At 64.8% G+C, this 54845-nt stretch carries 59 protein-coding genes; 31 read left to right on the forward strand and 28 right to left on the reverse strand.

The features are described 5' to 3' along the window. Window positions 1-229: 229 nt before the first annotated feature. Both HBA54_RS25140 and HBA54_RS25145 read right to left on the reverse strand, forming a co-directional pair. Window positions 230-697 (reverse strand): Dps family protein, encoded by a 468-nt coding sequence (locus HBA54_RS25140; RefSeq protein WP_167230240.1) that lies wholly within the window; start codon window positions 695-697, stop codon window positions 230-232. Between the two features lie 306 nt (window positions 698-1003). Next, on the reverse strand, window positions 1004-3037 hold the full coding sequence (locus HBA54_RS25145; protein ID WP_167230243.1) for an elongation factor G: 2034 nt from the start codon (window positions 3035-3037) through the stop codon (window positions 1004-1006). Window positions 3038-3397: 360 nt separating this feature from the next. Here HBA54_RS25145 and argC point away from each other — a divergent pair, with 360 nt between their 5' ends. After that, window positions 3398-4363, forward strand: coding sequence for an N-acetyl-gamma-glutamyl-phosphate reductase (gene argC / locus HBA54_RS25150; protein ID WP_167230246.1), 966 nt, complete (start codon window positions 3398-3400; stop codon window positions 4361-4363). An 86-nt stretch (window positions 4364-4449) separates the two neighbouring features. Here argC and HBA54_RS25155 read toward each other — a convergent pair whose 3' ends face one another. The 5 genes from HBA54_RS25155 to HBA54_RS25175 form a co-directional block, all read right to left on the reverse strand. Beyond that, a complete protein-coding gene (locus HBA54_RS25155; RefSeq protein WP_167230250.1) occupies window positions 4450-6174 on the reverse strand; it encodes a methyl-accepting chemotaxis protein in 1725 nt (574 codons plus the stop codon). A 229-nt stretch (window positions 6175-6403) separates the two neighbouring features. Continuing rightward, window positions 6404-6796 carry a VOC family protein gene (locus HBA54_RS25160; protein ID WP_167230253.1) on the reverse strand — a complete coding sequence of 131 codons (393 nt, stop codon included), beginning with the start codon at window positions 6794-6796 and terminating at the stop codon, window positions 6404-6406. Window positions 6797-6908: 112 nt separating this feature from the next. Then, window positions 6909-7523, reverse strand: a complete 615-nt coding sequence (locus HBA54_RS25165; RefSeq protein WP_167230256.1) for a glutathione S-transferase family protein — start codon at window positions 7521-7523, stop codon at window positions 6909-6911. A gap of 62 nt (window positions 7524-7585) precedes the next feature. Beyond that, window positions 7586-9001, reverse strand: a complete 1416-nt coding sequence (locus HBA54_RS25170) for an amidase (protein WP_205944908.1) — start codon at window positions 8999-9001, stop codon at window positions 7586-7588. Between the two features lie 15 nt (window positions 9002-9016). Then, entirely contained in the window at window positions 9017-10222 is a 1206-nt protein-coding gene (locus HBA54_RS25175; protein ID WP_167230258.1) for an aspartate transaminase, read from the reverse strand. 262 nt (window positions 10223-10484) lie between these two features. Between HBA54_RS25175 and HBA54_RS25180 the strand changes: the two genes are divergently transcribed. Genes HBA54_RS25180 through HBA54_RS25190 form a run of 3 tightly spaced genes read left to right on the forward strand, consistent with a single transcriptional unit; the run spans window position 10485 to window position 13638 of the window. Next, a complete protein-coding gene (locus HBA54_RS25180; RefSeq protein WP_167230261.1) occupies window positions 10485-12797 on the forward strand; it encodes a marine proteobacterial sortase target protein in 2313 nt (770 codons plus the stop codon). Continuing rightward, window positions 12790-13467: a class GN sortase gene (locus HBA54_RS25185; protein ID WP_205944909.1), complete on the forward strand. Its 678-nt coding sequence runs from the start codon at window positions 12790-12792 to the stop codon at window positions 13465-13467. Before HBA54_RS25180 ends, HBA54_RS25185 begins: the two co-directional genes overlap by 8 nt. Window positions 13468-13485: 18 nt before the next feature. Continuing rightward, window positions 13486-13638 carry a hypothetical protein gene (locus tag HBA54_RS25190; protein WP_167230264.1) on the forward strand — a complete coding sequence of 51 codons (153 nt, stop codon included), beginning with the start codon at window positions 13486-13488 and terminating at the stop codon, window positions 13636-13638. A 36-nt stretch (window positions 13639-13674) separates the two neighbouring features. On the opposite strand, the gene HBA54_RS25195 is transcribed toward HBA54_RS25190, so the two are convergent. The 4 genes from HBA54_RS25195 to HBA54_RS25210 all read right to left on the reverse strand — a co-directional run bounded on the left by HBA54_RS25195 (window position 13675) and on the right by HBA54_RS25210 (window position 15863). Beyond that, window positions 13675-14397, reverse strand: a complete 723-nt coding sequence (locus HBA54_RS25195; protein ID WP_205944910.1) for a DUF899 family protein — start codon at window positions 14395-14397, stop codon at window positions 13675-13677. A gap of 128 nt (window positions 14398-14525) precedes the next feature. Then, entirely contained in the window at window positions 14526-14963 is a 438-nt protein-coding gene (locus HBA54_RS25200; RefSeq protein ID WP_167230267.1) for an SRPBCC family protein, read from the reverse strand. A gap of 49 nt (window positions 14964-15012) precedes the next feature. Next, window positions 15013-15498, reverse strand: coding sequence for an SRPBCC family protein (locus tag HBA54_RS25205; protein ID WP_167230269.1), 486 nt, complete (start codon window positions 15496-15498; stop codon window positions 15013-15015). Beyond that, window positions 15495-15863, reverse strand: coding sequence for an ArsR/SmtB family transcription factor (locus HBA54_RS25210; protein WP_167230272.1), 369 nt, complete (start codon window positions 15861-15863; stop codon window positions 15495-15497). Before HBA54_RS25210 ends, HBA54_RS25205 begins: the two co-directional genes overlap by 4 nt. 147 nt (window positions 15864-16010) lie before the next feature. Here HBA54_RS25210 and uvrB point away from each other — a divergent pair, with 147 nt between their 5' ends. The 3 genes from uvrB to HBA54_RS25225 are packed head-to-tail and all read left to right on the forward strand — an operon-like array spanning window position 16011 to window position 19165. Continuing rightward, window positions 16011-18170: an excinuclease ABC subunit UvrB gene (uvrB, locus tag HBA54_RS25215; protein WP_167230275.1), complete on the forward strand. Its 2160-nt coding sequence runs from the start codon at window positions 16011-16013 to the stop codon at window positions 18168-18170. 9 nt (window positions 18171-18179) lie between these two features. After that, entirely contained in the window at window positions 18180-18686 is a 507-nt protein-coding gene (locus HBA54_RS25220) for a DUF6653 family protein (protein ID WP_167230278.1), read from the forward strand. Next, the gene (locus HBA54_RS25225; protein WP_167230281.1) at window positions 18683-19165 is read left to right on the forward strand and encodes a YaiI/YqxD family protein; all 483 of its coding nucleotides are present in this window, start codon (window positions 18683-18685) and stop codon (window positions 19163-19165) included. The genes HBA54_RS25220 and HBA54_RS25225 overlap by 4 nt, the downstream gene beginning before the upstream one ends. On the opposite strand, the gene HBA54_RS25230 is transcribed toward HBA54_RS25225, so the two are convergent. Continuing rightward, window positions 19162-20058, reverse strand: coding sequence for a LysR family transcriptional regulator (locus HBA54_RS25230; RefSeq protein WP_167230284.1), 897 nt, complete (start codon window positions 20056-20058; stop codon window positions 19162-19164). The genes HBA54_RS25225 and HBA54_RS25230 overlap by 4 nt on opposite strands. A gap of 112 nt (window positions 20059-20170) precedes the next feature. Here HBA54_RS25230 and HBA54_RS25235 point away from each other — a divergent pair, with 112 nt between their 5' ends. From HBA54_RS25235 to HBA54_RS25280, 10 genes are all read left to right on the forward strand, one after another. Next, entirely contained in the window at window positions 20171-21124 is a 954-nt protein-coding gene (locus tag HBA54_RS25235) for a DMT family transporter (protein WP_167230287.1), read from the forward strand. A gap of 103 nt (window positions 21125-21227) precedes the next feature. Next, window positions 21228-21638: a peptide-methionine (R)-S-oxide reductase MsrB gene (msrB, locus tag HBA54_RS25240; protein WP_167230290.1), complete on the forward strand. Its 411-nt coding sequence runs from the start codon at window positions 21228-21230 to the stop codon at window positions 21636-21638. A 206-nt stretch (window positions 21639-21844) separates the two neighbouring features. Then, on the forward strand, window positions 21845-22873 hold the full coding sequence (locus HBA54_RS25245) for a calcium/sodium antiporter (RefSeq protein ID WP_167230293.1): 1029 nt from the start codon (window positions 21845-21847) through the stop codon (window positions 22871-22873). Further along, window positions 22870-23280, forward strand: coding sequence for a dihydroneopterin aldolase (locus tag HBA54_RS25250; RefSeq protein ID WP_167230296.1), 411 nt, complete (start codon window positions 22870-22872; stop codon window positions 23278-23280). Before HBA54_RS25245 ends, HBA54_RS25250 begins: the two co-directional genes overlap by 4 nt. Before the next feature lie 447 nt (window positions 23281-23727). Beyond that, complete coding sequence (gene uvrC, locus HBA54_RS25255) at window positions 23728-25671, forward strand: excinuclease ABC subunit UvrC (RefSeq protein WP_167230426.1); 1944 nt, start codon at window positions 23728-23730, stop codon at window positions 25669-25671. 165 nt (window positions 25672-25836) lie between these two features. Continuing rightward, a complete protein-coding gene (gene pgsA, locus HBA54_RS25260; RefSeq protein WP_167230299.1) occupies window positions 25837-26409 on the forward strand; it encodes a CDP-diacylglycerol--glycerol-3-phosphate 3-phosphatidyltransferase in 573 nt (190 codons plus the stop codon). A 37-nt stretch (window positions 26410-26446) separates the two neighbouring features. After that, window positions 26447-26962: a molybdopterin-guanine dinucleotide biosynthesis protein B gene (gene mobB, locus HBA54_RS25265; RefSeq protein ID WP_167230303.1), complete on the forward strand. Its 516-nt coding sequence runs from the start codon at window positions 26447-26449 to the stop codon at window positions 26960-26962. Between the two features lies 1 nt (window position 26963). After that, a complete protein-coding gene (locus tag HBA54_RS25270) occupies window positions 26964-28229 on the forward strand; it encodes a molybdopterin molybdotransferase MoeA (RefSeq protein WP_167230306.1) in 1266 nt (421 codons plus the stop codon). Between the two features lie 137 nt (window positions 28230-28366). Continuing rightward, window positions 28367-28618, forward strand: coding sequence for a molybdopterin converting factor subunit 1 (gene moaD, locus HBA54_RS25275; protein ID WP_167230309.1), 252 nt, complete (start codon window positions 28367-28369; stop codon window positions 28616-28618). Between the two features lie 59 nt (window positions 28619-28677). Then, window positions 28678-29148, forward strand: a complete 471-nt coding sequence (locus HBA54_RS25280; RefSeq protein ID WP_167230312.1) for a molybdenum cofactor biosynthesis protein MoaE — start codon at window positions 28678-28680, stop codon at window positions 29146-29148. A gap of 8 nt (window positions 29149-29156) precedes the next feature. Here the strand turns inward: HBA54_RS25280 and HBA54_RS25285 are convergent, their stop codons facing one another. Further along, on the reverse strand, window positions 29157-30365 hold the full coding sequence (locus tag HBA54_RS25285; RefSeq protein WP_167230315.1) for an MFS transporter: 1209 nt from the start codon (window positions 30363-30365) through the stop codon (window positions 29157-29159). Between the two features lie 126 nt (window positions 30366-30491). Between HBA54_RS25285 and HBA54_RS25290 the strand changes: the two genes are divergently transcribed. Beyond that, a complete protein-coding gene (locus HBA54_RS25290) occupies window positions 30492-30929 on the forward strand; it encodes an Lrp/AsnC family transcriptional regulator (RefSeq protein ID WP_167230318.1) in 438 nt (145 codons plus the stop codon). Between the two features lie 198 nt (window positions 30930-31127). Here the strand turns inward: HBA54_RS25290 and HBA54_RS25295 are convergent, their stop codons facing one another. Both HBA54_RS25295 and HBA54_RS25300 read right to left on the reverse strand, forming a co-directional pair. Next, on the reverse strand, window positions 31128-31628 hold the full coding sequence (locus HBA54_RS25295) for a GreA/GreB family elongation factor (RefSeq protein WP_167230320.1): 501 nt from the start codon (window positions 31626-31628) through the stop codon (window positions 31128-31130). Between the two features lie 84 nt (window positions 31629-31712). Next, window positions 31713-32606 carry a branched-chain amino acid aminotransferase gene (locus HBA54_RS25300; RefSeq protein ID WP_167230323.1) on the reverse strand — a complete coding sequence of 298 codons (894 nt, stop codon included), beginning with the start codon at window positions 32604-32606 and terminating at the stop codon, window positions 31713-31715. A 259-nt stretch (window positions 32607-32865) separates the two neighbouring features. Here HBA54_RS25300 and HBA54_RS25305 point away from each other — a divergent pair, with 259 nt between their 5' ends. From HBA54_RS25305 to HBA54_RS25320, 4 genes are all read left to right on the forward strand, one after another. Next, on the forward strand, window positions 32866-33405 hold the full coding sequence (locus tag HBA54_RS25305; RefSeq protein WP_167230326.1) for a MarR family winged helix-turn-helix transcriptional regulator: 540 nt from the start codon (window positions 32866-32868) through the stop codon (window positions 33403-33405). A gap of 33 nt (window positions 33406-33438) precedes the next feature. Then, window positions 33439-34137: a response regulator gene (locus tag HBA54_RS25310; protein WP_167230329.1), complete on the forward strand. Its 699-nt coding sequence runs from the start codon at window positions 33439-33441 to the stop codon at window positions 34135-34137. A 10-nt stretch (window positions 34138-34147) separates the two neighbouring features. Further along, entirely contained in the window at window positions 34148-35503 is a 1356-nt protein-coding gene (locus HBA54_RS25315; RefSeq protein WP_167230331.1) for an ATP-binding protein, read from the forward strand. Window positions 35504-35640: 137 nt separating this feature from the next. Next, entirely contained in the window at window positions 35641-36423 is a 783-nt protein-coding gene (locus HBA54_RS25320) for a response regulator (RefSeq protein ID WP_167230333.1), read from the forward strand. Between the two features lie 42 nt (window positions 36424-36465). On the opposite strand, the gene HBA54_RS25325 is transcribed toward HBA54_RS25320, so the two are convergent. Continuing rightward, on the reverse strand, window positions 36466-36813 hold the full coding sequence (locus HBA54_RS25325) for a tRNA-binding protein (protein ID WP_167230335.1): 348 nt from the start codon (window positions 36811-36813) through the stop codon (window positions 36466-36468). A 78-nt stretch (window positions 36814-36891) separates the two neighbouring features. Beyond that, complete coding sequence (locus HBA54_RS25330; RefSeq protein WP_167230337.1) at window positions 36892-37809, reverse strand: LysR family transcriptional regulator; 918 nt, start codon at window positions 37807-37809, stop codon at window positions 36892-36894. Window positions 37810-37923: 114 nt separating this feature from the next. Here HBA54_RS25330 and HBA54_RS25335 point away from each other — a divergent pair, with 114 nt between their 5' ends. Further along, entirely contained in the window at window positions 37924-39117 is a 1194-nt protein-coding gene (locus HBA54_RS25335) for an FAD binding domain-containing protein (protein ID WP_167230339.1), read from the forward strand. Window positions 39118-39212: 95 nt separating this feature from the next. On the opposite strand, the gene HBA54_RS25340 is transcribed toward HBA54_RS25335, so the two are convergent. The 5 genes from HBA54_RS25340 to HBA54_RS25360 all read right to left on the reverse strand — a co-directional run bounded on the left by HBA54_RS25340 (window position 39213) and on the right by HBA54_RS25360 (window position 42466). Then, on the reverse strand, window positions 39213-39719 hold the full coding sequence (locus HBA54_RS25340; protein WP_167230341.1) for a phasin family protein: 507 nt from the start codon (window positions 39717-39719) through the stop codon (window positions 39213-39215). 260 nt (window positions 39720-39979) lie between these two features. Then, window positions 39980-40588: a TetR family transcriptional regulator gene (locus HBA54_RS25345; RefSeq protein ID WP_167230343.1), complete on the reverse strand. Its 609-nt coding sequence runs from the start codon at window positions 40586-40588 to the stop codon at window positions 39980-39982. Between the two features lie 152 nt (window positions 40589-40740). After that, entirely contained in the window at window positions 40741-41229 is a 489-nt protein-coding gene (locus HBA54_RS25350; RefSeq protein ID WP_167230345.1) for a YbaK/EbsC family protein, read from the reverse strand. Continuing rightward, window positions 41211-41840 (reverse strand): metal-dependent hydrolase, encoded by a 630-nt coding sequence (locus tag HBA54_RS25355; protein WP_167230346.1) that lies wholly within the window; start codon window positions 41838-41840, stop codon window positions 41211-41213. The genes HBA54_RS25350 and HBA54_RS25355 overlap by 19 nt, the downstream gene beginning before the upstream one ends. 74 nt (window positions 41841-41914) lie before the next feature. Beyond that, window positions 41915-42466 (reverse strand): DOMON domain-containing protein, encoded by a 552-nt coding sequence (locus HBA54_RS25360; RefSeq protein WP_167230349.1) that lies wholly within the window; start codon window positions 42464-42466, stop codon window positions 41915-41917. A 97-nt stretch (window positions 42467-42563) separates the two neighbouring features. On the opposite strand from HBA54_RS25360, the gene HBA54_RS25365 reads away from it, so the two are divergent. Next, window positions 42564-43034: a MarR family winged helix-turn-helix transcriptional regulator gene (locus HBA54_RS25365; protein ID WP_167230352.1), complete on the forward strand. Its 471-nt coding sequence runs from the start codon at window positions 42564-42566 to the stop codon at window positions 43032-43034. Here the strand turns inward: HBA54_RS25365 and HBA54_RS25370 are convergent. Together HBA54_RS25370 and HBA54_RS25375 are read right to left on the reverse strand one after the other, a co-directional pair. Next, the gene (locus HBA54_RS25370; protein WP_167230355.1) at window positions 43031-43678 is read right to left on the reverse strand and encodes a DUF6064 family protein; all 648 of its coding nucleotides are present in this window, start codon (window positions 43676-43678) and stop codon (window positions 43031-43033) included. The genes HBA54_RS25365 and HBA54_RS25370 overlap by 4 nt on opposite strands. Window positions 43679-43681: 3 nt before the next feature. Then, complete coding sequence (locus tag HBA54_RS25375) at window positions 43682-44602, reverse strand: aldo/keto reductase (protein WP_167230358.1); 921 nt, start codon at window positions 44600-44602, stop codon at window positions 43682-43684. Window positions 44603-44837: 235 nt separating this feature from the next. On the opposite strand from HBA54_RS25375, the gene HBA54_RS25380 reads away from it, so the two are divergent. Continuing rightward, window positions 44838-45992 (forward strand): vWA domain-containing protein, encoded by a 1155-nt coding sequence (locus tag HBA54_RS25380; protein WP_167230361.1) that lies wholly within the window; start codon window positions 44838-44840, stop codon window positions 45990-45992. 36 nt (window positions 45993-46028) lie between these two features. Here the strand turns inward: HBA54_RS25380 and HBA54_RS25385 are convergent, their stop codons facing one another. The 4 genes from HBA54_RS25385 to HBA54_RS25400 all read right to left on the reverse strand — a co-directional run bounded on the left by HBA54_RS25385 (window position 46029) and on the right by HBA54_RS25400 (window position 48866). Continuing rightward, window positions 46029-46451: a response regulator gene (locus HBA54_RS25385; RefSeq protein ID WP_167230363.1), complete on the reverse strand. Its 423-nt coding sequence runs from the start codon at window positions 46449-46451 to the stop codon at window positions 46029-46031. A 539-nt stretch (window positions 46452-46990) separates the two neighbouring features. Next, window positions 46991-47818, reverse strand: a complete 828-nt coding sequence (gene proC, locus HBA54_RS25390; RefSeq protein ID WP_167230366.1) for a pyrroline-5-carboxylate reductase — start codon at window positions 47816-47818, stop codon at window positions 46991-46993. Between the two features lie 47 nt (window positions 47819-47865). After that, on the reverse strand, window positions 47866-48366 hold the full coding sequence (locus HBA54_RS25395; protein WP_167230369.1) for a type III secretion system chaperone family protein: 501 nt from the start codon (window positions 48364-48366) through the stop codon (window positions 47866-47868). A gap of 164 nt (window positions 48367-48530) precedes the next feature. Continuing rightward, complete coding sequence (locus tag HBA54_RS25400) at window positions 48531-48866, reverse strand: accessory factor UbiK family protein (RefSeq protein ID WP_167230372.1); 336 nt, start codon at window positions 48864-48866, stop codon at window positions 48531-48533. Between the two features lie 270 nt (window positions 48867-49136). Between HBA54_RS25400 and HBA54_RS25405 the strand changes: the two genes are divergently transcribed. From HBA54_RS25405 to pgeF, 6 genes are all read left to right on the forward strand, one after another. After that, entirely contained in the window at window positions 49137-49532 is a 396-nt protein-coding gene (locus tag HBA54_RS25405) for a cupin domain-containing protein (RefSeq protein WP_205944911.1), read from the forward strand. A 94-nt stretch (window positions 49533-49626) separates the two neighbouring features. After that, window positions 49627-50673, forward strand: a complete 1047-nt coding sequence (locus tag HBA54_RS25410) for a substrate-binding domain-containing protein (protein ID WP_167230375.1) — start codon at window positions 49627-49629, stop codon at window positions 50671-50673. 135 nt (window positions 50674-50808) lie between these two features. Beyond that, window positions 50809-51792 carry an ADP-glyceromanno-heptose 6-epimerase gene (rfaD, locus tag HBA54_RS25415; protein ID WP_167230378.1) on the forward strand — a complete coding sequence of 328 codons (984 nt, stop codon included), beginning with the start codon at window positions 50809-50811 and terminating at the stop codon, window positions 51790-51792. 6 nt (window positions 51793-51798) lie between these two features. Further along, window positions 51799-52629: a prolipoprotein diacylglyceryl transferase gene (lgt, locus tag HBA54_RS25420; protein ID WP_167230381.1), complete on the forward strand. Its 831-nt coding sequence runs from the start codon at window positions 51799-51801 to the stop codon at window positions 52627-52629. 15 nt (window positions 52630-52644) lie between these two features. Continuing rightward, window positions 52645-53766: a class I SAM-dependent methyltransferase gene (locus tag HBA54_RS25425; RefSeq protein ID WP_167230384.1), complete on the forward strand. Its 1122-nt coding sequence runs from the start codon at window positions 52645-52647 to the stop codon at window positions 53764-53766. Between the two features lie 72 nt (window positions 53767-53838). Continuing rightward, window positions 53839-54606: a peptidoglycan editing factor PgeF gene (gene pgeF, locus HBA54_RS25430; protein ID WP_167230387.1), complete on the forward strand. Its 768-nt coding sequence runs from the start codon at window positions 53839-53841 to the stop codon at window positions 54604-54606. Window positions 54607-54845 lie beyond the last annotated feature (239 nt).

Genomic DNA, 54845 nt, shown 5'->3' on the forward strand with positions numbered 1-54845 from the left:
CTGGGCCTTCACCCTCACCGCCACCGCCTGCAATCTTGTGCGAATACCAAAGCTCCTGGCCCAAACATGAGACCAACGCTCCACCAAAGCGCCGATCACCCGGGATAGACCAGCACCCAAAACCACCCTCATAGGGGGCTGACCTCAAACCAAGGCCCAAAACCCTATACGTCAGACTTTTTCAGCAGCCTGCTAGAACAGATCCCGGGCGGCCGGTCAATTCCCGAGATCAATCAAGCAGCGAACGCAGCATCCAGGCGGTCTTCTCGTGAACCGTCATGCGCTGGGTCAGGAGGTCGGCGGTAACCTCGTCATGACCTGCTTCTGCGGTCGGAAAAATCGATCGCGCCGTCTTCGCCACGGCCTCGTGGCCGGCGACCAACTGGCGGATCATCTCCTTGGCCTCGGGCACGCCCTCTTCTTCCGAGATCGAGGTCAGCTTGGCAAAGGCCGCGTAGCTGCCGGGCGCCGGTTCGCCCAGAGCGCGGATACGCTCCGCCACTTCGTCAAGCGCAGCCCAGAGTTCCGTGTACTCCTGCTCGAACATGGTGTGCAGGGTCTGAAACATCGGCCCGGTGACATTCCAATGAAACCCATGGGTCTTCAGATAGAGGGTGTAGGTGTCGGCCAAGAGGTGCGACAGGCCGTCGGCGATAGCCCGGCGGTCGTCTGCGGGAATACCCGTGTTGATCTGCATCTTTCGTCCTTCTCTCCATCAAAACGCCCAGAGCACGATCATTCTTGATCGAAAGAGCCAAGAACATGAATCGCACTCTAACCCAATAGCGCGGGGACCGATTCACGTTTCATGGAATTGGGAATGAAACGATCAGGCTCTGTGACGAACTGCTGCATCATTGAATTATAATATAGCTCTTTAATCGCAAGTTACAACATTGTTTGGAATTATTCCAAAAATATGACAGGGCCGTAAAAAGGCGCCCCCCTTGCCTGGGAGCGCCTTGTTTCACGCCATCGCCTAAACGGCAATCGATTCAGCGTTTCAGGCTTCGCCGCCCCGTCGTTCTGAGATGACCTGCTCGGCCAGTCTGCCGGTCAGTTCCTGAAGATGATCGAAGCGCCAGTCGAAACTGCCGACCCCGACGGTCAGAGACCGCAGTTCGATGATCAGGTCCTGCAGTTCCGCCTCCGGAAGGTGACACTTCAGATCGTCCCAGCCCTTCCAGCCAGGCCGCATTTCAAATCCAAGAATCTGACCGCGGCGGGCGGACACCAGGGAGTGAACCTTGTTGGTGAAGTCATTGGGGACCGAGATCGTGACCTCGTAGATCGGCTCCAGCAGCACCGGGGCGCAGTTCGGCATGCCCTCGGCCATGGCCATCCGGCCCACCGTCTTGAAGGCCTGATCCGAGGAGTCGACCGAATGATGCTGGCCGTCGACCAGCGTGACCGCCACGTCGACCACCGGGAACCCCAGAGGGCCGCGGCCGAGATACTCCTTGGTGCCGGTCTCCACCGCGCCGATGTACTGGCGCGGGACCGAGCCGCCGACCACCTTGTCGACGAACTGGAACCCCTCCCCGCGCGGCAGCGGTTGGATTTCGATGTGCACGTCGCCGAACTGCCCATGGCCGCCGGTCTGGCGCTTGAAGCGCGAATGCTGCTTGGTTGCCTTGCGGATGGTCTCCTTATAGGACGTCAGTGGAGGGGTCGCATCGACCTCGACGTTGTAGCGATTCTTCAGGCGCTCGATAGCGAGCTTCAGGTGAATGTCGCCCTGGCCGCGCAGCAGCAACTGGTTGGTGTCGCTGTTGTGATCGAGCACCAGAGAGGGATCTTCTTCGACCAGCTTGCCGATCGAAGCGGTCAGCTTCACTTCGTCCTGTCGGTTGTGCGGCGAGATGGCGAGGGAGAAGACCGGCCGCGGTGTCTCCGGCCACAGCAGGCCGGCATCGGGATCGCGGCCCTGCTCGGTCAGCAGGTCACCGCTGGCAACGGAATCCATCCGGCCCAGCGCAACCAGGTCGCCGGCTGAGGCCTGATCGGCCTTCTGGTTATCACCCCCCATAAGCCGATAGAGCCCGGAAACGCGTTCAGTTCCCAGGGTATCGCCGTCCTTGAGCGAACCGCGCCAGATGCGGGCCAGCGACATTTTGCCGGTGTGTGACTGGTGGATGCTGCGGATCACACTGGCCGCCAGACCGGCGCCTTCCGGCACACCCAGGCGCGCCGCGGTCACCGAGGGATCGGGCCCTTCATGGCGCAGCGCCTTCAGCAGGCGGGTGATGCCGTGGCCGAGCTCCGCCGAGCCGAAGAGCACCGGCACAATCAGATCGCCGGCCAGGTCTTTGCTCAGCTGTTCGTAGATATCGTCGGAGGCCGGAACCTTGTCCTCAAGCAGTTGCTCCAGCAGGCCGTCATCGAAGTCGGCCAGGGATTCGAGCATCTCCTGGCGGGCCGATGATTCCCGATCCTTCACCTGCTCCGGCATCTCGATGAGATCGGATTGTTTGTTCAGGTTGTAGCGCCAGGCCCGCTCGCTGACCAGGTCGACAAAACCGGTCACCTGCTCGCCTTCGCGAATGGGGACCTGGCGCAGTACCAGCGGCTTGCTGGAAACCGCCTGGAGCGACTCCAGCAGGTCCCGCACCCGATAGGCGGTCTTGTCCATCTTGTTGACGAAGAGCACATGGGGGATCTGATAGTCGTCGAGAAACTTGAAGGTCGGCGCAAGCGTCAGGCTGCGCTCCGGCTCGGGAGGCGCCACGATGATTGCGATGTCGACACCCATCAGTGCGCTGTGGCTGTCCTGAATCAGTTCGATCGATCCCGGGCAATCGATAAAGGCCCAGCGTTCACCAAGGTATTCGCAATGCGCGAAGTTGGGTTCCGTCGAGACCTGGCGCGCCCGGGCCTCCGGTGAGGAATCGCCGACAGAGTTGCCGTCGATCACCGAACCCCTGCGGTGGGTCGCCCCGGTCTGGTGAAGAATGGCTTCCAGCAGGGTTGTCTTGCCGCTGGTATAGGGTCCTACGAGAGCGGCGCAGCGCGCCGACGATACCGATCTGGACGTCATGATTTCCTCCCCGTCGCCCCCGGCGGGTTGGACCATGAGTTTCCCCATGGCAAGCCTGGGGCGAACTGTTCCAATGGTTGGGCAGTGGGTCGTGCGGACCACTTTGTGCACCCATGGTTTCAAAGTTCGCCTGCCACTGGCAACAAAAAACAGGTGGTATGACGGCGGGAATACGGCGGATGCGAGGAAATACGGCGGCTTGGATCTGTGTAAAGCCGGTGTTAGTCTGTGATCGGTAGAACTTGATCCCATGGCGCTGCCCTTTTCGGGCTGGCGCCCTTATGCTTGGATGAGTTTTGGAACGATTGCCCTGCCGGACGGGATTTCGGCAAAGGCTGGGACGCAAAGGACGAGAATGAAATGACGGCGCAGGTCTTTATCGACGGCGAAGCAGGCACCACGGGACTTCAGATCCGGGCGCGCCTTGAGGCGCGCGCCGATGTCCGCCTGATCCGCCTTGATGACGCAGACCGAAAGGACCCGGTAGCCCGGGCCGGCGCCCTGAACCAGGCCGATCTCGCCATCCTCTGCCTGCCCGATGCGGCGGCGCGCGAAGCCGTCGGCCTGATCGAGAACCCGCAGACACGGGTCATCGATGCCAGCACCGCCTATCGCACCGATCCGGACTGGACCTACGGCTTTCCGGAGATGGACGCCGAGCAGGCCGCCAAGGTCACGGCTTCCAAGCGGGTCAGCAACCCGGGCTGTTATCCGACCGGGGCCCTTGCCCTGATTCGTCCGCTGATAAAGGCCGGCCTGCTGCCAACCGACTTTCCGGTTACGATCAACGGCGTCTCCGGCTACAGCGGCGGCGGCAAGGGCCTGATCCGGCGCTACGAGGATCCAGCCGCGCCTGACCGCCTGAGCAACGCCTACCGTGCCTATGCGCTGAAGCTGGCCCATAAGCACCTGCCGGAAATGCGGCTCCACAGCGGCCTCGACCAGGCGCCCTTTTTCCTGCCCGCGGTGGGCAACTACCGCCAGGGCATGCTGGTGCAGGTACCGCTGCAGCTCTGGGCCCTGCCCGAACGCCATAAGCCCGATGACATCCGCGATCTGCTGGCCGCCCACTTTGCCGGCCAGGACTTCGTTTCGGTCGCCAGCGCAGCGGAGACCGCGGCGCGCGATGATCTCGACCCCGAGGGCCTCAACGGCACCAACGCCATGCGCCTCTACGTTTTCGGCAATGCTTCCGGAGACCAGGTCCTGCTGGCGGCGGTACTCGATAACCTGGGCAAGGGTGCCTCCGGCGCCGCGGTGCAGAACATGAACCTGATGCTCGGCCTCGATCCCCAGGCCGGCCTCGCCGAACGCCTGGCGGCTTAAGCCTCTCGCCAAATCAAAAAAAAGGGGCGGTTCCTGCGGAGCCGCCCCTTTTCGTCACGCCAGGACTTTAACTGCGAACCGCCGCCTTAGGCACTTTGGCGGACCTTGCCCAGGAAGGCGCCGACCTCCTGCTTCAAGGTACCCGCATCATTGTTCAGGCCATCGATGGCGGTGACCGCCTGTTCCACCGCCGTCATGGTCTGCTCCGAAGCACTGCGCACCTCGGCGATGGTGGAAGACACCTTGGTGGTGTCGCTGGCGGCCGACTCGACGTTGCGGCCGATTTCCTGGGTCGCCGCATTCTGCTCCTCCACCGCCGAGGCAATGGCGGTGGTCGACTCGTTGACCTGACCGATGACACCGCGAATGCTCGCGATGGCGGCCACAGCTTCTGTCGTGGCCTGCTGCATGGCATTGATCTGGCCGGAGATCTCCTCCGTCGCCTTGGTGGTCTGCGACGCCAGGGTCTTCACCTCGTTGGCAACCACCGCAAAGCCCTTACCGGCCTCACCGGCGCGGGCCGCTTCGATGGTCGCGTTGAGGGCCAGCAGGTTGGTCTGCTCGGCGATCTCGTTGATCAGCTTGACGACATCGCCGATCTTCTGCGCGGCGACGTCAAGCGACTGCACCGTTTCGTTGGTGGAATCCGCCTCCTGCACCGCACCGGCGGCGATCTTGGCCGATTCGCTGGCCCGGCGGGCAATCTCGGCAATCGAGGCCGACATCTCCTCGGCCGCCGCGGCAACGCTGTCGACATTGCCGCTGGCCCCTTCCGCCGCGCCTGACACCTGGGAGCTCTTCTCGCTGGTCTCGGAAGCCAGATCGCGCACCTGGCGGGTGGAGGTGTCGATGTTGGTCGCAGCCTCCAGCACGCTGTTGACCTTGACGGCGACCGACTGTTCGAACTCGTTGGCCAGGCTCGTCATGGCCTCGCGCTTTTCAGCAGCGGCGGTGGCTTCGCGCTCATGACGCTCCTGCTCCAGGCGCCGCTTCTCCAAGGCGTTTTCCTTGAAGACCTGCACGGCGCGGGCCATGTCGCCGACCTCGTCGCCCTGCCCCTGATAGGCAACCTCGACCTCCGTGTCGTCACGGGCCAGACGGTCCATCACCTCGGCGAGGCGCGGCAGCGGGCGCAGCAACATACGGAAGGTAAAGAAGGCAACCAGCGCTGTAATCAGGGTGGCGAGGCCGGCGGTGATGGCGAGCTTGCTGGTCAGCGTGTTCAGCACGGCGTTCACGTTGGATTTCAAGACGCCGGCATAGAGAATGCCGATCACCTTGCCGTCGGGCGCGAAGATCGGCTGATAGATGGTGTAGTAAGCCTTGCCGAGAATCACCGCTTCGCCGCGGAAAGTCTCGCCCTTGGCGACGATGGGATAGACTGCGCCCTTGCGGCCCAGCGGCGTGCCGATGGCGCGGCTGCCGTCATCCTTTTTGATGTTGGTCGTGCGGCGCCAGAAGTCCTGGCTTTCCTGATCCCAGACAAACACCGTCGCGGTTTCACCGGTCAGATAGCCGATCCTGTCGATCATCTCGTGATCCGGGAAATCCGGAACGCCGTCGATAACAATCTTTTCAACCTGTGACGCGTTGTGGCTTACCTGCAGCTCCGGATGCTTCTCGGCGAAGATGTCGGCGGCGATCCGCAGGCTGGAAGACTGCCGGTCCACCACCTGATTCTGAATCTCCGCCTGAATGGCGATGATCGCCGCTGTCGCGCAGGCCGCGACCGCCAGGACGATCAACACAATGGTCAGGACCATCGTTTTGCTCGTCAGCTTTATGCTCTTGAATTTCGCAAAAGGCTTCATCGATCGTTCTCACCCATCCCTCGTCGTTGCGCGGTGCAATTACTGCGCAGGAAAGGCGCGATACTTTCATGGCGGCGTTACGGAACTGTAAAAAACACCTGGCCCAAATCAGCCTTTTATCTAATCATTTCAATAGCATCATAACGACTATAAACGGAAGCCGACAGTCGAGCGGACAACGCCGCCCGCACCGTCGGCTCCGCACCAGGTTCACGTCTCCGCTAAAGGATCAGTCTTTTTTCTCGTAAGTGATCAGGCTGATCACGGCACCGACAGGGTCCTTCAAAGTAGCCATGCGTCCGACCCCCGGCACATCGAAAAGCGGGGTGACCAAGGTCGCGCCGCCGGCGGTTGCCGCCGCGACGCGCCTATCGACATCATCGACGGTGATGAAGCTCGCCCAGTGCACCGGCTGGTCAGCCATCTCAGGCGGCCGCTGCAGGATGCCGCCGACAGGCTGGTCGCCGGCTTTCAGGACCGTGTAGATGCCTCCGCCCGGCATCTCCATAGCCTCCGTCTCCCAGCCGATAACGTCGCCGTAAAAAGTCTTGGCCTTCTCCGCATCGTCGGTCTGCAGTTCGCACCAGCTGAAGGCGCCATGGTTTTGGAAAACATCGCTCATCGTCTGTCTCCTTTGTTTGCATTCCTCGCCGGGCCTTACATCCGCTCTTCGAGTATGCGCCCTTCGCCCCTGGACGGACGACGACGGCTAAGCCCGACAAGGCAGCATCGCGTCAGTCTTTTCTATAGATCGCCCACACAGAGTGAATGGTGGAGTCTTCCAGCAAGGCCTGACGCAGGCGGGCAATGGCCGGCAACTCCTGCGCCGGAGGATACCAATCCGATACCATGAGCAGGTAGAGATCGGCGGCGCTATAGCGCGCACCCTGCAGGAAGGGCCCCGATCCCAGCGCCGCCGACACAATCGCGAACTGGCGATCCAGGTCCCGCGTCGCCGCCGCCTTGATGCCGGGTATCTCCACCGGATCCGTCGAATAGCGTTCGGCATAATAGAGCCGCAGGTCGGCAGTGTAGATATTCACCGCCATGAAGACCAGCCAGCGGTCGAAGGCTGCACGTTCCGGGCTGCCCGGCGGTGGCGCCAGGCCGGCCTCGGGAAAACAGTCAACGAGATACAAGACCATGGCTGCAGATTCTGTCATGACCTGCCCGTCCGGCAGAATCAGCAGCGGGATCTGTCCCATGGGGTTCAGCTTTCGATAAGCCTCCCCCTTCTGCTCTTTGGCATGATGGTCGACCAGGACCTTTTCGACCGGGGCCCCGGCCAGGGCCAGCACCACCTCCGGCGCAAAGGCGCCGGTATCCGGCGCCCAATACAACTTGTACATCACATCTCCCGCAGCATCGGCGCCCCGCGCCCGAAAGACGGCGGGTTGGCGCAGCCGGCAGTTTAGCCCGAAGGCCTCCTGTCAAACCACGGACAAGCTTGCTCGAATTGCGCCGCCAGGGAGAAAAGTCGGGCCTCCTCACCGACGGGAGCGGCGATCTGCACGCCGATGGGCAGCCCTTCGTCAGACCAGTGCAGCGGCAGGGAGGCAGCCGGCTGGCCCGACATATTGAACATCTGGGTGAAGGCGACATAGGGCTGGACCGCCCGGTTGAAACCGTCGACGTCGTCCTTGCCCGTGTCCACGGTCCCCAGAGCCATGGGCGGCTGGGCCATGGTCGGCGTCATCAGGATGTCGTAGTCGCCGAGAAAGGCATTCAGACGGTCGCCGATCAAACGGACCGCCCGCTGCGCGCGCAGGTACTGCGGCGCCGAGATCTTCGCGCCGCGTTCGGCGAAGCGCCAGGTGATGATCTCGACATCCTCGCGGGCCACCCCCTTCGGCAGCAATGGATTACCGGGCGCCAGAGCATCGGCCATGTTCGCCGCCACAATCACGATCATCGCCTGACCCAGCACCGGATAGTCGATGGCGGGCGCCGCCTCCGCCACATCGTGGCCGAGGTCTTGCGCTATGGCGGCGGCCCGTTCGACCGCTACCCTGCAATCCGGATGCAGCGGCACGCCGTCCGGCGTTCGCGCCGTCCAGGCGATGCGCAGACGCTTCGGCCGCCCGCCAAGCGCCCGAAGAAAGGGCTGCTCCGGCCGGGGCAGGCTATAAGGATGATCCACAGGCGGGCCGCAGATGGCATCCAACAGCGCCGCGGAATCGCGCACGCTGCGGGTCACGGCGTGAAACACGGTCAAACCGGCCCAGGCGTCGCTGGTCAGGTTGCGCCCGCGGCTCGGCTTCAGGCCGAAGAGGCCGCAGCAGGATGCGGGAATGCGGATCGAACCGCCGCCGTCGGAGGCGTGAGCCAGGGGAACCATACCGGCGGCCACCGCCGCCGCTGCCCCACCGCTGGAGCCACCGGCGGAATAATCGGGATTCCAGGGGTTGCGGGTCGCGCCGTGCTGCGCTGTTTCAGTGCTGACGTTGAGGCCGAATTCAGAGGTGCTGGACTTGCCGACGACCAGCAACCCGGCGGCGCGCCAACGCTGCACCATGGCGTCGTCGAAGGGCGCGACATAGCCGGCGAAGGCCCGGCTGCCGTTACCGCAGGCAACGCCGCGGCGGAAGGTGTAGAGATCCTTCAGCAGGAAGGGCAGGCCGGCAAAGATGCCGGCTGGCGGGCCTTCGGCCAGCTCTGCCCTGGCCTGATCGTAGAGGCGATGGACCACCGCGTTGACCGCCGGGTCGCGCGCTTCGATACGCGCGATCACCGCTTCCAGCAATTCCTCCGCGGCAATCTCGCCCTGGCGGATCAGCCCTGCCAGGGCGAGCCCGTCATGACTGTCGAGCAGGGCGTCGAGCGGCACGACGATCCTGTCCGATCAGTCACTCAGCGCTTCACAGGCCTGCTTGATCCGTTTGCAGGCCTCCTCCAGCGCCTCGGTCGAGGTCGCATAGGAAACCCGGAAATGCGGCGAGAGGCCGAAGGCCTCGCCATGCACCGCCGCCACGCCGACGGATTCCAACAGATAGGTGACGAAGTCCTCGTCGGTCTCGATCTTCTTGCCGTCCGGGGTCTTCTTGCCGATGCAGCCGGCGCAGGAGGGATAGACGTAAAAGGCCCCCTCCGGCGTGTGGCAGTGCAGGCCCGGACAGTCGTTCAGCATGGCGACCACCAGGTCACGGCGCTGCCTGAAGACCTCGGCGCGCTCGGCGATGAAATCCTGCGGGCCGTTCAGGGCCTCCACCGCCGCCGCCTGGCTGATCGAGGAGGGGTTTGAGGTCGACTGCGACTGGACCTTGGCAATCGCCTTGATCAGGTTCTCAGGGCCGCCGGCGTAGCCGATGCGCCAACCGGTCATGGCATAGGCCTTGGAAACGCCGTTCATGGTCAGCGTGCGGTCCTTCAGGCCCGGCTCAACCTGGGCCGGGGTGGTGAACTCGAAGTCGTCGTAGACCAGATGCTCGTACATATCGTCGGTCAGCACCCAGACCTGGGGATGGCGCATCAGGACGTCGGTCAGCGCCTTCATCTCCGCGCGGGTGTAGCCGGCGCCGGTCGGGTTGGAGGGGCTGTTGAGGATCAGCCAGCGGGTCTTGGGCGTGATCGCCTCTTCCAGCGCTTCCGGCTGCAGCTTGAAATTCTGGTTGGCGCCACAGGAAACGAAGACCGGCTCGCCCTCGGCCAGCAGCACCATATCGGGATAGGAAACCCAATAGGGCGCCGGGATGATGACCTCGTCGCCGGCGTTCAGCGTCGCCTGAAAGGCGTTGTAGAGCACCTGCTTGCCGCCGGTGCCGACGGTGATCTCAGCCGGCGTGTAGTCCAGCCCGTTCTCGCGCTTGAACTTGGCGGCGATGGCCTGTTTCAGCGCCGGGGTGCCGTCTACGGCGGTATATTTGGTATCGCCGCTCCGGATCGCCTCGATGGCGGCCTCTTTGATGTTGTCGGGGGTGTCGAAATCCGGCTCGCCGGCGCCCAGGCCGATTACATCGCGGCCGGCGGCTTTCAACTCGCGCGCCTTGGTCGAGACGGCAATGGTGGGCGAGGGTTTGATTCGCGACAAACGTTCCGCGATCACGGACATCGGTTGTTCTCCCGGTTTGGTGAAAGGCATCGCCACGACAACGATCCAGCGGGCAACTTAATCCCGGCCGACCTTGGATGGCAACCAACTAGGGCGCCAAGCCCCCGCCCAACGCCTTATTCGGTCACAAGCCATCACGGAATCGCCGCAATCTCGATCAGCTCTCGCCACGGTCCGGGTGCTTACTGGCCAGCATGGAAAACCGACGGCCGATCCGGCCTTCGGTCCTTACGGAACCGAGAGTCCTTGGGGGGACGAGAAAATGCGTCACGAAATGCTGCCTTACCGGCCGTTCAGCCTGATCCCGCCGCAGATGGTGAAGGCCTGCCTGCGCGCCGTCTTCGTGATCGGCGGTGCCCTGGTTATCCTGGCGCTGGTGATGGTGCTGGTCCTGGCGGCCGGCCGGCTTTCCTCGGCCTATGGCGCGGAGGCGGGCGAGGAGATGCCGAGCGGCCTGTTCTTCCGTGGTGCCGAGCAGGGCACCGGCCTCGAAGCCCCGACCCTCAGCAGCGACGTGACCATGGCGGTGAACGGCATGGTCAACCGGGTGACGGTCCGCCAGGTCTTCCACAACCCGACCAGCCAATGGATGGAAGGCATCTACGTCTTTCCCCTGCCCGACGGGTCCGCCGTCGACCGCCTGACCATGACCATCGGCGAGCGCCAGGTCGAAGGCCGCATCCTGGAGAAGGCCGAGGCCGAGCGCGCCTACAAGGCGGCAGCCGAAAACGGCCAGCGCGCCAGCCTGGTGAGCGGCGAGCGGCCCAATGTTTTCGTGACCTCGGTCGCCAACATCGGCCCCGGCGAGAACATCACGGTGGAGATCGGCTATCAGGACGCCGTCGCCTTCGATACCGGCGTCTTCTCGCTGCGGTTCCCCATGGTGGTCGCGCCGCGCTACACACCGGCACCCCGGCTGATCGCGGAGGAGCAACCGGCGCCTGCGCCGCTCCAGCCCGCCGTCGGCAGCGAACCGGACGATGCCCGCGACCTCTTCGGCCCGGTTTCCACGAAAAAGAAACGGAATCCGCTTTCCCTGACCATCGACCTGAATGCCGGTGTGACCCTGGAATCCCTGCGCAGCCTCCATCACCCGGTGGTCATCGAAAGCCGCGACTACGGCCGCCAGCGGATCGCCCTCAGCAACGCCAGCGTGCCGGCGGACCGGGACTTCGTGCTGGAGTGGACACCCACCGCCAGCGCCGCGCCCCGGGCAGCCGTCTTCGCCGAACAGGTCGGCGAGGACAGCCATCTGCTGGTCATGATGCTGCCGCCGGATACGACCGCGGTGCGGCAGATCGCCCAGGAGCCGCAACCGGCGCCGATGCCGCGCGAGCTGGTGTTCATCATCGACACCTCAGGCTCGATGTTCGGCGACTCCCTGGACCAGGCCAAGACCGCGGTGATCGCCGCGCTGAAACGGCTGAACCCCGAGGATCGCTTCAACGTGATCCAGTTCAACAGCGAGACCCACGCGCTCTATCGCCGGCCGATGGCCGCCTCGGTCGCCAACGTCGCCCGCGCCTTTCATTACGTCAGCGCATTGGAGGCCGACGGCGGCACCGAGATGGCCCCGGCCCTGGACCTCGCCCTGACCGGCGGCGCGGCGGACGGCAAGCTCAGCCAGATCGTCTTCCTGACCGACGGCGCCGTCGGCAACGAGCACGAACTCTTCGAACTGGTGGCCGATCAGCTCGGCGACAGCCGGCTTTTCACCATCGGCATCGGCTCCGCCCCCAACAGCTACTTCATGCGCAAGTCGGCGGAGCTGGGGCGCGGCAGCTTCACCCATATCGGTGATCTGGAGGAGGTCGCCAGCCGCATGGAGACGCTATTGGCCAAACTTGAGAACCCGGCCCTGACCGACATCCGCCTGGGCTGGCCCAACGCAGCCGGCAAGGACGTCGAGGCCTATCCCGGCCCCCTGCCCGACCTTTATGCCGGCGCCCCGGTCACCTTCACCGCACGCCTGGGCGGGGTCGCCCTGGAAGACCTGGAGGGCCAGATGCTGGTCACCGGCACCGGCGTAGAGGGGCCGTGGCAGCAACGCCTGAAGCTGATGGGCCTGAAAGAGGCCCCCGGCACGGCCAGCCTCTGGGCCCGCGCCAAGCTGGAGGCCATCGAGGACCGGCTCTATGAGACGGGCAGAGGCGATATCGACCGCACCGCCGTGCGCGCCGATGCGCTGGCCCTCGCCCTGGAACACAGCCTGGTCACCCGCTACACCAGCCTGGTCGCCATCGACGATCAGGTGGCACGGCCCCAGGGCGAGACTTTGGAAAGCCAGGAGATCGAACGCAACCTGCCGGACGGCTGGGACGCCGGCAAGGTCTTCGGCTCCGCCGAAAAGGTAGAGGCCGAACCGGGCCTGCTGCGGCAGCTCGCCCTGCCGGCACCCTTGCTGCAACAGGCCGAGGTCGGCGGCCAGGCCGTGCTGCTGCCCCAGGGTGCGACCCCGGCCGAGCGCATGCTGATCATCGGTCTGGCCTACCTCCTGCTCGGCCTGGCGCTGCTGGCCCTGGTCTATCGCCGAAGCCGGACAACCCATTCCAACCAGGGGGCGGCACTTGCCTAAGGGGTTGACCGGCAACCGGCTTCTGCTCGGCGTCGCCCTGCTGTTCCTGGGCCTCGGCCTGTGGCAGTTGGGCGGGGCCGGGCTGATCCAGGGCAAAGCCTGGCTGGCCCAGCGCCTGCTCGACCGCGCCTGGGCCGACACCCTGGCAGGGGCCGACGCGGTCAAGCCCTGGCCCTGGGCGGACACCTGGCCGGTAGCACGTTTGCAGGTCGCCGCGCTCGACATCGATCTCTTCGTCCTGGCGGGTGCCTCCGGGCGCAGCCTGGCCTTCGGCCCCGGCCAGGTCGAGGGAACCGAAGCGCTGAATCACAACATCATGGGCGGCCATCGCGACACCCATTTCGCTTTCCTGCAGCACCTGGAAGAAGGCCACCGCTTTCGCCTGCAGGACCGCAGCGGCGCCTGGCAGAGCTATGTGGTGCGCGGCCAGGCGATCCTGGATGTCCGCCAGGAGGTTATTGCCCGGCCCGGCAGGGAACGGCAGTTGCTGACCCTGGTCACCTGCTATCCCTTCGATGCCATCACGCCGGGCGGGCCGCTGCGCTACGCCGTTACGGCGGAGGCGATTCCTGGGGAAGCGGTAGCGGTCGCAGATGAACACGGGCCGTTGGGGGACGAGATTTCGTTGGGGGAAGACGGGGGCGCACCGCTCCCCGGGGGAACAACCTAGGAAAGGCACCCTCTCACCATGCTCTTCGACCCCACGCTGCTGACGCAGCACAAGCCCGGCCCCCTCGACCGCGGCAGCCGGCTGCGCCGCTGGCTCGCCCGGCTGCTGGTTCTCGCCCTTCTGGCTGTCGGTGTCGGCGCCGCCCTGCTGCTCTTCGCGCCGCTGCTTTAAGCCGCTTCGGCCAGGGTACTGCGGCGCCTGCACCCTTTACCCGTAGCGCAGGCTCGGAAACCAGTCGCCGCGCCCCTCGGGCAGCAGGTCCAGCAGATGCCAGACCGGCGAAAACAGGTCGATGCCGCGCGCGTAGTCCGGCCCGATCGGCGCCGAGCAGGTATAGAAATGATAGACCCTGCCGTCGGCGCCCTTGCGAAAGACTGACACCCCGGGCCACTGGCCGAAATCGTCCTCCATGCCGAAATCGGCATTGAAGCTGTTGTCCTGCGCCGACAACAGGCGCAGCCGGTTCCAGCCGCGCGCTGAGGCAAAGGCCCGCAGCTTGCCGATCTCCGCCTTGGCAACCAGCACCAGATTGGCGTGCTGGCTGACATGCTCGGCCACCGCGTCGTAGCCGTCGGCCCACATGGTGCACATCGGACAGGGGTTTTCCGCCGCCACGCCGAACATGAAGTGGATCAGGATCAGGCTGTCCTTGCCCGGCGCAAAAAGCGCGCTGAGCCTGGTTTCGAACATCTGCTCCGCGGCGTTGAAGCTGAGGTCGGCAGGCCCCTCCTTGAAGACGTAGTCGGTTTCCACCGGGGTATCCAGGGGCAGGCCGCGGCGCAGTTCCGCCACCTTTTCGCGCTGTTCCTTCAGGGCCACCTCGGCCGCCAGCAAATCCGCACGCTGCTTGCGCTGCGCCGCAGAGGCGCCGGGCAGCAGGATCGGCGAACGGGCGGCCATACGGGCCAGGGCGGCTTGCATGTCGGACATGATGAGACTCCTTTGTTCAAAGTCGCGGCACCGGCCCGCCCCCCTCCCGGCCACCCACCAGGATAATCGCATTGGGTGGCCGGGAGGGGGGGCGGGCTGGGACCGAAACCAGGCGAAGCGAAACCGCTTCAATCCTCCACGAAGGGAACGAATTTCTCGAGGCAGGCGTTCCAACCGCCGTTGTGCAGGGCGGCCATGGCGTCGTCGGCAAAACCCTCGTGGGTCAGAGTCATCTCAGAACCCTCGCCGAGCGGCTTGATCTCGACGGTGACCAGGGTGTCCTGGTGATTGGTCGCCGAGGACGACCAGGTGAACGCCAGTTTCTTCGGGCGGTCGATCACCTTATAGACGCCGGCATGGGGGTGCGGTTCGTCGCCCTTCATGACGAAGTCGAAACGCCCGCCGACCCTCAGGTCGATCTCTATGGCGGCCATCACCATCTCGCCGGGGATCAACCACTGGCTCACCATCGCCGGGTCGGTCCAGGCATCGAAGACCAGTTCCGGGCTGGCCGCCAGCTTGCGGGACAGGCGCACCACGGGCCTGCTCAAGGCTGCTTCACTCATTTGTTTCTTCTCCTGTTTCATCGTCAACTCTGCGCGTCAGCCGCAGTGGTCAGGTGTCCAGCGCCGCCTCAAGCTTGTCGAAGGCACTGTTCCAGCCGCCCTGGTAGTTGGTGGAGGTCTCGGCATCGGGGAAGCGCTCGTGGATCAGGGTCATGCGGGCCCCCTGCCGGCCGTCGGGCGTCTCCGCCGCTTCGATGGCGATGGTCAGGCGGCTCTCGACGCCTTTCAGGCCGCCACCGGCCCAGGACATGACGAGACGTTCCGGGGCTTTGATGGCTTCGAAAACACCGTGATGCTCGTGCCGCTCCTCGCCCTGCATGACAACGCTGTAAGCGCCGCCGACCCTGAGGTCCATCTCGACTTCGGCGACCTTCAGATCGTAGGGGCAGAGCCACTGGCTCAACTGTTCCGGTTTGGTCCAGGCATCGAAGACCGCCTGGGGAGAGGCTGCATAGACGCGGGTGATCCGCACCGTGGGGGCCGTGCCGAAGGCGGCGGCCGGCGCCACTGTCTCGCTGCTCAGCGCTTCACTCATGATTTCGTTTCCTTCTCATCGGGGGGCGTGTTCTTGGCTTTCGCTTTTTCCAGGAAGGCCTCCAGGGCATCCAGCCGGGCCTCCCAGAAGCGTCGGGTCTCTTCCATCCAGCGCGCCGCTTCCAGGATTGGCGCGCCCTCGAAAGAAAGCTGGTGGACGCGGCCTTGGACGTCGCGCCGCACCAGCCCCGCCCGCTCCAGGACCGCGACGTGCTTGGAGACGGCGTTCAGGGACATCTCGAAAGGCTCGGCAATCTCCGTCACCCGCGCCTCGCCGGACATCAGGCGGCCAAGAATGGCCCGCCGGGTCGGGTCGGCCAGGGCGGAGAAAGTGCGGTCCAGGGCTTGCTCGGAATATTCAACCATATGGTTGAATATAGAGACATGACCTCGGCCCGTCAAGGCTCCCTGCAAGTTCTCCTGCCAGGCTCCCGACTCTCCTGACAGACAGGTGTCAGCAGCAGCCTTTCTTCACCCCTGGCCTCCGCCGGGCCTGAACGCCTATAAAGAGACATGTCAGAACCCGCCCTTACCCCCGTCCCCAGCCAGCCGGCCGCCGTACCGAGCGGTACACCCTTCAAGATCAATTCGGATTTCGTGCCGGCCGGCGACCAGCCCCAGGCGATCAAGGAACTGACCGGCGGGCTGCTGGAGGGCGAGCGCGACCAGGTGCTCCTCGGCGTCACCGGCTCCGGCAAGACCTTTACCGCCGCGCAGATCATCGCCGAGCTGCAGCGCCCCTCCCTGGTGCTGGCGCCCAACAAGACCCTGGCCGCCCAGCTCTATTCGGAGATGAAGTCGTTCTTTCCGGAAAACTCGGTGGAGTACTTCGTCTCCTACTACGACTACTACCAGCCGGAAGCCTACGTCCCGCGCAGCGACACCTATATCGAGAAGGAAAGCTCGATCAACGAGCAGATCGACCGCATGCGCCACGCCGCCACCCGCGCGCTGTTCGAGCGCCGCGATGTGGTGATCGTCGCCTCGGTCTCCTGCATCTACGGCATCGGCTCGCCGGAGACCTATGCCTCCATGACCATCGAGGTGAAGGCCGGCCAGGAGATCCGCCGCGCCGAGCTGCTGAAAAAACTGGTCGAGCTGCAGTACAAGCGCAACGACGGCAACTTTCACCGCGGCACCTTTCGGGTGCGCGGCGATACCATCGATGTCTTCCCGGCCCACTACGAGGATCGCGCCTGGCGCCTCACCCTCTTCGGCGACGAGGTCGAGACAATCCACGAGTTCGATCCGCTGACCGGCGACAAGACCAACACGCTGGAGACCATGAAGGTCTACGCCAACAGCCACTACGTGACGCCGCGCCCGACCCTGCAGCAGGCCGCCAAGCAGATCAAAGAAGACCTGAAGGTCCAGCTCGCGCTCTTCAACGAGCAGGGCAAGCTGTTGGAAGCCCAGCGCCTGGAGCAGCGCACCACCTTCGATCTGGAGATGATCGAGGCCACCGGCTCCTGCGCCGGGATCGAGAACTATTCGCGCTATCTGAGCGGACGCAACGCGGGCGAACCGCCGCCGACGCTGTTTGAATACCTGCCGGAGGATGCGCTGCTCTTCGTCGACGAGAGCCACGTGACCGTGGGCCAGCTGAACGGCATGTACCGCGGCGACTATTCGCGCAAGTCGACCCTGGCGGAATTTGGCTTCCGCCTGCCGTCGTGCATCGACAACCGGCCGCTGAAGTTCGAGGAGTGGGAGCAGATGCGCCCGCAGACGGTCTACGTCTCGGCCACCCCCGGCCCCTGGGAGTTGAAACAGACCGGCGGCGTTTTCGTCGAACAGGTGATCCGCCCGACCGGTCTGATCGACCCGGTCTGCATCATCCGGCCCACCGAAAGCCAGGTCGACGACCTGATCGGCGAATGCAAGGACATGGCCTCCAAGGGCTATCGCACCCTGGTCACCACCCTGACCAAACGCATGGCCGAAGACCTGACCGAGTATCTGCACGAGGCCGGGCTGAAGGTGCGCTACATCCACTCCGACGTGGATACCCTGGAGCGCATCGAGATCATCCGCGACCTGCGCCTGGGTGTTTTCGACGTGCTGGTCGGCATCAACCTGCTGCGCGAGGGCCTGGACATTCCCGAATGCGCCCTGGTCTGCATTCTCGACGCCGACAAGGAAGGTTTCCTGCGCTCCACCACCTCGCTGATCCAGACCATCGGCCGCGCCGCGCGCAACGTCGACGGCCGGGTGGTACTCTATGCCGACAAGATGACCGACAGCCTGAACGCGGCCCTGGGCGAAACCGACCGCCGCCGCGAACGGCAGCAGGCTTTCAACGAGGCCAACGGCATCACGCCGGAATCCATCAAGAAGCAGATCGCCGACATTCTGGAGAGCGTCTACGAGAGCGACCACGTCACGGTGAAGACCGGCGACGAGAAGACCAAGCACCTGATCGGCCACAACCTGCAGGCCTATATCGCCGATCTGGAAAAGCGCATGCAGGATGCCGCCGCCGATCTGGAGTTCGAGGAGGCGGCGCGCCTGCGCGACGAGGTGAAGCGTCTGCGCGACCAGGAACTGGGCCTCGACCGGCCGGGCTCGGCCGCCGGAGACGGCAGCGGGGACGGCTTCGCCGAGCGCATCTCCCGCGCCGGCGCCGCCAGCCAATCCCGTAAGGGCAAGAAGTACCGCGGCCGGCGGCGATAGGGTCTCCCCATGACTTTCGAGGCCCGGATCGCGCGGCTCTTTGCCATGACTGAAGAGACCTGGGCGCGCCATGCCAATCCCTGGAGCGTCTATACCCGCTTCACCGCCCTGCCCCTGTTGCTGCTGGCGCTCTGGTCCCGGGCCTGGTTCGGCTGGGGCGCGCTGATCCCCATCACCCTGGCCCTCGCCTGGATCTGGTATAACCCGCGCCTCTTCGCCAAGCCGCGGAGTACCGACAACTGGACGGCGCGCGTCACCTTCGGCGAACGTCTCTGGCTCGACCGCAAGCGCCTCGTGGTGCCGCGCCGCCACCGCGTTCTGCCCAATCTCCTCGGCGGCTTCGCCGGGCTCGGCTTCGTCATCGCCGCCTGGGGCGCCCTGACCACGGTCCTCTGGCCGACGCTCTTCGGCCTCCTGCTTTCCATGGCCGCCAAGCTGTGGTTCTGCGACCGCATGGTCTGGCTCTACGAGGACATGGCAGCACAGGACCCCAAGCTGAAGGACTGGGTCACATGAACGAAGAAACCAAACCGGCCGCTCCCCACAGCATTTACGTCGACGCCGATGCCTGCCCGGTAAAGCAGGAGATCTATAAGGTGGCCGAACGGCACGGCTGGACGGTGCAGGTGGTGGCCAACGACATCATCGCCCTGCCGGTCCACCCCCTCATCAAGCGGGTGGTGGTGGGCGCCGGCTTCGATGCCGCCGACGACTGGATCGCCGAGCGCGCCGGACCCGGCGACGTGGTGATCACCGCCGACGTGCCCCTGGCCAGCCGCTGCGTGAAGGCGGGCGCCGCCGTCCTGGCCCACAACGGCAAGAGCTTTTCCGACAAGTCCATCGGCATGGCGCTGGCCAGCCGCAACCTGATGGCCGAACTGCGCGAGGCCGGCCAGGTGACCGGCGGCCCGCGGCCCTTCTCGCAGCGCGACCGCTCGGCTTTTCTCTCCGCCCTGCACGAAACCATCGTCCGGCTGCAGCGTCTCAAGCGCTAAGGCGCCGCTTGTGCGAGATTGGGCGCGGACCAGGTTTCCGCGATGAGGTCGGCCAGAAGCGCGGCTGGCCCGCCACGGGCCTTTGGGCTCCGGTGAAGGACAATATCCGCCGAGGGCAGATCGGGAAATCCCTCGGCCGAGCTCAAGCTGGCCAGTCGCACCGGAAAAGTGGATTCCTTAAAGACCGATACTGCCCAACCCTCAGCCACGGCGCCAGCCACCGTTTCCAGACTCGGGCTCATCAGAACCATCTGCCAGCGGCGGCCAGCGCCATCGAGGGCCGCCTGCGCCCATTGTCGAAACAGACAGCCCTGCGGATAGAGCGCTAAGGGCAAAGGGCGATCCGATGCGGCAGCATAGCGCTGGGCAGCCGCCCAGCGCGGCTGTTCCCGCCTTAGCAGGGTGGTTGCGGCGGCACCTCTGCCTTCACGCCAAACATCGGCCGGATGCATGGCAACGACGATGTCATGGAGCTTGCCGAGATCATTCAAGAGGTGCGCGGTGAGCCCCGTGCTTACCTCTACATGGACATTCGGATAGGCAGACAAGAAGCGCCCGAGGAGAGCCGGCAAGAAACAGCATGCATAATCCTCCATGACTGCCAGGCGGACGTGGCCGCCCGGTTCCGGTTCAGCGAAAGCCTGCATTGCGGCATCGTTGAGAGACAGCAGGTCGTGGGCATAGCCAAGCAGCCGTTCTCCCTGCAGCGTCAGGCGGGGCGGCCGCTCGGATCGCTCAAACAGCACTTGGCCAAGCTGACTTTCAAGCCGCTTGATCTGCATTGAAAGGGCTGATTGCGTGCGGTTCAGACGCCGGGCTGCCTGGCTGAAACCGCCGCCATCAGCGGCGGCAACAAAGGCACGCAGCAGAGAAAGGTCGATTTCGGGCGGCACCGCGAACTCCAAGTAACTTGAACTTCAAAATAAACAATATTCCATTTCGTGATAATCGACCACTACCTATGCTACCTCCTCTGAAGGGCCGGAACGAGGGGGCAGGGCAGTAATGAAGATTACCCCGGATACCAAAGGCGTTGCCGCCGCCGTGTTGTCGAGCGCGCTGGGAGGAACCGCGGTGGTCGCTACGCGGGCGGCGGTCGGCCCCCTGGGAGGCGGTGCGCTCGATCCGCTGAGCCTGGCCTTTGCGCGCTATATGATTGGCGCCCTTGCACTAATGTGCTTCCTGGGCTGGGTTGGCTTGGCGAGACCCCAGCGCCGGGATTTGCTGCCGATTGTGCTGCTGGGCGTATTGTTCTTCGCGCTCTTTCCTCTGCTGTTCAATCTCTCGCTGGCCTATACGTCAGCCCCACGTGGATCACTTGCCTTGTCGACCCTCCCGCTGCTGACACTGGCCTTGGCCGCCACGCTGGGGATCGAACCCATGACTCTGCGCAAGCTGGCCGGCGTGCTGCTGGCTATGGCCGGTGTAGGATCCGCGCTGGTGGGCGATCTCGCTGCGGGACCTGAAGGTGCCTGGCGCGGCGATCTCGTTATGGTGGCTACCGCCGCCGTCGGGGCCATCTTTAATGTCTTCTCCCGACCCTACCTGGCGCGCTACCGGGCCATCGCCTTCGTCGCCTATGCCATGCTGGCGGGCAGCCTATTTTTGGGTCTGGCGCTTCCCCTTTCCGGTTTGTTGGGTGTCGTGACCGCGAGCCCAGGCGCACTCGATCCGGGCGACTGGGCTCTCGTTGCCTACCTCGGGCTCTTCGGAGCGGCCTTGACGTTCTTTCTCTGGGGGTATGGTCTGGAACACACCACGCCCACCAAAGTCGCAGTGACAGTCGCGGTCAATCCAATGACATCGATGCTGCTGGCAGCCCTGTTCCTGAACGAGCAGGTCACGGCGGGCCTGCTGACCGGTCTCGCCGCGGTCGCGCTTGGCATCTTCATCACCATGCGTCCTTCGGGCGAACGCACGCGACGGCCGAAGGCGGGCGGCCGCGACCTTCCTCCCTGAGGGCCGGCAAACGGGGCTGGACTCTCACGGTCTTGAGACCCGCTCTTGCCACCAAGGCAGGGACACCTCACATCCTCAAAGAAGAATTCGAGGATTGCCCCAGATGGCCGACAAAGTGGAAAGAAGCGACCGGGAATGGCGGGAAATGCTGACCCGCGAGCAATACTATGTGACCCGCGCGGCCGGCACGGAACGGGCCTTCAGCGGCCGCTATCATGACTGCAAGATCCCGGGCACCTATCGCTGCGTCTGCTGCGATCAGCCGCTGTTCAGCGCCGAGGCGAAGTTCGATTCAGGCACCGGCTGGCCCTCGTTTACCGCCCCTCTGGATGCCGAGGCCGTGGAAACCCGGGAGGACCGCAGCCTCTGGATGCGCCGGGTGGAGGTGCTCTGCGCCCGCTGCGATGCCCACCTGGGGCATGTTTTCGACGACGGTCCGGCCCCCAGCGGGCAGCGCTTCTGCATGAACTCGGCGGCTTTGAAGCTGGAACCGGCCGAAGAAGGCGAATCCTGACCTGCGCTGTATCAAATCCGCTCTGGGGCCGCCGCCGTGGCTGATAGGGCCCAGCCTGCGGAAGAACTGATTGAAATAGCCGAGAACAATCGACATTTATCGGTAGCTCAGCCATTGTGCCGGCTGCCGCGGCGGATTCCCTGGCCTTTCCCGGCTGGCGGTGCGCCGCGTTTTTTGATCAACCATCCCGAGTTCCACATCCGGATATGACAGCAATAGCGTTTTTGCAGGCCGGCGGTGGATTGGTGTTGCTGTTCATCGGCGGCGAGGTGCTGCTGCGCGGCGCCGTCGGGCTGTCGCTGCGGTTCGGCCTCTCGCCTCTGCTGATCGGCTTGACCGTGGTGGCTTTCGCCACCTCCATGCCGGAACTGGTGGTCACCGTGACCGCCGGCCTCCAGGGCGCCACCGACATCGGCGTCGGCAATGTGGTCGGCTCCAATGTCGCCAATATCCTGCTGATCCTCGGACTGGCCGCCCTGCTCTGCCCGATCGAGAAGGAACCGAAGCGTATCCTGCGCGATACCGTGGCCATGGTCGCCGCGACGGCGGTCTTCTTCGCCCTGGCTTTCATGGAGCGCATGGGCTTTGTCCAGGGCATCATCATGATCGCCCTGCTGGCCGGCTACCTGCTGATCAGCTACCGCGCCGAGATCAAGGGCGGCAACGACGCCGCCACGGGAATGGAAGCGATCGAGGAAGCCGGGGCCGCCCCGCGCTCGGCCTGGGTCGCCCTGGCGCTGGTGGTCGGCGGCATCGTCGGCCTGGCGGCGGGCTCCGAACTGCTGGTGCGCGGCGCCCTCATAATCGCCAGAGCGGCCGGTGTGTCAGAGACGGTTATCGGCCTGACCCTGGTGGCTTTCGGCACCTCGCTGCCGGAACTGGCCACCGCCATCGTCGCCGCGCTGCGCGGCCACACCGAAGTCGCCCTCGGCAATGTCCTGGGTTCGAACATCTTCAACATCCTGCTGATCCTCGGTGTGCTTTTCGTGATCACCCCGGTGGTGGTAGCGCCGGAAATCCTGAGCTTCGACATCTGGATCCTGGCCGCGGCAACGCTGATCGCCGTGCCGGTGATGCTTACCGGCAAGCGCATCGGGCGCATTGAAGGCGCGGTCTTCATCATGCTCTACGCGGCTTTCATCTGGGTGCAGTTCGATTCGGACAAACCGGCGGTCGCCGACACATCCGCACCGGCCGGTCACAACGCCGGCGTAGCAGGCATCATCGGACAATGAACAGCGACAAGCCGACGCCGGGCAACGAACCCGCCGCTTCGCAGGTGCTGGCGCAGCGGATCGTGATTCGCGATCTCACCCTTTCCTGCAGTATCGGGGTCAGCGACGAGGAACGCGCCAGGCGACAGCGCCTGCGACTCAACCTCGAACTTCTGGTCGACCCAAGCCCGCCACAAGACGACAACATCAACGAAGTGTTGGACTACGGTGTTCTGGCCGAGGCGGTCAGAAGCCATAGCCTTACCGCCGGCTGCCGGTTGCTGGAGACCCTGGCAGAAGAACTGGCGGCGCTTTGTTTCAGCTTCCCGCAGGTGCGAGAGAGCAGAATCAGGATCGAGAAGCTCGACCGCTACGCCGACATCGGCGGCATCGGTATCGAGATAGAGCGGCGGCGTGACGGCTTATAGGGCGGATATAGAACGGCGACGTTCCGCTAAGCCCTTGCATTAGAAGCCAATCCGCCGACCTCGGGGGCACCAGTTTTACACAGGCCCTGCAGCCACCCCCACAAGCCCCTAACAGGGCATGACATAATTAAGACCTTGCCGTTTACTTTGTTCTTGACTTGATTTTTCTTGTTGAAAAACAATAGTATAACCTTATTTGCTCAAAAAATGTGCAGCTTAACAAAAGTGTAGAAATCCCTAAGACTAATCTCTCAGGCATCATAGATAGACACAGTTTTATCCACAGCATTGGTGGATAGAATCCCCGGGACGCCGGAAGGATTGACCGGCGGGCCCGCAGTTGTTTTCCTTTCGCCTGGATACCTCTCCATAACCGACTGATTCCAAATGGCCAGAGCCCCTAAGCGCCGCACCAAGGACCCCTCCGCCGGAGGCAAGCGCTCGGCCATGGGGATGGAGGAGGACCCGTCCGAGCCCTATCTGACCGAACCGGTCACAGCCGAATCGGATGACACAGCGGAGACGGCAGCCGAAATCACCCAGAACCTTGCAAGAGGTTTGGGTGTCATCGCCGACACGGTGAGAACGCTGAGCGGAAGCGCCGGCGTCTATCGCATGCTGAACCGCCGGGGGGATGCGCTTTATGTCGGCAAGGCGCGCAACCTGAAACGCCGCGTCACCGCCTACACGCAACTCGCCAAGCTGCCCCACCGGTTGCAGCGCATGGTCGCCGAGACGGTTGCCATGGAGGTAGTGGAAACCCACACCGAAGTCGAAGCGCTGTTGTTGGAGAGCAATCTCATCAAGCGGCTGATGCCGCGCTTCAACGTGCTGCTGCGCGACGACAAGTCGTTCCCCTATATCCTGTTGAGCGACGATCATGCGGTGCCGCAACTCACCAAGCATCGCGGCGCGCAGAATCGCGAAGGCGATTACTTCGGGCCCTTCGCTTCGGCCGGCGCGGTCAACCGCACCATCACCGCACTGGAGCGCGCCTTTCTGCTGCGCTCCTGTTCCGATGCGGTTTATGCCAGCCGCACCCGGCCCTGCCTGATGTATCAGATCAAACGCTGCTCGGGCCCCTGCGTGGAGCGCATCTCCGCCGCCGACTACCAGGATCTGGTGCAACAGGCGCGGCGCTTTCTGTCCGGCCGCTCCCAGGAAGTGCAGCAGCAGCTCGGCAACGCCATGGAGGCCGCCGCCGAAAAAATGGATTACGAGAGCGCCGCGGTCTACCGCGACCGCATCCGCGCACTGGCCCATATTCAATCCCATCAGGACATCAACATCGAAGGCATCGACAATGCCGATGTGATCGTCGCCCATGAAGAGGGCGGGCAGATCTGTGTCCAGGTGTTTTTCTTCCGCGCCGGGCGGAACTACGGCAACCGGGCCTACTTTCCCAGCCACGATAAGAGCCTGGCCAGCGGCGAAGTGCTCGGCGCTTTCATCGCCCAGTTCTACGAGAACAAACCGGTGCCCCAGACGATCCTGGTCAGCCATAGACCGGACGAGCTGAGCCTGCTCGCCGAAGCTCTGTCGGTGAAAGCGGAGCGGAAGATACAGATCCTGCAGCCGCAGCGCGGGGCCAAGCGCAAGCTGATCGACAACGCCCTGCACAATGCCCGCGAGGCCCTGGCCCGGCGCGTGGCGGAGAGCAGCAGCCAGCGGCGCCTGCTGGAGGGGCTCGCCGAGGTCTTCGGCCTGGAGAGCACGCCCGAGCGGATCGAGGTCTACGACAACAGCCACATCCAGGGCAGCGAACCTTACGGTGGCATGATCGTCGCCGGGCCCGAGGGCTTTACCAAGAACGCCTATCGCAAGTTCCGCATCAAGGACCCTGACACCGTCGCCGGCGACGACTACGCGATGATGCGCGAGGTCCTGACCCGGCGCTTCAAACGGGCGCTGAAGGAAGACCCGGAACGCAGCGGCGAGACCTGGCCCGATCTGGTACTGCTGGACGGCGGCCAGGGGCAGCTGAGCGCCGGCACCGAGGTGCTGGCCGACCTCGGCCTCGGCGACCTGCCGATCGCCGCCATCGCCAAGGGGCCGGACCGCGACGCGGGGCGCGAGCGCATTTTCATGCCCGGCAAGCCGTCTTTCATGCTCCAGCCGCGCGACCCTCTGCTGTATTTCATCCAAAGGTTGCGCGACGAGGCTCATCGCTTTGCCATCGGCAGCCATCGCGCCGGGCGCTCCAAGGCGCGGCTGCGCTCCGTCCTCGACGATGTGCCGGGGATCGGCGCCAAACGCAAGAAGGCGCTGCTGCTCCACTTCGGCGCCGCAAAAGCGGTGGCCCGGGCCGGTCTGACCGACCTGGAAATGGTGGAAGGCATCAACAAGACCGTGGCCCGCAAGATCTATGATCATTTCCACCGGGAAGCCTGATCATTTGCGCCGATTGATCTTGGGCAGTGAGTCAGACAATGCGGCTGTGCTAGGTTGACGGGTCGACGCAGAAATTCAGGTGCGCTCCAGCAGCGCCCACCATGACTTTGGCCAAGGCTTAGGCCAAGGCTTAGGCCAAGGCTTAGATAAGGAATCCCAGGGGTCATGTTGACCAGCCTGCCAAACCTTTTGACCCTCTCGCGGATCGCGGCAATTCCCCTGCTGCTGGTGCTGCTCTACCTGGATACCCCGCTGTTCCGATGGCTGGCCCTGGGCGGCTACGTCCTGGCCTGCGTCACCGACTACTTCGACGGCTATCTGGCGCGCAACATGAACCAGGTGTCGCCGCTGGGCCGTTTCCTCGACCCCATCGCCGACAAGCTGCTGGTCGCCTCGCTCATCGTCATGCTGGTGGCGACGCAGCAGATTTCCGGTCTGCTCATCGTACCGGCCATTATCATCCTGGCGCGCGAGATCCTGGTCTCCGGCCTGCGCGAATACCTGGCCGAGATCAAAGTCTCGGTGCCGGTGACCACCCTGGCCAAGTGGAAGACGGCGATCCAGATGATCGCTCTTGGTTTTCTCATCGTCGGCGAGGCCGGCCCGGCGGTCATCCCGATACAGTGGATCGGCGAGGCCGGGCTCTGGGTCGCCGGTGCGCTGACCGCCGTCACCGGCTACGACTACCTCTCGCGGGGGCTCAAGCACATGGTCGGCGAAGGCAGCGGCGGCCAATGAGCAGGAACACAGGTGCCGACATGAAAGTGATCGGACAATGAAGATAATCGGCTTGGCGGGCTGGAGCGGCAGCGGCAAGACCACCCTGGTGACCCAACTGATCCCGGCCCTGGTGCGCCGGGGTCTGCGGGTTTCGACCATGAAGCACGCCCACCACGCCTTCGACGTCGACGAGCCGGGCAAGGATTCCTACCAGCACCGCGCCGCCGGGGCGACCGAGGTGATGATCGGCTCCGGCAAACGCTGGGCGCTGATGCACGAACTGCGCGGGGAAGCGGAGCCGGACAGCCTCAGCCTGATGCAGCACATGACCCCGGTCGACCTGCTGATCATCGAAGGCTGGAAAAAGGAGGGTCACGAGAAGATCGAGATCCACCGCCCGGCCCACGGCAAGCCGCTGATCCAGCCCGAAGACCCCCAGGTCGTCGCGGTGGCCTGCGACCAAGACCTGCCGGGCCTGCCGGTGCCGCGCCTCGACCTCAACGACATCGAGGCGGTCGCCGACTTCATCGTCGTCCACTGCGGCCTGCAAGAGAAAGCAGCGGCGCAATAGTATGGCGCAGCTGACCGACGACTGTTTTGCCCAGGGCGGCCCCCTGATGCGGGTCGAGGAGGCCCGCAGCCTGCTGGCCGGGAGCATCACCGCGGTGACCGACAGCGAGACGGTGCCGCTGACCGAAGCCCTGGGGCGTATCCTGGCCGAGGACATCGCCTCCCCGGTCGACATCCCCCCGGCGCCCAACTCCGCCGTCGACGGCTATGCGGTCTACCACGCCGATCTGAACCCCGACGCCGAAACACGGCTGCCCATCGCCGGACGCATCACCGCCGGGCAGCAGGACCTGCCGGCGCCGCCGCGCGGCAGCGCGATCCGCATCTTCACCGGCGCGCGGCTACCAGACGGCCCCGACACGGTGATGATGCAGGAGGACTGCGCGGTCGACGGCGACCCGGAAGCCCCCTGGGTCGTCATCCGCCCGGGCATCAAAAAAGGATCGAACGCGCGCAAGGCCGGCGAGGATGTCGAAAAAGACAGCATCGTGCTGCATCGAGGCCAGAGACTGCGCGCCCAGGACGTCGGCCAGGCGGCAGCGGTCGGCCGCCGGGAAGTGACGGTCTCCCAGCGCCTGCGCGTCGCCCTCTTCTCGACCGGCGACGAACTGCGCGAGCCCGGTGCGGCGCTGGACGACGGCGCGATCTACGATTCCAACCGCTACACCATCCACGCCCTGTTGAGCGGTCTCGGCTGCCGTGTCGACGACCTCGGCATCCTGCCGGACCGCCTGGACGCGGTGCGCTCGGCGCTGGGCGCCGCCGAGGGCAAACACGATCTCATCGTTACCTCCGGCGGCGTCTCCGTCGGCGAGGAAGATCACGTGAAGACAGCCGTCGAGGCGCTGGGCAAGCTGCACCTCTGGCGCCTGGCAGTGAAGCCCGGCCGCCCCATTGCTTTGGGACAGGTCGGGCGTGTGCCCTTCGTCGGCCTGCCGGGCAACCCGGTCGCGGTCGTGGTCACCTTCCTCAACATCGTGCGGCCGGTCATCCTGCGCATGATGGGCGGAAACGACACCCCGCCCCATACCTTTCGGGTTAGGGCCGGCTTCGACCACAAGAAAAAGCTGGACCGCCGCGAATGGGTCCGCGCCCGGCTGGTGGACGGCGCGTCGGGCCTGACGGCGGAGAAGTTTGCCCGCGAAGGCGCGGGCATCCTGTCGTCCCTGGTGGCCGCCGACGGCCTGGTCGAACTGCCCGAGGACTTGACCCGCCTGGAGGCCGGCGCGATGGTGGATTTCCTGCCCTTCAGCGAAGTGACGCAGTGACCTATATATATTAGGTGTCCCATGCTTCGAGACGCTTCGCTCTTCAGCATGAGGTCGGAGCATAGGGAAAGAACCTCACCCTGAGGAGGGCCGAAGGCCCGTCTCGAAGGGTGCGCGGCAAGAGAAAGAAGACCGACGTGAAGCTGCTGTATTTCGCCTGGTTGAAGACCAAGACCGGCCTCTCGGAAGAGGACGTGAGCCCTCCAGAGAACGTCGCCACCGTGGGCGAGCTGTTGACCTGGCTGGAAGGCCGTGGGCCGGAGTTCGCAGACGCCCTTTCCGACCGCGATGCGATCCGCGTGGCGGTGAACCAGGCCTTCGCCAAGAACAGCGACCCCATCGGCCCCAACGACGAGGTCGCCCTCTTCCCGCCGGTGACGGGAGGGTAAGTTTTGTTCTCGCTACGCTCGACTTTCGGCACCGGCTTTCCCGCAAGGGAGCATGACTCATGATCAGGGTCCAGGAGCAGGACTTCGATATCGGCAAAGAGCTGGCGGCGCTGACCGGCGGCAACACCGCCATCGGCGGCCTCGCCGTCTTCGTCGGCCTCGTGCGCGATATCGCAGGCGGCAGCGACATCCAGGCCATGACCCTGGAACACTACCCGGCGATGACCGAAAAGATGCTGGCGGAGATCGAGGCCGAAGCCAGGGAACGCTGGCCGCTGGAAGCCAGCCTCATCATCCACCGCTACGGACGGCTGGAACCCGGCGACCAGATCGTCCTGGTCGCCGCCGCCTCGGCCCACCGCGACGCCGCCTTCGAAGCCTGCCAGTTCCTCATGGACTGGCTGAAGACCAAGGCGCCGTTCTGGAAGCTGGAAGAAACCGATGCCGGTGCGCAGTGGGTCGACGCACGCAGCAGCGACGACGCGGCGGCGGCAAGATGGGTGAAGCAAGACCCCGACGCGGCGGAGTAGCTTCACTGTCATCCTGGATAAGTCCGGGGTGACGGTTGGGAAGACGGCGACCGCCCCATCATCATCCCCGCCGCCAATACCAGCCACCCGCCTGCGACCAGCGCCAGCACCGTGAAGCCGAAGTCGGCGTAGACCAGGCCCATGACGGCGCCGGCGATGAAGTGGGCGATGTAGGTGACGCCGCTGTAGAGGCCCATGACGGCGCCGCACGTCGCCTCCGGCCCGCCCGACAGCAGCGAGACGATGATGTTGAGGCCGAAGTGATTGAGCACGCCCCAGGGCGCGGCCAGCAGCACGATGGCCAGGGGGCCGGCAGCCGCGGCCCAGGGCTGGACCAGATAGATCCCCGCGATCAGAACGAAGACCGGCGCCGCGAGACGCCAGGGGCCGAGGCGGTCGAGCAGACCGTCGAAAGCGACCGCCGCGCCGAAGCCCAGGCCGTAGCTGAGGGCGATGAGCCCGCCCAGGCCGGCGCCCGCATCGTGCAGCCCGCGCAGATGGTCGCTGAGGAAGGTATAGGTGCCGTAGAAGGCGATCATGTAGGCGAGGGTCACCAGCAGCAGCCGGACCACGCCGGGTTGCGTTATGGCTTGGCGGTACGACACGGAAGCGGCGGACAGCGCTTCGCTGCGTCCCGGCAAGATTAGAAAAGTGAAGGCCGAGAGCGCCGCCAGCCCGGCCATGATCGCGAAGACACCCCGCCAGCCGAAAAGCTCGGAGAGGAAGGCGGCCAGCGGTACCCCCAGGACCAGGGCCAGCGACCAGCCGGTGATGACCCGCCCGACGGCACGGGCGCGAAGCGCCGGGGGCGAGAGATCGCCGGCCAGGGCGTAGACCGAGGGCAGGATGATGCCGGCGGCCAGGCCGCAGGCCCCCATGGCTGCGGCCAGCACCCACCAGTTGCCGGCGAAGGATGCCGTCAGCAAGGCCAGCGCCAGCGCCGCCATGGCGGCGATAAGGGTCGCCCGGCGCGGCCAGAGATCGAGGCGCGGCGCGGCGGCCAGGGCGGCCAGCGCCACCCCGGCGCCGTAGACGCCGTGGGCGCGGCCGATGACCGCCGGCCCCACGCCCAGGTCGCGCGCCATGTCGGTCAGCATCGGCGCCACCATCAGGGCCTGCGCCCCGACCACGGCGATGCCCAACATCAGACAGGCCAGATGGCGACTCTGCGCGCCTGAAAACCTTGCCGCCGCCGGTCCTGCCGTCGTTTCCGTCATCGATCCCGCCTCTTTGCCGTCATTGCGGGGCGATGATCCGCCGAACACCATTCGGCATAAAGGGGAATCGAGCATGTATCCGAAAATACGAATAGCATTCAGTGCCGAACTTGATACGGTGATGCCATGGACGATATGGACCGAAAACTGTTAGGCCTGCTGGCCGGGGACGCCACCCTTTCCTACAAGGAGATGGGGGAGCAACTGCACCTCTCCGCCCCCGCCGTGCATGAACGGGTGAAGAAGCTGAAGAAGTCCGGCGCCATCGCCGGCACCGTGGCGCGGCTCGACGGGACGGCGGTCGGCCGTCCGCTCTGCGCCTTCATCCATATGGATACCGAGGGCTGGGGCAAGTCGCCGGAGTTGCTGTCGATCCAGGAGGACTCCCGCATCGAGGAAATCCACGCCGTTGCCGGCGACACCTGCGTGATCCTGAAGGTGCGCTGCGAGAGTACCAAGGCGCTGGAAGATATCCTCCACCGCCTCTACCAGGTGCCCGGCATGATCCGCACCCAGTCCTACATCGTCCTCAACACTTATCTGGAACGGGGACCGGGGGTGTAAGGCGTGCGCCAGAGAGTCGTTCCAAGGCGAGGACGCGACAGAGGTTGCGCAAGACGGACTGCCTCGCTGCCAGGACCGGCCTCCGCCCTTCGAGACGCGGTCCTGCGGACCGCTCCTCAGGGTGAGGCCCAGCCTAAACCCTCATGCTGAGGAGCCCCGATGGGGCGTCTCGAAGGACACAGATCACATACTCAGACACTATCTCTCATACCCAATCGCCACGACCTCCAGTTCCTGATCCCCCGCCGGGCGTTTCCAGAGGATGACATCGCCGACGGCGGCGCCGTCGAGGGCGCGGGCCAGCGGCGAGACGTAGCTGACCTTGCCTGCTTGCGGGTCGGCCTCGTCCTCGCCGACGATGGCGTAGTCGTGCTTCTCGCCCGCTTCGTCTGCCACCGTCACCACGGCGCCGAAGGCGACGACATCGCGCGGCTGTTTCGAGAGGTCGACCGGGATCGCGCTGCGCAGGCGCTCCTCCCAGTAGCGCAGTTCCTGTTCGACCCGCGGCAGGTGGGACTGGGCGGCAAGCTCATCGTCATGGGCCTTCAGGCCCGCGCGTTCCGCGTCGTATTCGGCCACCTTGTCATTCAGCATCTGCAGGCCCCGGGGCGTCACGAGATTGGGGTGCGTCGAAACCGGCAGGTCGACCTGCGCCTCCGGCGCACCGCTGTCATCTTCCTTCACGAAGGCCCGGGACATCTGCTTTCTCCTTTTCACAAAAAGAAAACCGGGCGGCGCCTCGGTGGGTGCCGCCCGGTCTTTCATCAGACCCTGTCGGGGCGGCTAGGCGACCTTGGCCGCCGCGTGTTCGCGCACCAGGGCGTCGTAGTCGGTCATCAGGTTACGGGTGATCTCGCCCGGGGTGAAGTGCTTGCCCTCGATCTCCGAGACCGGGGTTACCTCCACCGCGGTGCCGGTGATGAAGACCTCCTGCGTCCGGTCCAGTTCTTCCGGCATCAAGACCCGCTCGATCACCTCATAGCCGCGCCGCTTGGCCAGGTCGATCACCGTACGCCGGGTGATGCCGTCCAGGAAGCAGTCGGGGATCGGCGTATGGATCTTGCCGTCCTGCACCAGAAAGACGTTGGCGCCGGTCGCCTCGGCGATCTGCCCGCGGTAGTCCAGCATCAGCGCGTCGGCATAGCCTTTGGCCTCGGCGGCGTGCTTGGACATGGTGCAGATCATATAGAGGCCGGCGGCCTTGGACTTGCAAGGCGCGGTTTCCGGTGCCGGGCGGCGCCAGTCGGCCCAGGCCATGCGGATGCCCTTCAGCCGTGCCTCCGGCGTGAAGTAGGCCGGCCACTGCCAGGCGGCAACGGCGACGTGGATTTTGGTGTGCTGGGCGGAGACCGCCATCATCTCGCTGCCGCGCCAGGCGACCGGGCGCAGATAGCCGTCCTCGATGCCGTTGGCCGCCAGCACCGCCACGGCGGCGGCATCGATCTCTGCGCGGCTGTAGGGTACCTCGAAGCCCAGCAGCTTGCCGGAATCGAGCAGGCGCTGATGATGCTCTTCCATCTTGAAGATGCGCCCGGCATAGGAGCGCTCGCCCTCGAACACGCAGCTTGCATAGTGCAGCCCATGGCTCAGAACGTGCAGTTTCGCGTCCCGCCAAGGCAGCAGTTCGCCGTTGTACCAGATGACGCCGTCACGGTCGTCGAAGGGAAGTATGGACATCGCTCGTTTCGTCCCTAAAACCTTGTTAGTTTCCGTTCCCGGGCGGCCGGCAGCAAGATCGAAAATCTTGTCGGCATCGTACCACCCGGCCTGTAACCCCTAAACCCCGGTCGCGTAGCCCGGATCGGCCGGATTGATCGCGAAAAATCAGTCAGTAATGCTAACCGATCAGAGTTTTTATTCAACAAATAGTCTCGATTTGATACTTTTAATCAAATCCAACGATTCAGTTGTAACAAGATTAGGCAGATATGTCAACATGGCTGACGTAAAAGGCGGACCCAACCCTCTCTTCCTGCGCGAGGAGGAGCTGCGCCAGGCGATGGAGCTGCTGTTCTTCGGATACCGCGACTTCACCGCCGAACCGGACCAGATCCTGGCGGACTACGGCTTCGGGCGCGCCCACCACCGGGTGATCTACTTCGTCGGCCGCCATCCGGCGATTACGGTATCGGAGCTGCTGGCGATCCTGCGCATCACCAAGCAGTCGCTCTCCCGGGTGCTGGGCCAGTTGGTGCGCGAAGGCTTCGTCACCCAGCGCGCCGGCCTGCGCGACCGGCGCCAACGGCTTCTGGAACTGACCGATAAGGGCCGCGAACTGGAAACCAAGCTGAGCGAACGCCAGCGGGTGCGCATCGCCAAGGCCTACCGCAAGGCCGGCGCCGAGGCGGTGGAAGGCTTCCGCACCGTGCTGACCAACATCATCGACGAGCCGGACCGCGGCCGCTTCGAACGCCCGGAGCCCTCTGTCAAATCGGCAGCCAAAACGGCCCCGGTGAAGTCCGCGGTGCGCCGCTAGGCGATGGCCCCGGCCCGGCCTATACTCGTGCCCATGATCGATCCCGCTGTCTCCGACCCGTCCCATATCCTTGTCGTCGACGACGATACGCGGCTGCGCGACCTGCTGCAGCGCTATCTCAGCGACCAGGGCTTTCGGGTCACCACGGCGGTGGACGCCGCCGATGCGCGGGCCAAGCTGACCTCCCTGGCCTTCGATCTGCTGGTGCTCGACATCATGATGCCCGGCGAGAGCGGCCTGGAGCTGACCCAGACCCTGCGGCAGGAGAGCTCTGTGCCGATCCTGCTGCTCACCGCCATGAACGAAACCGAAGACCGCATTGCCGGCTTCGAATCCGGCGCCGACGACTACCTGCCCAAACCCTTTGAGCCGCGCGAGCTGGTGCTGCGCATCAACGCGGTGCTCAGGCGCGTGCCCTCGATCACCGCCACATCCTCGAACTGCATCACCTTCGGCGATTTCTCTTTCGACCTGGAACGCGAGGAGCTGACCCGCGCCGGTGCCTTCATCCCCCTGACCTCGGCCGAGACCTCTCTGCTGAAGTCTCTTGCCCTGCGTGCCGGTGAGCCGATCGCCCGGCAGGACCTGTCGGAAGAAAGTCAGATCAACGGGAACACCCGGACCATCGACGTTCAGGTGACCCGCCTGAGGCGCAAGATCGAGCTCGACCCCAAATTCCCGCGCTACCTGCAGACCGTCCGGGGAACCGGCTACGTACTGATGATCGACTGACGGCCAACTGATGACCAGCAGTACACCGAACCCGCTCTACCCGCACGGCGGCCCCGGGCCGATCCGGCGTTTCCTGCCACGCTCCCTGCTCGGTCGCTCGGTGCTGATTATCGTCACGCCGCTCATCCTGTTACAGGTTATCTCAACCTGGATCTTCTACGACCGCCACTACGACACCATCACCAAGCGCCTGGCCCAGGGCCTTGCCGGCGACGTCGCCGCGGTGGTGACCCTGACCAACCGCAGTGAAGACAACGACGATCTGGTGCGCATCTTCAGCCTGGCGAAAAGTACCATGCAGCTTGAACTCTCGCTCAGCATCGGGGCGGAGTTGCTGGTTCCCGACGTCGTGGTGTCGCGCGGTGTCGTCGATGCCCGCCTGCATTCGGCTTTGCAGGAAAGGCTCAGGGTGCCCTTCGTCGTCGATACGCGCAGCCTGGACGAGCGGGTCGAGATTCTGGTGCAGTTGAACCAGGGGGTGCTGCGCGTCCTGGTCACCGACGAACGCCTGTTCTCCTCGACGACCTACATATTCATCTTCTGGACCATCGGCAGTTCCATTCTGCTGTTCGGTGTCGCCGTGATTTTCATGCGCAATCAGGTGAAACCGATCCGCCGGCTGGCGCATGCCGCCGAGAGCTTCGGCAAAGGGCGGGAGGTGGTGGAGTTCAAACCGGAGGGGGCGACCGAGGTGCGCCAGGCGGCCGTCGCCTTCATCAACATGCGCAACCGGCTGAACCGTCAGGTCCAACAGCGCACCGAGATGCTGGCCGGGGTCAGCCACGACCTGCGCACCCCCTTGACCCGGATGAAGCTGCAGCTTGAGATGCTCAAGGACACGCCCGAGGTCGACAACCTGCAGTCCGACGTCGTCGAAATGGAGCATATGGTCGAAGGCTACCTGGCCTTCGCCCGCGGCGAGGGCAAGGAAACCCCGGTCCCGACGAACCTTTGCGACCTGCTGCGCGACGTGGTCAGCCAGATGACCCGGGACGGCGGTGTTATCGACCTCCACCTTGAACAGGACATTGCCCTGCCGCTGCGCCGCGAAGCGATGCGCCGCTGCCTGACCAACCTGATCGGCAACGCCCAGCGTTATGGCCAGCAGGTCGCGGTGCGGGCCGGCCACCGCAGGAACCTGATCGAGATCACCGTGGAAGACGACGGACCGGGCATTCCGCCGGAACGCCACGAAGATGTCTTCAAACCCTTCTTCCGGCTGGAACAGTCCCGCAATCCGGCAACCGGCGGCGTCGGCCTGGGGCTGACCATCGCCCGAGACGTGGCGCGCAGCCACGGCGGAGACCTGATTCTGGAAGCGGCGCCCGGCGGCGGCCTCAGGGCACGAATCTGGTTGCCGGCCTAGAACCCGGTTCTCTCCGGCAAAACCCAGGAATTGCACCGCCGAACATACAACCTTAGCGACAAATACCGTTTAGACTGCCTTAACTGTTGGTTCCCTATTCTCCGCCTGCAAATGAACATGTTCCGACGGAGAAGGTAATGGTTGGTAAGAATGCGCTGATTTCCGAGGAAGAAGTCGACTCACAGATCGAAAGCGAAGCGCTGGACGAGGCCCGGGATCTGGTGTCGAACCTGGAGCTGCGCGTTCAACAGGTCAAGAACGGTGTGCTCGATCCGAAGGAAGCGGCAAAGACCCTGGCCATCGATTCAACCAATCTGCGCATGAAGGCCCGCGCCGTGAACCTGACCGGCTTCGGCCCCCTGACCCACTCCCTCGACGAATACCTGAGCGAGATTGAATCGGTCGAAGAGCGTCACATCAGCGACCTCTTCGCCTTTGCCGACCGGATCAACAGCCTGCTCGACGGCGAGACGGTGGATGCCGAAGCAATCTCCGCCGTCCTGCGCGAACTGCCGCAGCAGAGTGCCTTCAACGTCGAAGACGTGGTGATCACCGACAAGTCGGTCACCGTCATTATTCCCCAGCGCACCGCCGCCAAGGTCGTCGGCCGCGAACTCGCCGCCTGCGGCTACCGTGTTTCCAGCGTCACCAACCCGATCGAAGCCCTGGAGCTGATCCTGGAAACCAAACCGGATCTGGTGATCACCTCCCAGGTCATGCCGCGCCTCAGCGGCGTCGACCTGGCCTGTGCGCTCTCGGCCATGCCGGCGACCCGCACGATCCCGATCGCCCTGCTGACCAGTCTCGATCCGGATCATCCCGATCTGAAAGCCCTGCCGATGAATGTCGGCCTGATCCGCCGCGGCGCCCAGTTCGGCGACGATCTCGCCGATGTGCTGCAGCGCTTCAACATCACCTGAGACGACTACTCTGGCGGCCGGGAAGCCGCCGGAACCATCAAGCTAATAAAGCCGGCCCCCATTGGGGACCGGTTTGTCTGCCGTGACCAGCACCACCTCGCCATCCCCATCGGGAAACCCGAGGACCAGAATCTCGGACATGAACTTGCCGATCTGCCGGGGCGGAAAATTCACCACCGCCGCGACCTGTTTGCCGACCAGTTCCTCGACGGCGTAGTGGACGGTGATCTGGGCCGAGGACTTCTTCAACCCCAGCGGCGCACCGAAATCGACCCAGAGCTTGATCGCCGGCCGCCGCGCTTCGGGAAAGGGCTGGGCATCGACAATCGTGCCGATGCGCACCTCGACCTTCTGGAAATCGTCGAAAGAAATCTGGCTGCTGTCGCTCATCGGTCGTCCCCTCCCGCAAAGCTCTTCGCGGCTTAAGCGCGGCGACGCTATCACCGGCAGGAAGCAGCGCACAAGCCATCAGGGCGCGGCGCGGCTCCATCGTTCTGCCAGGAAGTCGAGGAAACTGCGCAGCTTGGGCACCCCACGGCGGTTGTCCAGGTAGACGGCATAAATCCCCGTGTCCTCGGCTTGCGGATTGACCTGCCAATCCGCAAGCACCCGCCGCAGGCGTCCGCCATGTAAATCCGAGCCCACCAGCCAGGTCGGCATCATGATCAACCCAAGTCCGCAAAGGGCCATGCGGACCAGCGTCTCGGAACTGTTTGCCCGAACCGGGCCTGTTACCTCGACCGCCGCTGTTCCCTTCACCCCCTCAAGGTGCCAGCGGCTGAGCCGCGAATGGTCAGCACCGGGCCGGTAGGCAAAGGTGAGGCAATCATGGCCGGCAAGATCCTGAGGGCTTTGCGGTATGCCCGCGCGTTCGAGATAGGCCGGGCTGGCACAGATGACACGGCTGTGCTCGGCCAGTTTGCGGGCAACCAGCGAAGACGATTCCAGGGCGCCGAGCCGGATGGCAACATCGACGTTTTCCTCGACCAGATTAATGATCGCATCGGTGAACAGCAGATCGAGCGTGACCTCGGGGAACAGCCTCAGATAGTCGGCCAGCATCGGCGCCAGATGCAGCCGGCCGAAAGCCGGCGGTGCGCTGACCCGGAGCAGACCGCGCGGGTCGCCCGCGCCGGCAACCGAGAGATCGGCTTCCTCGAGATCTCCAAGCAGGCGCCGTGCCTTCTCGTAGTAGCCCTGGCCGGCGTCGGTCAGAGTCACACTGCGGGTCGAACGATTCACTAGTTTGACCGCGAGCTTTGCCTCCAGCGCATCGACCTGGCGTGTGACCGAGGAGGTAGCAAGACCCATACGGCGGGCGGCCGGCGCGAAACCGCCGGCGTCGACCATCGTGACAAAGGCCTTTAAAGCCGCGAAGCGGTCCATGGAATCCCTTCATTGCATCTGACGCAACGATCTGATCGATAATTACCTTATTATAATCAACAACTCGAGCGCCGATATCCCCGGCAGACCGTTTTTCTTGCCAGGAGTATCGCCATGACTGAGCCATACAGCACCGCCGACAATTCAACACGACGCCCGCCCCGGGCCCTGGTCGCCGGCGGCTCGCTGGCCGGCCTTTTCGCCGGCACGCTGCTGCATCAACAGGGCTGGGACGTCGACATCTTCGAGCGCTCGGCACACAGCCTGGAAAGCCAGGGTGCCGGCCTTGTCCAGCAGGCGGACCTGGTACGCGCGTTGCGCGCCCTGGGGATAGCCTCCGTCGGTTCGCTCGGCGTGACAGCCTTCGAGCGGGTCACCCTGAACCGCGATGGCAGCTTCGCCGACCAGGATCGCAGCCATCAGACCCAGCATGCCTGGGATAGCCTCTACCGTATCCTGCGCCAGCGCTTCCCCGAAGCGCACTACCATCTGAACAGCGCCGTTACCGGGTTCACCCAGGACGCAGTCTCCGTCACACTCACCCTGGCCGACGGCGGCAAGGCGACGGGCGACCTGCTGATCGCCGCCGATGGCACGCTCTCAGCCCTGCGCGGCTTGCTCGCCCCTGAAACGGCACCGCGCTATGCCGGCTATGTCGCCTGGCGCGGCTTGATCCCCGAAAGCCTGTTGACCGGGCGGGCGAAGGCGGCGCTGGCGGGCCGCTTTGCGTTCTATCGCTATGACGGCTCTCATATCCTGGGCTATCTGATCCCCGGCCCGAACGGCGAAACGGCCGAAGGGGCAAGACGCTACAACTGGGTCTGGTACCGTCAGGCCGCGACGCAGGCTGAGATCGACCGCCTGCTGACCGACCGGCAGGGCGTCAGGCATGCCGTCTCCATGCCGCCGAACGGCCTGGACCCGGCGGTCGTGACGGCGCTGCAGACTGACGCCGGCACCCTTCTGCCGCCGCCTCTTGCCGATGCGGTCGCGGCAACCCGGGCGCCTTTCATTCAAGCGATCCAGGATTTGGAGAGCCCTCGACTGGCTTTCGGCCGCATCGCCCTCATCGGCGATGCCGCCAGCGTGGTCAGGCCGCATACGGCCATGGGAATCGATAAAGCCGCCGGGGATGCCTTTTATCTGGCCGAAGCGCTGGTCACCCCGGACGACGTCGCCGCAGAAGACAAGGTGCCGGCCGCCCTTAAGGCCTGGGAACCGGATCGCCTTGCCCATGCCCGGGCGATCGCAGCCCATGGCCGGCGCCTGGGTGCCCCCCTGGAACCCCGCGTAGCGTCCGAAAGCTAGGGCGCCCCCGGGCAGGGTCCGGAACCTAAATCCAACGCAAAAAGAAAGGGCCGTCGAAGACGGCCCTTAGCTTTTCGGAAATGTCGTCGCGAAGCTTACTTCTTCTTCGCGGCTTTCTTCACTTCGCCGGTGAGCTCGCTGAAGCTCTCGCTCACGCGGGTTGTCAGCAGCTCGGCGGCTTCGCCGTTGGACTTGGTGGCCATTTCGGTCAGCTCACGCAGGTTGCCGAGAGAGGCTTCGTAAGCGGACTTCATCAGCTCAGCCTGCTTGGCCAGCTTGTCCTGCGGCGTACCGGCGGCGTTCAGCTCGCCGAAAGCCTTGGAAGCGTCTTCGATGCCCTGGCGCAGGATCTCGGCCTGACGGCGGACCACGGCCTGGGCGCCTTCCAGCGCAATCTTGTTGGCGGAAGCGAAGGCTTCGATGTTGCGCTTCTGCGCATCGACCAGAGCCTGGGCGTCAACGCCGGGAACCTTGAACTGCTCGGGAACGGCGGTGAAGTCGATCTTCTCCCACTGCTCAGCCAGCTTGCTGGGGTCCATCATAGAAGCAAAGTCAAACTTGGCGAAATCGCCAGTCAGGAACGGGTTACCGGATACGGCCATGGGTCAAACTCCTCAATTTGTGCGGGGATCGCCCGCTTCAATGTTGCACCGCACAATACCTGTGTTGACGCTGATATAGGCGCCTCATAGAGGAGCGTCAAGGAATTTTTTTGCACTGCACAATAATCTCGGAGATTGTATCTCGAGGCCCGGCTTAAACCCAGCTTTCCTGCGCCTTTCAGGGCTGGAGGACCGCCGTGCCGGGCCGCCGGCGGGCGCCGGCAGGAATAGGATAGAATTCCGCCGATAGCCGCTGCCGGTTACCCCGCCGCGCGCTTCATCCCCCCGGACATGGTGCAGCCGGACATCCTGCCGGCAAGGCTGTCGGCGCGCTGCAGCTGCTTGTCCAGGAAGGCCATGGTCTTGGCCATGTCCTCGCTCTCGTCACGCAGCCAGACCCGGAGGGTCGAGAGGTAAACGGCGGAGATACCCTTGATCCGCAGCAAGCCGCGCAGACCCGTGGTCGAAAACCCGGCCGCTTCCAGGGTCGTCGCCATGGAGCGCATCAACCGCCCCATCCCGCAACAGATCGACAGAGGGTCACGCAGCTGATCCTGAAGGATGGCGCCAATAGCCTCGCGCTGCGGCTGCATGGCTTCGAAACGCTGCATCAGCACATCGAAAAGCCTGTCGCGGGCCGGCGTCTCCGCGCCTTCCCGGTCCTCGTCCGCCATCACCGCCGCGTCGACGTGGTCGGCGAAGCCCTCGATAATGGCCTGCTTGGAGGAGAAAAGAGGATAGAGCGTTGAGAGCGGCACCTTGGCCGCCGCCGCGATTTCCGCCAGGGAAAGATCGCGCCAACCGCGTTCCGCCGCCAAGGCAAAGGCGGTATCGATGATGTGTTTTGGAAGATCCGCTTTTTTCACCATCAGATTGGCTCCTTAGGCGTTGTAGCGATTGCGTTGCCTCATCATAGGCGCTGCGGCCCGCAAGGTGAAGGCCACCGCAAAGTAGCACATGAGCCTGCAAGGTGGCTGCGGCCCCTTGACGCGGCGTGGTCGGGCCGGGGGCCCGGCGGGCCTCAGGCCTGCCGGATATCCGCCACCCGGCCCCCGGTGATGCTGCAGAGCTGGGCCGGGGTCAGGCAGAAAACCGCATTCGGCGTACCGGCAGCGGCCCAGATCTCGGCCAGATCCATGAGATCCCGGTCGATGAAGGTCGTCGGGGGTCTGGTGTGCCCGACCGGCGCCACGCCGCCAATGGCAAAACCCGTCGCCTCGCGGACGAAGTCCGGCTTGGCCCGGCCGACCGGCTCGCCCAGGAGCGCGCCCAGCGCGGCCTCGTCGACCCGGTTGGCCCCGCTGGCCAGCACCAGAACAGGGGCACCGCTTTCCCGGGCACGGAAAATCAGCGACTTGGCGATCTGCGCCACCGTACAGCCGATGGCCACGGCAGCGTCTTCGGCGCTGCGGGTCGAGGCCGGAAACTCGCACACCTGGAAATCGAAACCCGCGGCCTCGATCGCCTGCTGCACCCGCCGGGCGCTTGCCTTTAAAGGCTCGTCTGCCATCTGCTTTCCTCATTGATGCGGCGGCCCCAAAGGTGCCGCTGTTTCCCGACCGGATCAAGCATACGGCGGCGCCACCAGCCGAAAGCGGCAAAGAAAGCGAACACCAGGCCGCCGGCCAATTCGACCCCCGTCACCCAAAGGCCGCCGTAGGCCGGGTCCCAGTGACTGAAAGGCCCGGTCAGACGCAGGCTGGTGTCGAGCGGCCAGAGCAGCAGCGGGCCGTCGGCGACATGGCTGACAATGTCCGCCACCGCATGGGTGGCGGCGCCGGCCAGGAAAGCCAGGCCGTACGAGCGGCAGACCCTGGTCCGGCAGAAAAGGATCGCCGCCAGCAGCGTCAACCCCAGCAGGCTGAGCGGCGAATGCAGCAGGTTATGCAGACCGATCATCAGGGAGTCCGAGAAATAGAGGGCATCCATCTCGGCCTGAACCAGCGGCTGCAGGTAGCGCCCCTCCCGCCAGACAACCGAAGCGGCCAGAACGCTCCAGACGGCTGCGACAGGAATATCCGGCACCACGGCGCCGATCAGGCAGGCGCGGCGCAGCCCGCCGCGCCATCCGAAAGCCGCTGCGCAGCCATAACCAATCAGGAAGTGTGTGGGGGTTTTCAAGGCACGGTTCTCCATATCCCTGTGGCTTGGCGACAGAGAGGAATCGCTGGGACAGAAGCGAAAGAAGGCGGAGGTTAGAGGACGACCCGATGATGCTCGCGGAACGCCGAATGATGATCGAAGTCGGTCGACCGGCTCCAGGCCAGCATGAGATAGGTCGAAGCACCCGGTGTAAGCTTTACGCCCAGAGTCGCTCCGCTTTCGTGCGGCAGGGCGAACTGCAGGGTCGAGCGCCCGTCCTGGAAGGCGCCGGCCTCCATCGCCAGGCTGGCCCGGATCCGGCGGTCGGCGACCGGCACATGGTCAGGCACCACGGCCCGGCGCAGTTCCACGCAGGCCGGCGTCTCGGAGAGTTGCGCCATCACGAAGCAGGTGCCCTTCAGGCGCTCGGCATCGTTGAAGCCCACCGCCAGCCAGCCGGCGGTCGGCGCCGCGAGATTGCCCCGCAGGACCGCCCTGTCATGGCGCCAGCGAAAGACCATCTCGCCGGCAGCGACCCGGTCCCAGTTTTCATCGTCAACCCGGGGCACGAGCGGCACAGCCTGCGCGACGGCTGGCACACCGGATGGCACAAGGGCCACGGCCATCAACCCGGAGAACACCCACCGCCTCTTGAAACATTTCATCACCGACCCTCTTGTCATTTCGGTCAAGTTGCTTGACTATAAATTGAGAATGCAATTTGGTCAAGAAACTTGACGATAAATAGAAAAGAGCTTCCGAATGGCGCCTTCGACGGATGAAAACCTGCGGCCCGATCACATCGGCTGGCCGCTCTGGCAGGCGGCTTTCCTTTGGAAGGAAGCCTATATCGCGGCCATGCAGGAAGCCGGCCACAACTGGTACGGCAAGGCCCAGAGCAACATCACCGCCTTTCTGGACCCCAAGGGGACGCGCCAGCGTGATCTCGTCGAACGGTCCGGCCTCACCAAGCAGGCGGTGCAGCAGCTGGTCGACGACCTGGAGGCGGCGGGGATCGTCTATCGCGCGCCCGACCCCCGGGACAAGCGCGCCAAGATCATTCACTACACCAAGGCGGGAAAGACCGCCCTGCGCGACGGCGCCCGCATCAAGCGGCAGATCGAAGCGCGGATGACCGAAGGGCTGGGCAAGCAAGGGATGGCGCAGCTCCGCGCGCTGCTGGAGCAGGTTATCGAGAGCGGCTTTCCCGAAAAGGACGATGCCGGGCGTTAGTGCGAAGCGGCCTGGGTCCTGTTGTGCCATAGCGCGACGGCCAGAACCGCCAACGCGATGAAGGGCAGCGCAAGATCTTCAGGGATCCACAGCGACCAGGCCGTCGCCCCGGCGATCAGACACCAGAGAACCGGCAGCACCAGCAGGTGCAGCGGGCAGTGCCTCTGGATCAGCAGCAGAAGGCCGAGGGTGAAGACCGCCGTCGGCCCCGGCGCCAGACCGAAGGTCCGCGCCGCCGCAAGACCGCCAGCGCCCGACAGAGCGATCACCGGCACGGCGACCAGCGCATAGCCGACAACCAAAAGCCCGACCCAGGCCGGCAAGCCACGGTTCAGGGCAAAGACCGGCTTGCCCCGCACCAGCAGGCTCCAGGCCAGCAGGGCGGCCTGCGCCAGAAACAGCCCGCCATAAACGGGCGCGGTAAAGCTCAGGCCAGCGAAGTAGGTCAGGTGAAAGATCAGGCCGCAGCACAGCCAGGCGGTAACGAGGATCACACCGATCGCGCGGGCGGCAAAGGCTTGGCGCAGGGCTGCGAACACCAAGGCCGCCAGGGCCGCAGCGCCGAAGGCAAGCTGTGCGGGCCAGAGAGCGGCGTTCATCCGAGCAAAGAGCGCGGAGAGCACCTCCGCATCGAAGGACAGCACGGGCTAGAGCGCTTCGATGGTGGCGATCATGCGGCGGCGCAGATCCGCATCCGGCAGCCGCCCGTAGAGCACGCCCATGTTCTCCGCCATGTGGTCGACCCGCGAGGTGGCCGGGATGGCGCAGGTGACGGCGGGATGGGAGACGACGAACTTCAGGAAGAACTGCGCCCAGTTCGCGCAGTCGATCTCCGCCGCCCAGTCCGGCAGCGGATGCCCGGCGAACCGGTCGAACAGCGCGCCGCGGCGGAACGGCCGGTTGATGATCACCGCCAGGCCGCGCTCCGCCGCCAGGGGCAGCAGACGCGCCTCCGCCTCCCGGTCCAGGACGTTGTAGGTGAATTGGACGAAGTCGATGTCCTCCTGGCGCATCACCGCTTCGAAGTCGTCGTGACGACGGCCGTGCGACGTCGTGATGCCGATATAGCGCAGCCGCCCCTCCGCCTTCATCCGACGCAGGGTCTCCAGGTGGCTTTCCCAGGACAGCAGATTGTGGACCTGCAGCAGGTCGAAGCGTTCCACACCCCAAAGCCGCCGCGACGCCTCTATCTCTTCCACCCCGCCGGCCTGGGTCCACGTCCAAACCTTGGTCGCGGAGAACAGCGAGGCCGGCTGGCCGGTCTGTTCGAGGGCATGGCCGATCACCGCCTCTGACGAGCCATACATCGGCGAGGAATCGATCAGCCCGCCGCCGGCCTCGAAGAAGGCCTGCAGCACCTGGCTGCGCTGCGCCCGCAGCCCGGCATCGTCACCGACGTTGAAGGTGATCCAGGTGCCCATGCCGATCAGCGGCAGGCGCGCACCATCTGCCGGAATGGCCCGGGTCAGCGGCGCGCTGTCCGCCGCGGCCAGCCGCCCGGCGAAAGGCAGCGCCGCCAGGCCGCCCAGGACGGCGCGCCGTGTCGTCCGCCAGGATTCCTCAGACATTGCCGTTCTCCCGCTGCGAGATGATGCGTCTTACCAGAATGAAGATGGCGGTTGCGACGGGGAAGTCAAAGCGGCGTGAACGGGTCGCAGCGAATGCCGGTGCCGGGTGCGGGAACCGCCGCCACGGATCCGCCATGGAAAAGCCTGTTCGGCGCCGCAATGGAGTCCCTTTTTTGCTCTTTTCGGGGCGTCAGATCGTCAGAGAAGACCTTTTCCGAATTCAACGGGGGACATCATGCGATCTGTGCTTACCGCCATCACCCTTGCCGCCTCTCTCGCGCTTCTTCCATCGGCGCTCACGGCGGCCCAACCATCGGGCGCCGACGGCCTGCAGCCGGCCCATGCCCGGCTGGAGCGGCCGACGATCGATGTCGCCTTCGTGCTGGATACCACCGGCTCCATGACCCAGTTGATCCAGGGCGCCAAGGTCAAGATCTGGTCCATCGCCAAGGAAATGCTCGACGCCCAGGTGACCCCGCAACTGCGCATCGGGCTCGTCGGCTATCGCGACCGCGGCGACAACTACGTGACGCGGGTCTTCGACCTGACCGAAGACATCGACCAGATCTATGGCGAGCTGCTGAAGTTCGAAGCCGACGGCGGCGGCGACCGGCCGGAGTCGGTCAATCAGGCGCTTGACGATGCCGTGAACATCATGAGCTGGGGCCAGACGTCATCGGCCTACAAGGTGGTTTTCCTGGTCGGCGATTCGCCGCCGCAGATGAACTACCGCGACGACGTGGCCTACCACGCCACGGCCAAGAAGGCCGCGCGCAAGGGCATCGTCATCAACACCATCCTGGCCGGCGGCGCCCGGGATACCGGGGCCGTCTGGCGTGAGATCGCGACACTGGCCCAGGGCCGCTATGCGGAGATCCCGCAGAGCGGAAACATGCAGGTGATCGAGACCCCCTACGATCAGGACATCCAGTCCCTGAACCAGCGCCTGACCCGCACGGCCATCCCCTACGGCAACGCGGCGCAGCAGGAAAGCATCCAGCGCAAGCTGGAAAACAGCGCCTCCGCACCCAGTTCTGTGGCCGCCGACAAGTCGGCCTACCGCCGCTTGAAATCGGCCCATGACGAAGTCGTCACCGGCGCGGGCGAGCTGATCAACGACCTGGCTCTGGGCGTGGTCTCGCTGGAAGAGCTGGAAGCGGCCGACCTGCCCAAACCGTTGCAGGCGATGGGCCCGGAAGAACGCGAAGCGGTGATTGCGCAGAAGACGGCGATGCGTGAGGAGCTTCGCAAGAAGCTCGACGCCTTGCTTGTGCAGCGAGAGGCCTATCTGCAGGAAGAACGGGTGAGCGCCGGCAAAAGCGATTCTTTCGACAGCAAGGTCGAAGCGATCATTCGCGAGCAGGGCGCCGCTAAAGGGATCATCTACTGAGTCGAAGGGCCCGGGCGGGGTCCGCCCTCTAGTTTTTTAGGACCCCGCGGCGGCCTGCAGCTGTGGCGCCGATTGACCGCTGTCGCCGACATACTGCCTGACAATGGACGTCAGGCCCGCCAGTTCCACCGGCTTGGGCAGGGCGGAGTCAAACCCCAGGGGTTCATAATGCTTGGGCTCATGCCAGTGAGACTCGGCGGTCACCGCCACGATCGGCGTCGTCCGGATCAAGGCTTTCGGGTTGCTCCGAATCGCCTTGGTCGCCTCCAGGCCCGATACCCGGGGCATCTGGATGTCCATCAGGATAAGATCGAAATCCACCGCCCCCGATTCGAGCATATCGAGGCAATGCTGACCATCGGCCGCGATCTCGCAGTCCAGGCCCAGCATGCGGCACATCTCGCCCATGAGGAAACGGGTCAGATCATCGTCTTCAACCACCAGAACTTTTGCTTTCATTATCGATCCCCTCTTTCTCCGCCGGTGACGAGCCCGCAAACGCGGCGCGGTCCGTTTGTCCGTCATAGCGTCTAGTACGAAGCGCGCGCCAAGAAGCGCTTCACATCGCCGAAACTTTCAGAGCGACCCCCCGCTCCACCGCGGCCGGCAATCCAGCGTTCGCCCCAACGCCGGCCACCATTCAAAATACTAATCTATTTTGGCTACAACTATTATGTGTATTTCTATAATAAATATGCAAAAAATGAACGACTAGTTAATGGATGGATAATCTAGACATATCAAGCAAGGCGCTTCGGCGAGATCCATTCGCCACCTGCGAATGCCATGGAATTCAAAGAGTCTCATGACTGCCTTTGATAGAATATGTTTGTTGCTTCTAGGGAAAGAAAAGCTAGTCACTTGGACTAGTCGATGAGCAGTCGCCTTGCATAGCCATCGGAGTCAACACAACTTTAACCAGAATAGATGAGAATTTTTTCTCTTCTATCGACTTCGAGTTGAAGTTGAATCGCCTTGTGGCAGGGGCGGCAACGGCATCAGCCCAGGGCGCGGCTGCGGGCGGCAGCGGCGGCGATGGCTTTGGTCATCAGGGGTTGCAGACCGTCGTCGGCCATCAACACCTTCAGGGCCTCCAAGGTGGTGCCGCCGGGCGAGGTCACATTCGCGCGCAGGGTGGCCGCCGGCTCAGAAGACTGATCGACCAAGACGCCGGCGCCGGAGACCGTCACCCGCGCCAACTGCATGGCGAGGTCGGACGGCAGGCCCGCCGCCACCCCGGCCTCGGCCAAGCATTCGATGAGCAGGAAGACATAGGCCGGGCCGCCGCCGGAGACCGCCGTTACGGCATCGATCAGCCCTTCGTCGTCGACCCAGGCGGTCTCGCCGACAGCCCCCAGCAGGTCGCCGGCTAGATCGCGCAGCTGGGCATCGCAGTATGGATTGGCGCAGAGCACGGTCATGCCGCGGCCCACCGCCGCCGGGGTGTTGGGCATGGCCCGGACCACCGGCGTTTCGGCGCCCAGAACCTCTTCAAAGGCAGCGATGCGCCATCCGGCTGCAATCGACAGCACCGCCGCGCCGGCCCCCGCGAAACCGCGGTAGTGGGGCAAGGCTTCGGCCAGCATCTGCGGCTTGACGGCGAAGACCACCAGGGCGGGCTGCAGCGCAGCCGGCAGATCCTCAGCCGCGGCGGCAAGGTGGACACCGCGGTCGATAAACCCCTGCAGGTGGACCTGGAGATGGGCTGGGCCGGGCTCGACGATCCAGACATCCTGCGGTGAGAGGCCGCGCGCCAGCCAGCCTTCCAGCAGGGCGCCGCCCATCTTGCCGCAGCCGACAAGCAGCAGGGGGCCGGAAAGCTTCATGCAATCCTCCGAATCAAACCGAGCGAATCAAAGCGGGAAAATGCAGCCTAGGCTTCGCCGACCGTTTCCATCAAGGCGGCGTCGAGGGCTTCCTGCACCGTGGAACCGCCCCAGATGACCATCTGCAACGCCGGATAGACCCGGTCGCATTCCATCAACGCCGCTTCGACCAGATCCTCCAGCTGTTCCAAGGAGGCGCCGGGCAGGCCGCGCAGGGGAATGGTATGGCGGTACATCAGCGCGCCCTCCTCGGCCATCAGGTCGAAGTGGCCGAGCCAGAGCCGTTCGTTGGCACGGGCCAGCAACTCGCAGACGTCTTTCTGCTGTGCCTTGGGAACCTTCATATCGAAATGGCAGGAAAAAAACATGGAGCTGACCTGCTCCTGCCAGACGGAATACATGTGGTATTCGCACCAATGACCGGACAGCTCGATGAGCAGTTCGGACTCGCTATGGCGGTCGCAGGCCCAGTCGTTGGCGCTACCGAGTTCTTCGAGAAGGTCGAGGGGGTTGATCGGCTGGTGGGAGTCTTGGACGAGTTCTACCATGTCGACACGGCCTCTTCGGTTGGCAGTGGCAGGGCTCCGGCGCCTCACTCGCCCCGACATATGGAATAATGCGACGCCATCGCTACCAGATATAGCGTGCCTTATTCGATTCCGCTGTGCAACAAGGGAATTGCGAAAAGGCTGTGGATAGAGGGGGGTAAGGCTCAGCCGGCGTCTTCGGGCGCGCCCTTGCCAGCCTTGGCCGGGCGTTTCGCAGCTTTCGCCGCGCCGCCGCCCGGTTGGGTGCCTTCCAGCGCCGCCAGACGGGCCTCGAGCGCGGCCAGCTTGGCGCTCAGCGCCTCCTGCTCCTCCCGCGCCGCTACGGCGACGGCCTTGATAACCTCGAAATCCTCACGGGATACCAAGTCCATCTGCGCCAGCAGCCGCTCCAGCTGTTCGCGGACGCGGGCCTCGACCTCGCCGCGCATGCCGGCCGCCACGCCCATGGCGCTGCTCGCCACGCGGGCCATGTCGTCGAGGATCTTGTTCTGGCTTTGCATCACGGAATCCTTCCTGCGCGCGGACTTAATAGAAGATTTCTAATATGGCGGCCCCACAAGGCAGCTTCAACCTCCGCCTCAGAGCCTATAGAGAACAGGGCATATCCGGTTCGCGGCACGCCTATCAAAGGCACAATCGGTCGCACCCGGATCGCAAGTTTCGGATAGTTCGCGCAAAACGCCCGCCGATAGCCTGCCCGACAGGCCGTGCAATCCGGCACTGCCGGATCGCGCCGGCCAAGCGACCCGAACTGAATCGGAGGACCGCAAGTGGAAACGATAACCCATCTCTCACAAGCGCATGACGCGATTATCCATGCGCTCAACGCCGGTACGTCCCCCGGCGGATTGCCCGCCGCCCAGCTGCTGGAGCGGGAAACCCTGACGCTCTATTTCTATGAGCCGCGCGGGATCGATCATCAGCCACCCCACGACCAGGACGAGGTTTACGTGATCGTCGCCGGTTCCGGCAGTTTTGCCATCGGCAATGACGACAGCAGCCTGCGGCGATTTTCCTTCAGTCGGGGCGATGCGATCTTCGTGCCGGCAGGTGCCGTTCATCGCTTTGAAGACTTCACCGATGATTTCGCCACCTGGGTGATCATGTATGGACCGCAGGGCGGAGAGAAACCGACCAGGACGACGCCGGCACCGCAGCAACACTGAGATCTTCCGTTCAAGAATCGGCAATCCTCTGCCTATCAAGGGTGCTTGCTCTCCGGCCGCAGAATCGCTTCACTGCGCGCAACAAGGGGGGAGCATGACGGTCGGCTGGATTCTGAAACCACGGACAGGGCGATATTTTTGGATCGGCTGCCTGGCGCTGACAGGCCTGATCCTGGCCGGCGGCTTGGCGGAAGCGCAGGCCGACACGCGCGAACGTATCCGCATCGTCGGCTCAGGCACGGTCTTTCCCCTGGCCGTGGCGGCGGCGGAGAACTTCAGCGTCAAAGCAGGCTTCGCGGCGCCTCTGGTGGAGAAAAACGGCACCGCCGAAGGGTTCAAGCTGTTCTGCGCCGGTGTCGGCGTGGAGCATCCGGATGTCGTGACGGCGGAACGGCGCGCAAGCGCGGCGGAGGTCGCCGCCTGCCGGCAGAAAGGCATCAGCCTTGCCGAGATCAAGATCGGCCACCAGGCAATCGTGCTGGCCAAGTCGCGGCGCGGCGCGGCCTTGTCGCTGACCCCCAAGCAGGTCTTGCTGGCGATGGCGCAGCAGGTGCCGAGCAATGGCAGTCTCGCGGCAAACCCCTACCGGCTGTGGAGCGATATCGACTTTTCCCTGCCGGTGACGCCGATCGAAGTTCTGAGCCCGCCGTTGACCAGTCCGCAGCGCGATGCCTTTACCGCGCTGATGATGGCCCCTGCCGCCGCAACACTGCCGCCGCTCCGGGGATTGGAAAGCATTGCGGCGCTGCGCGGCGACGGTGCCGTCACCGAGGTCGCCGCCGACGACGTCCAGGCCTTCGCCCGCCTGGACGCCAATCCGGATGCCCTGGTCATCCTGGGCTTTACCTTTCAGCAGCAGAACGCCGGACGGCTGCAGCCGGTCGCGATCAACGGTGTGGTGCCGAGTGCCGCGAGCATCGCGGACGGCAGCTATGGGCCCGTCCGCGCGCTTTATTTCTACATCAAACGTGAGCATCTGAGCGTGATCCCCGGCCTGCGCGACTATCCCGGCGAACTTGCGGGCGAGGCGGCCTCCGGCAGCGACGGCTACCTCGTCCGGCGCGGCCTTATCCCCCTGCCCCCGGCCGAGCGCGGCGGCCTGGTCGAAGCGGCCAAGCGGCTGACGGCTCGGCAGAACTAACACAAGTGTTACCGCCCGGGTTGCCGCCCGGCGGCGATGGCGGGGTTGCGGAGCGCTCCGGGCCCCACCTATAAGAGAGCGCCCGCGTCCCAAAGGGAAGTACAACGCGGTGCGCAGCAAAGGATCGCCTTGAACATGCTTCTCGTTACCGGCGGCGCCGGTTTCATCGGTTCCAACCTGGTTGCCGCCCTGGCGGAGCGCGGCGAAGCGGTCGTCGTCTGCGACCGCCTGGGCCAGGGCGACAAGTGGCGCAACCTGGCGCACCACGAGATCGAAGACGTAATCCCGCCGGAAGAACTGCCGGAGTTCCTGCGCTGGGCCGAGGGCCGGCTGAAGGGCGTGTTCCACATGGGCGCCATCTCGGCGACGACCGAAAACGACGGCGACGCCCTGATGGCCAACAACTTTCGCCTCTCAAAGGTGTTCTGGGATCACTGCACGCGTGAAGAGATCCCTTTCATCTACGCCTCCTCGGCGGCGACCTATGGCGACGGCGCCCTGGGCTTCGACGACGACAGCGCCCGCGGCTACCTCGCCGGCCTACGCCCGCTCAACGGCTACGGCTGGAGCAAGCACCTCTTCGACCGCTGGGTCATGCGCCGGCTGGCCGCGGAAGCGCCGGCACCGAAGCAGTGGGCGGGCCTGAAGTTCTTCAACGTCTACGGCCCCAACGAGTATCATAAGGGTGGCCAGGCCAGCGTCGCCTTCCACCTGTTCGGACAACTCAGCCGCGGCGAAGGCGCCAAGCTGTTCCAGTCGCACCATCCGGACTACGCCGACGGCGGGCAGCTGCGCGACTTCATCTGGGTCGACGACTGCGTCGCGGTGATGCTCTGGCTCTACGACAACCCGGCGGTCAGCGGCCTGTTCAATGTCGGCACCGGCAAGGCGCGCAGCTTTGCCGACCTGGCGCGCGCGGTCTTCGCCGCCATGGAGCAGCCGGAGAACATCAGCTACGTGCCGACGCCCGAAGCAATCCGCGACAAGTACCAGTACTTTACCGAAGCGACGATGGCGCGCCTGCGCGCCGCCGGCTACGAGAAGCCCTTCACCGAACTGGAAGAAGGCGTTGCCCGCTACGTGAAGGACTTCCTCGTCAAACCCGACCCCTACCGCTGAGGCTCCATGGCCGAAACCCTGTCCCCCACTTTCCTGGTTCTGCAGCACCCGAATTTCGACCAGGTGGCCTTCAGTATCTGGATCTTCGACGTGCGCTGGTACGCCCTGGCCTACATCGCCGGGCTGCTGCTGGCCTGGCTGTACTGCCGCTGGATGACCAAGCTGCCGCCGCGGCGCCTGAAGCCCATCGACTTCGACGACTTCCTGCTCTGGGCGACCCTGGGCGTGGTGCTCGGCGGGCGGCTCGGCTACGTGCTGTTCTACAAACCCGGCTACTACCTGCAGAACCCGCTTGAGATCCTGGTGATCTGGCAGGGTGGCATGAGTTTTCACGGCGGCATGTTGGGGGTGCTGGCGGCGATCCTGCTGTTCACCCGCAGCCGCGGCGTCAGCTATTTCACCCTGTCGGATATCGTCGGTGCCGCCACGCCGATCGGGCTCTGCCTCGGGCGCATCGCCAACTTCGTCAACGGCGAGCTCTACGGGCGCGCCGCCGACGCCTCGACGCTGCCCTGGGCCATGATCTTCCCCCATCCCGGCGCCGGCCCGATCGCCCGCCATCCGAGCCAGATTTACGAGGCGCTGCTGGAGGGCGTACTGCTGTTCATCATCCTCTACATCATGGTGCGGCGTGGCGCCCTGCAGCGCACCGGTCTGGTCTCCGGCGTCTTTATGATGGGTTACGCCGTCACCCGCAGCACGGCGGAGCTGTTTCGCGAACCCGATGACTTCCTCGGCTTCATCGTCGAGGGCATCACCATGGGCCAGCTGCTGTCCTTCCCCATGTTCCTCGTCGGCCTGATCGTAACGGTCTGGGCCCTGCGCCGCCGGGCTTAGGACAGAGTACCCGCCATGCCGCTGATCGACGAAATAGTGAAACGGATCGAGCGGCAGGGCCCGCTCAGCATTGCCGACTACATGGCGCTCTGCCTGACCCATCCGACCGAGGGTTACTACATGAAGGGCGATCCCTTCGGCGCGCCCAGGGCAACCGGCGATGACTTCGGGGGCGACTTCGTGACCGCGCCGGAAATCAGTCAGATGTTCGGCGAACTGATCGGCCTCTGGCTCGCCGACTGCTGGCTGCGCCTGGGCAGCCCGTCGCCCTGCCTGCTGGTCGAACTGGGGCCCGGGCGCGGCACCCTGATGGCCGATGTATTGCGCGCCTGCCGTGCCGTGCCCGACTTTCTCGAAGCGGCCGATATCCAACTGGTGGAGGTCAGCCCCAGCCTGCGGCGGATCCAGCGGGAAAATCTTCCCGGCCAGGCGGTGACCTGGATCGACTCGCTCGCCGAACTGCCCGACGCCCCCTTCCTGCTGGTCGCCAACGAATTCTTCGACGCCCTGGCGATCCGCCAGTTCGAGAAGACCGCGGCGGGCTGGGCCGAACGCCGGGTGGGACTGGCAGAGAACGGCCGGTCCCTGGCCTTCGGCCTGGCCGCGGCGAGCCCGGTGAACGCCGCCTTGATCCCCGACAACCTGCGCAGTGCCGAGACCGGCAGCATCGTCGAACTCTGCCCCGCCGGCCTCAGCCTGGCGGCCTTTCTCGGCGCGCGGCTGGCCCATCAGCCCGGCGCGGCCCTGGTCATCGACTACGGCGCCGCCGAATCGCAGATCGGACCGACGCTCCAGGCCTTGCGCCAGCATCGCCGCCAGGATGTTTTGCAGGCCCCGGGACAGGCCGATCTGACCGCCCATGTCGACTTCCATAGCCTGGCCGCCGCCGCCAGTGCCGCCGGCGCCAGGGCTTTCGGGCCGGTGGATCAGGGGGCTTTTCTCCAGACCCTGGGGATCGAGACCCGGGCCGCTCATCTGGCCGCAGCGGCACCGGCGCAGGCCGCGTCGATCAAGGCGGCCCGGCACCGTCTGGTCGACCCGGCGGAGATGGGCAGCCTGTTCAAAGCCCTGGCCCTGGTAAGCCCGGTCGATCTGGCGCCGGACCTCACACCACCCGCCGGCTTCGCGGTGGACTGAACGGCAGCCGACCGAACGCAAGGTGCAATCGCCCCCTATCGCCGACAGATCGGCAAGGTTAAAGTCCCAGCCATGCTGACCATTGCTGCCCTCAACGAGGTTCCCTCCGTCCGCCATGCCTTCTTCTCGCGCAACGGCGGGGTGAGCGAGGGGCTCTTCACCAGCCTGAACTGCGGCTACGGCTCCGGTGACGACAAGGCCCATGTGAGCGAAAACCGCCAGCGCGCCATGGCCCGGATCGAGCTGGAGGGCGAACGGCTGGTGACCGCCTATCAGGTGCATTCCCCCGATGTCGTCGAGGTGACCACGCCCTGGGCCCGCGAAGATGCCCCCAAGGCAGACGCCATGGTGACCCGCCAGCGCGGCGTGGCGCTGGGCATCCTGACCGCCGACTGCGTGCCCGTGCTGCTGGCCGACCCGGAGGCCGGGGTGGTGGGTGCCGCACACGCCGGCTGGAAAGGCGCCATCGACGGCGTGCTGGAGGCGACCGTCGCCGCCATGGCCGTGCTGGGCGCCGACCCGGCACGCATCCTGGCCGGGATCGGCCCGGCAATCTCACAGCGCTCCTATGAAGTCGGGCCGGAATTCCCGCGCCCCTTCCTGGAGCAGGACCCGCGTAATGCGGACTTCTTCTGCCCGGGCAAGCGCGAGGGACATTCGCATTTCGACCTCAAGGGCTATGTCGCCCGCCGGCTGGGCGGCGCCGGTCTGGCAGCGATCCAGACCCTGCCCTGCGATACCTGCGCCGAGGACAGCCGATTCTTCAGCTATCGCCGCGCCTGTCACCGCCAGGAGCCGGACTACGGCCGCGGCCTCTCGGCGATCTATCTGGAACCCTAGACCGTGCCCCACATGACCATCTTCGTGATGTTCCTGCTGCTGGGCCTGCTGGCCAGCTGCTTTTTCATCTAGATCGGATCATGTTTTGACGGAACCACTTCGTGGTTTCGACAAAACATGTGAATCCGATCGACATCAAGCAGTTAGAGCAGATTCACCGGGTTGATGGATCGCTTTCAGCGATTCCATCCAACCCGGATCTGCTCTAGGCGGCGGCAAAAACACAGCCTGAAAGAGAA

This window comes from Pelagibius litoralis (assembly GCF_011683915.1).
GTDB classification, from domain to species: Bacteria; Pseudomonadota; Alphaproteobacteria; order Kiloniellales; family Kiloniellaceae; genus Pelagibius; species Pelagibius litoralis.

Coding starts and splice junctions, on each gene's coding strand:
- msrB (WP_167230290.1), top strand. CDS start 21,228: ATGGCCGACAAAGTGGAAAGAAGCGACCGGGAATGGCGGGAAATGCTG.
- HBA54_RS25180 (WP_167230261.1), top strand. CDS start 10,485: ATGCGTCACGAAATGCTGCCTTACCGGCCGTTCAGCCTGATCCCGCCG.
- HBA54_RS25225 (WP_167230281.1), top strand. CDS start 18,683: ATGAACGAAGAAACCAAACCGGCCGCTCCCCACAGCATTTACGTCGAC.
- uvrB (WP_167230275.1), top strand. CDS start 16,011: ATGTCAGAACCCGCCCTTACCCCCGTCCCCAGCCAGCCGGCCGCCGTA.
- HBA54_RS25300 (WP_167230323.1), bottom strand. CDS start 32,606: ATGTCCATACTTCCCTTCGACGACCGTGACGGCGTCATCTGGTACAAC.
- HBA54_RS25385 (WP_167230363.1), bottom strand. CDS start 46,451: ATGAAAGCAAAAGTTCTGGTGGTTGAAGACGATGATCTGACCCGTTTC.
- pgsA (WP_167230299.1), top strand. CDS start 25,837: ATGTTGACCAGCCTGCCAAACCTTTTGACCCTCTCGCGGATCGCGGCA.
- HBA54_RS25340 (WP_167230341.1), bottom strand. CDS start 39,719: ATGGCCGTATCCGGTAACCCGTTCCTGACTGGCGATTTCGCCAAGTTT.
- HBA54_RS25410 (WP_167230375.1), top strand. CDS start 49,627: ATGACGGTCGGCTGGATTCTGAAACCACGGACAGGGCGATATTTTTGG.
- rfaD (WP_167230378.1), top strand. CDS start 50,809: ATGCTTCTCGTTACCGGCGGCGCCGGTTTCATCGGTTCCAACCTGGTT.
- HBA54_RS25330 (WP_167230337.1), bottom strand. CDS start 37,809: ATGGACCGCTTCGCGGCTTTAAAGGCCTTTGTCACGATGGTCGACGCC.
- HBA54_RS25315 (WP_167230331.1), top strand. CDS start 34,148: ATGACCAGCAGTACACCGAACCCGCTCTACCCGCACGGCGGCCCCGGG.
- HBA54_RS25280 (WP_167230312.1), top strand. CDS start 28,678: ATGATCAGGGTCCAGGAGCAGGACTTCGATATCGGCAAAGAGCTGGCG.
- HBA54_RS25200 (WP_167230267.1), bottom strand. CDS start 14,963: ATGAGTGAAGCAGCCTTGAGCAGGCCCGTGGTGCGCCTGTCCCGCAAG.
- HBA54_RS25380 (WP_167230361.1), top strand. CDS start 44,838: ATGCGATCTGTGCTTACCGCCATCACCCTTGCCGCCTCTCTCGCGCTT.
- HBA54_RS25245 (WP_167230293.1), top strand. CDS start 21,845: ATGACAGCAATAGCGTTTTTGCAGGCCGGCGGTGGATTGGTGTTGCTG.
- HBA54_RS25375 (WP_167230358.1), bottom strand. CDS start 44,602: ATGTCTGAGGAATCCTGGCGGACGACACGGCGCGCCGTCCTGGGCGGC.
- HBA54_RS25195 (WP_205944910.1), bottom strand. CDS start 14,397: ATGTCCGACATGCAAGCCGCCCTGGCCCGTATGGCCGCCCGTTCGCCG.
- HBA54_RS25325 (WP_167230335.1), bottom strand. CDS start 36,813: ATGAGCGACAGCAGCCAGATTTCTTTCGACGATTTCCAGAAGGTCGAG.
- HBA54_RS25310 (WP_167230329.1), top strand. CDS start 33,439: ATGATCGATCCCGCTGTCTCCGACCCGTCCCATATCCTTGTCGTCGAC.
- HBA54_RS25155 (WP_167230250.1), bottom strand. CDS start 6,174: ATGAAGCCTTTTGCGAAATTCAAGAGCATAAAGCTGACGAGCAAAACG.
- HBA54_RS25425 (WP_167230384.1), top strand. CDS start 52,645: ATGCCGCTGATCGACGAAATAGTGAAACGGATCGAGCGGCAGGGCCCG.
- HBA54_RS25140 (WP_167230240.1), bottom strand. CDS start 697: ATGCAGATCAACACGGGTATTCCCGCAGACGACCGCCGGGCTATCGCC.
- lgt (WP_167230381.1), top strand. CDS start 51,799: ATGGCCGAAACCCTGTCCCCCACTTTCCTGGTTCTGCAGCACCCGAAT.
- HBA54_RS25350 (WP_167230345.1), bottom strand. CDS start 41,229: ATGGCAGACGAGCCTTTAAAGGCAAGCGCCCGGCGGGTGCAGCAGGCG.
- HBA54_RS25220 (WP_167230278.1), top strand. CDS start 18,180: ATGACTTTCGAGGCCCGGATCGCGCGGCTCTTTGCCATGACTGAAGAG.
- HBA54_RS25270 (WP_167230306.1), top strand. CDS start 26,964: ATGGCGCAGCTGACCGACGACTGTTTTGCCCAGGGCGGCCCCCTGATG.
- uvrC (WP_167230426.1), top strand. CDS start 23,728: ATGGGGATGGAGGAGGACCCGTCCGAGCCCTATCTGACCGAACCGGTC.
- HBA54_RS25285 (WP_167230315.1), bottom strand. CDS start 30,365: ATGACGGAAACGACGGCAGGACCGGCGGCGGCAAGGTTTTCAGGCGCG.
- proC (WP_167230366.1), bottom strand. CDS start 47,818: ATGAAGCTTTCCGGCCCCCTGCTGCTTGTCGGCTGCGGCAAGATGGGC.
- HBA54_RS25175 (WP_167230258.1), bottom strand. CDS start 10,222: ATGTCCGTGATCGCGGAACGTTTGTCGCGAATCAAACCCTCGCCCACC.
- HBA54_RS25345 (WP_167230343.1), bottom strand. CDS start 40,588: ATGGTGAAAAAAGCGGATCTTCCAAAACACATCATCGATACCGCCTTT.
- HBA54_RS25305 (WP_167230326.1), top strand. CDS start 32,866: ATGGCTGACGTAAAAGGCGGACCCAACCCTCTCTTCCTGCGCGAGGAG.
- HBA54_RS25395 (WP_167230369.1), bottom strand. CDS start 48,366: ATGGTAGAACTCGTCCAAGACTCCCACCAGCCGATCAACCCCCTCGAC.
- HBA54_RS25335 (WP_167230339.1), top strand. CDS start 37,924: ATGACTGAGCCATACAGCACCGCCGACAATTCAACACGACGCCCGCCC.
- pgeF (WP_167230387.1), top strand. CDS start 53,839: ATGCTGACCATTGCTGCCCTCAACGAGGTTCCCTCCGTCCGCCATGCC.
- mobB (WP_167230303.1), top strand. CDS start 26,447: ATGAAGATAATCGGCTTGGCGGGCTGGAGCGGCAGCGGCAAGACCACC.
- HBA54_RS25250 (WP_167230296.1), top strand. CDS start 22,870: ATGAACAGCGACAAGCCGACGCCGGGCAACGAACCCGCCGCTTCGCAG.
- argC (WP_167230246.1), top strand. CDS start 3,398: ATGACGGCGCAGGTCTTTATCGACGGCGAAGCAGGCACCACGGGACTT.
- HBA54_RS25400 (WP_167230372.1), bottom strand. CDS start 48,866: ATGCAAAGCCAGAACAAGATCCTCGACGACATGGCCCGCGTGGCGAGC.
- HBA54_RS25210 (WP_167230272.1), bottom strand. CDS start 15,863: ATGGTTGAATATTCCGAGCAAGCCCTGGACCGCACTTTCTCCGCCCTG.
- HBA54_RS25160 (WP_167230253.1), bottom strand. CDS start 6,796: ATGAGCGATGTTTTCCAAAACCATGGCGCCTTCAGCTGGTGCGAACTG.
- HBA54_RS25165 (WP_167230256.1), bottom strand. CDS start 7,523: ATGTACAAGTTGTATTGGGCGCCGGATACCGGCGCCTTTGCGCCGGAG.
- HBA54_RS25190 (WP_167230264.1), top strand. CDS start 13,486: ATGCTCTTCGACCCCACGCTGCTGACGCAGCACAAGCCCGGCCCCCTC.
- HBA54_RS25145 (WP_167230243.1), bottom strand. CDS start 3,037: ATGACGTCCAGATCGGTATCGTCGGCGCGCTGCGCCGCTCTCGTAGGA.
- HBA54_RS25205 (WP_167230269.1), bottom strand. CDS start 15,498: ATGAGTGAAGCGCTGAGCAGCGAGACAGTGGCGCCGGCCGCCGCCTTC.
- HBA54_RS25365 (WP_167230352.1), top strand. CDS start 42,564: ATGGCGCCTTCGACGGATGAAAACCTGCGGCCCGATCACATCGGCTGG.
- HBA54_RS25235 (WP_167230287.1), top strand. CDS start 20,171: ATGAAGATTACCCCGGATACCAAAGGCGTTGCCGCCGCCGTGTTGTCG.
- HBA54_RS25290 (WP_167230318.1), top strand. CDS start 30,492: ATGGACGATATGGACCGAAAACTGTTAGGCCTGCTGGCCGGGGACGCC.
- HBA54_RS25295 (WP_167230320.1), bottom strand. CDS start 31,628: ATGTCCCGGGCCTTCGTGAAGGAAGATGACAGCGGTGCGCCGGAGGCG.
- HBA54_RS25320 (WP_167230333.1), top strand. CDS start 35,641: ATGGTTGGTAAGAATGCGCTGATTTCCGAGGAAGAAGTCGACTCACAG.
- HBA54_RS25360 (WP_167230349.1), bottom strand. CDS start 42,466: ATGAAATGTTTCAAGAGGCGGTGGGTGTTCTCCGGGTTGATGGCCGTG.